This is a genomic window from Micromonospora sp. BRA006-A, assembly GCF_033433935.1.
In the GTDB taxonomy this organism is placed as follows: domain Bacteria; phylum Actinomycetota; class Actinomycetes; order Mycobacteriales; family Micromonosporaceae; genus Micromonospora; species Micromonospora aurantiaca.
In genome coordinates, this window is sequence record NZ_JANCLW010000001.1 from 5991419 (window position 1) to 6047644 (window position 56226).

Sequence of the window (56226 nt, forward strand, 5' to 3'; positions counted from 1 at the left end):
GATGCCGAGGATCAGCAGCATCGGCGCGCCGGGGATCCGCCAGACGCCCTGGTACTGGCGCAGTGCGGCCACGGTCGACCTCCATGGGAGTAATGAGTGGGAGACGTTTCGACCCTAACGGCGCGGGATGACCGGGGGAAACGCATTGTGCCCGGACACACCACCGCGCCCGAGTCCTGGGGACGCGGGCGCGGCAGGCGGTACGGCGGGTCAGCGCTGGAACTGCACCGGCCCGGAGTTGCGGGCCATCTGCTCCAGGCGGGCCACTCGCTGCTCCATCGGCGGGTGGGTGGCGAACATCGCGGCGATGCCGCCGCCCCGCTTGAACGGGTTGTCGATCATCAGGTGCGCGGTGCTGGCGAGCTGGCCCTGCGGCGCCAGCGGACGCGCCTGCGTACCCATGTGGATCTTGCGGAGGGCGCTGGCCAGGGCCAGCGGGTCGCGGCTCAGCTCGGCGCCGGACTGGTCGGCCTGGAACTCGCGGCTCCGGCTGATCGCGAGCTGGATCACCGTGGCGGCGATCGGGCCGAGGATCAGCGTGAGCAGCAGCACGGCCGGGTTCGGGCCGTCCTCGTCGTCCGAGGAACCCAGCGGGATGAACCAGGCGAGGTTGGCCAGCATGGTGATGATGCCGGCCAGGCCGGCCGCCACGCTGGAGATCAGGATGTCCCGGTTGTAGACGTGGGACAGCTCGTGACCGATCACGCCGCGCAGCTCCCGGTAGTCCAGGATCTCCACGATGCCCTGGGTGACGCAGACCGCCGCGTTCTCCGGGTTACGACCGGTGGCGAACGCGTTGGGCTGCGCGGTCGGGCTCACGTAGAGCCGGGGCATCGGCTTGCCTGCCTGCGTGGAGAGCTCCCGCACCATCTGGTACAGCTCGGGGAACTGTGCCTCGCTGACCGGTTGCGCCTTCATCGAGCGCAGTGCGAGCTTGTCGGAGTAGAAGTAGGTGACGCCGTTCATCAGCAACGACACGACGACGGCGATGACGAGACCGCCGCTACCGCCGAACCAGTAGCCGATCGCGAGGATCAGCGAGGTCAACAGGCCGAGCAGCGCTGCGGTCTTGAGACGGTTGTGATGCACGATCTCTCCTTCGGTGCACGGGCCCTTGCGGGAGGCCCGCTGACCGGTTCAACACACCGGTACCCGTCAACCATCCGGCTCATGGCTGAAAGTTGGCTGGATGTTGCTGTGCGCAGGCTGAAGCGGTCGCCTATCCGGGCAGGAACCGGTCAGCGCGCCGCCACGTCCAGCACGAGCTGCGGTGCGAAACCGATCACCACCGCGGCGACCGTGGCGACGCCGAGCGCCAGCACCACGGTCCGGGCGGGCCGGACCGTCGCCGTGCCGGTCGGCGTCGCGTAGAGGGAGGCGGTGACCCGCAGGTAGTACGCCAGGCCGATCACCGCGTTCAGCGCCACCACCAGCGCCAGCCATCCCGCGTGCCCGGCCAGCAGCGCGCGTACCACTGTCACCTTGGCGAACAGCCCGGCCAGGCCCGGCGGCAGCCCGGCCAGCCCGATCAGCGCCAGCGCGAACGCGCCGCCCACCCACGGGTGCCGCCGCGCCGCGCCGCGCAGGTCGGCCAACGTGCCGCCGTCGCCGTCCGCCGGGCGCAACGCCACCACAGCGGCGAACGCCGCCAGCTCCAGCAGCACGAAGAAGATCGCGTACGCGACGGCTGCGGCGTACGCGGCCGATCGCGCGTCGCCGGTGCGGCCCGCAGTCAGCGCCAGCGCGCCCAGCGGCGCCAGGATGTACCCCGCCTGGGCCACCGACGACCAGGCGAGCAGCCGCACGGTACGCCGCTGGCGCAGCGCCACCAGGTTGCCGACGGTCATGGTCAGCACCGCCAGCGCCGCCAGCACCGGGCCGGTCAGGTCACCCGGCAGCGCCCGCTGCACCACCGCCAGCAGCGCCACCACGCCACCGAGCTTCGAGGCGGTCGACAGGTACGCGGCCACCGGCAGCGGCGCGCCGTCGTACGTGGCGGGGGCCCAGGCGTGGAACGGCACGGCGGCGACCTTGAACGCCAGCCCGGCCACCACGAGCGCCACCGCGACGCCGGTCAGCGGCAGATCGGTCAGGTCGTCGCGGGCGGCCAGTGTGGCGCCGAGCCGGTCCAGGTGCAACGTGCCGGTGACCGCGTAGAGCAGCGCCGCGCCGAGCAGCGTCACTGTGGTGGCGACCACGCTGACCACGAAGAACGTCACCGCCGCCTCGGCACCGGCGAGGCTGCCCCGGCGCAGCCCGACCAGCACGTACAGCGGGAGCGTCAGGGTCTCCAGCGCCACGATCAGCGTGATCAGGTCACCGGCGGCGCCGAGCACCACGCCGCCTGTCATCGCGCAGGCGAGCAGGAAGCAGTACTCGCCGACCGGGGTGCGCCCGGCGCGCAGCAGCGGGCCGGACAGCGCCAGCACGCCGAGCGTGAGCAGGGCGATCACCGCCCCGACCAGCGCGGCCCGGCCACCCCACACCCAGGAGCAGTCCGCGTCCACGCAGAACGTGCGCCGCTCACCGGCCGCCCCGACCAGTGCCGCGCCGGCCGCGGTGCCGGCCGCGCCGAGCGCCGCCACCGCCACCGTGACGGCGGGCCGGGCCACCAGCAGGTCGAACAGGAGCACCAGCACGGCCGTGCCGGCGGCCAGGTACGCAGGCAGCATCGCCAGGTTGTCGACAGTCTGCACCAGGCTCATGGGACGACCCCCAGCAGCGCCTCCACCGGACCGGAGGCGTACGACAGCACGAGCGCCGGGGCCAGGCCGACCGCGAGCGCGAGCAGCACCAGCGGCGCCCAGGCGGTCAGTTCCGCCCCGGCCAGCCCGGGTGCGAGCCCCGCCACCGCCGGGCTGGGCCGCCCATGGGTGACCCGGCGCAGCAGCCGCAGGAAGTACGCGGCGGTGAGCGCCCCGCCCAGCGCGGCCAGCACGGCGAGGGTCAGCCAGAGCGGGCCGCCCCGCTGCACGGCGGCGACCACGGCGAACGCCTCACCCCAGAACCCGGCCAGGCCGGGCAGCCCCAGCGAGGCGACAGCCGCGAAGCCGAGCAGCCCGGCCAGCCGGGGCGCGGTCTCCCGCAGCCCGGACAGCTCGGCCAGCGAGCCGGTGTGCGCGCGGTCCTTGACCGCCCCGGCCAGGAAGAACAGCAGGCCGGTGATGACGCCGTGGGCGATGTTGCCGATCAGCGCGGCCTGGATCCCGGTGGCGGTGAGCGTGGCGACCCCGAGCAGCACGAAGCCCATGTGCCCGACGCTGGAGTACGCGATCAGCCGCTTCAGGTCGTCCTGCGCCAGGCAGACCAGGCCACCGATCAGGATCGCGGCGACGGCGAGCACGCCGAGCACCGGCGCGGCCCAGCGGGCGCCCTCCGGGGCCACCCCGACGGCGACCCGGATCAGCCCGTACGTGCCCATCTTGAGCAGCACCCCGGCGAGGATCACGCTGCCGACGGTGGGCGCCTGGGTGTGCGCGTCGGGCAGCCACGAGTGCAGCGGCCAGAGCGGGCTCTTCACCGCGAACGCCAGCGCCAGCAGCGTGAACGCGGCGAGCTGCGTGCCCCGGGACAGCCCGGCGCCGCCGGTGAGCGCGACCAGGTCGGCGGTGCCCGCGGCGGCCACCACCACGTAGACGCCGACCAGCAGCAGCACCGAGCCGAACAGCGTGTAGAGCGCGAACTTGCGGGCCGCCCGACGGCGGTCCGCGCCGCCCCAGCCGGCGATCACCGCGTACATCGGCAGCAGGACGACCTCGAAGAACAGGAAGAACAACACCAGGTCGAGCGCGAGGAACGTGCCGAGGATGCCGACCTCGACCACCAGCAGCAGCGCCACGAGCGCGCGCCCGCTGCCGCCGCCGGGCGGCACCCGCCACAGCGTGTACGCGCAGCACAGCAGCGTGAGCAGCGCGGTCAGCACCACCAGCGGCCAGGAGATGCCGTCCACGCCGAGGTGGAAGCGCAGGTCGAGCCCCGGCACCCACGGCAGGTCGAGCTGGTGCCACGGCTGCACCGCCGGGCGTGGCCCGTACCCGAACCAGCCGTGGTCGCCGCCGACCAGCGGGAGCGTCGCCAGCAGCGTCAACGCGGCCGCAGCGGTGCCGACCACCCGGCCGGCCCGGTCGCCGGGCACGACGGCGGTGGCCAGCGCGCCGAGCGCCGGCACCGCCACCACGGCGACCAGCAGGACCTGCCCGAACGTCATGAGGTCACTCCGATCAGCGCGACCGCGAGGCCGATCAGCAGCGCGCCCGCGAGCACCCCGGCCGCCGCGCGCGGCAGCGCCGCCCGGTGCAGCGCGGCCAGGCCGCCGCCCACCTCGACCGCCGCCCGGCCGCTGCCCTCGACCAGCCCGTCCACGCCCAGTTCGTCACCGGTACGCACGACCCGCGCGAGCGCGCCCGCCGGGCGTACGACGAGAGTGTGCTGGACGTCGTCGAGCCGGAACGCCCGGGCGAAGACCGGCCGCAGCGGACCCAGGAAGCGGGCCGGGTCGGCGGCCGGGTCGCGGCGCCAGCCCGCCCAGGCGACGCCCGCCCCGGCGAGCAGCAGCAGGAACGGCAGGATCAGGTTCGGCGCGAGGTGCACCAGCTCGACCGCCTCGGCGGTGTCGTCGCCGGGCACGCGCAGCCGGTCGGCGAACCACGGCGCGAACGCGGCCAGGCCCAGCAGCGCAGCAGGGACCGCGAGCAGCAGCACCGGCCAGCGAAGCAGTGCGGGCGGGTCGTGCGGGCGCAGCAGCGGCGTGCGTGTCCGGCCGAGGAACGTGCGCAGCAGGAGGCGGGTCGCGTACCAGGCGGTCACCGCGACGCCGACCAGCCCGGCCAGCCAGACCAGCCAGCCCACCCAGGCGGCGCTCGGCCCGGCGCCGTCGAGCGCGGCCGCCTCGGCGGCGGCGAGCACGCCGTCCTTGCTCCAGAAACCCGAGAGCGGGGGTACGCCGGCGAGCGCGCCCAGGCCGACCACCATGCACCAGAACGTGACGGGCATGGCGGTACGCAGGCCGCCCATCCGGGACATCAGCGTGGTGCCGACGGCGTGGATCACCGCACCGGCGGCGAGGAACAGCAGCGCCTTGAACGCGGCGTGGGTGAGCAGGTGGAACAGCGCGGCAGCCGGTGCGCCGACCGCCAGCGCGCCGGTCATGTAGCCGATCTGCGAGACCGTGGACCAGGCGAGCACCCGCTTGATGTCGTCCTGCGCGGTGGCGGCGAACGCGCCGAGCAGCATCGTGATCGCGGCCATCACGCCCAGCACGGCGAGCGCGGCCGGTGCGCGCTCGAACAGCGGGAACAGCCGGGCCACGGCGTACACCCCGGCGGCGACCATGGTGGCGGCGTGGATCAGCGCGGACACCGGCGTCGGGCCGGCCATCGCGTCGGGCAGCCAGGTGTGCAGCGGGAACTGGGCGCTCTTGCCCGCCACCCCGGCGAGCAGCAGCAGGCAGGCGGCGGTGAGCGTGCCGGTGCCGTAGTCGTGGGCCAGCACGTCGGCGATCCGGAAGCTGCCCGCGCCCACGCCGAGCAGCGCGATGCCGAGCAGGAAGCCGACGTCACCCACACGGGTGACCAGGAACGCCTTGACCGCCGCGCCGGGCGCCTCGGGCAGCCGCCGGTCGTGGGCGATGAGCAGATACGAGCAGACGCCCATCACCTCCCAGCCGACCAGCAGCATGATCAGGTCACCGGACACCACCACCGTGAGCATGGCGGCGGTGAAGAGGCTCAACTGCGCCGCGTACGGCGGGTAGCGGTGGTCGACGTCCACGTCGTCGTGCGGGCCCCGGCGCAGGTAGCCGATCGAGTAGACCTGCACGGCGAGCGCCACAGCGGAGACCGCGGTGGCGACGAGCACCGCCACGCCGTCCAGGCGCAGGCCCAGCGTGACCCGCAGCCCGCCCAAGTCGACCCAGGTGGTGGACGCCTCGACCGGCGCGTCCACGCGGACCAGCAGCGCCAGCGCGGCCAGCAGCGACACGGCCGCACCGGCCATGCCCAGCGCGACAGCCGACCGCCGGGCCGCCGCCCGGTCCTGACGCGGGGCGGGCGGCAGCAGCAGGCCGAGCAGGCCGGCGAGCAGCGGTGCCGTGGGCAGCACCGCGGCGAGCCACAGCGTCGGTGTGCTCACCGGACCGCTCCTTCCGTGCCCGGCGCGTCCGGCGTCGGCAGGCCGGCCGGGGCCGCCGCGACCGCCGGTGCCGGCTCGGCCAGCGGTACGTCGTCGACGGTGACGCTGGCCCGCAGCCGGTAGAGCTGGAGCACGATCGCGAGCCCGACACCGATCTCGGCGGCGGCCAGCACGATCACGAACAACGCGAACACCTGCCCGGAGTGCGGCAGCACGGCCTTGACGGTGGTGTCGGCGGTGACCAGCACCAGGTTCACCGCGTTGAGCATCAGCTCCACCGCCATGAGCACCAGGACGGCGTTGCGGCGGCGCAGCACGCCGTAGACGCCGAGGCCGAACAGCAGCGCGGCGGTGACGTACGGGATGACCGGCCTCACGGGCGCCCGCCCTCGTCGATGGACCGGCGGCCGATGTCGGGGCGGGACAGCACGATCGCACCGACCAGCGCGGCCAGCAGCAGCACCGACAGCACCTCGAACGGAAGCACCCAGGAACGGAAGATCTGCTCGCCGAGGCGCTCGGCGGTACCGGCGGCCGGCAGGTCCACCCGGGACCAGCGGAACGCGTCGATCAGCAGCACCGCCAGGCCGAGGCCGCTGCCCGCGCCGACGAGCGCTGCCGCCCAGCCCGGCCGGTCCAGGTCGTCCGACGGGCCGATCGGCGCGCGGGTCAGCATCACCGCGAACAGCAGCAGCACCACCACCGCGCCGACGTAGATGAGCACCTGCACCCAGGCCACCAGCTCAGCCGTCAGCACCAGGTAGTCACCCGCGAGCGCGCCCAGGCACACCACCAGCCACAGCCCGGCCCGGACCAGGTGCCGGGTGGCGACCACCAGCGCACCCGCGCCCACCGCCACCGCGCCCAGCGCCAGCAGCAGGACGTCCGCACCGGTCATGAGGCGGTGCCTCCGCCCGCATCGGTGGCGGCGTCGGGGCGTACCCGGGAAGGAGCCGGACGGGCCGACGGACCCGCCGCCTTCCGGGCGGCGGTGGTCTCCTCCTTGGCGGGGTCGCCGAGCGGGTCGTGGGCCGGCGGCGGCGGCACGGTGGCCATCCACTCGCCCAGGTGGTCCTTGTCGTGCAGCAGGTTCTTGATGTCGTACTCGGCGTACTCGAACTCAGGCGACCAGTAGAGCGCGTCGAACGGGCAGACCTCGACGCAGATGCCGCAGTACATGCAGAGCGAGAAGTCGATGTCGAACTTGTCGAGCACGTTGCGCTGGCGGGGGCGGGCGGCGCCGGGCACCGCCACCTCCTCCTTGTGCGAGTCGATGTAGATGCACCAGTCCGGGCACTCGCGCGCGCAGAGCATGCAGACGGTGCAGTTCTCCTCCAGCAGCGCGATCACGCCACGGGAGCGGGGCGGCAGCTCAGGCTCGACATCCGGGTACTGCTGGGTGGTCGAGCGGCGGGTCATCGTCTTCAACGTGACCGCCAGGCCCTTCACCAGGCCCCCGCCGGGCACTCCACCGTGCTCGCTCATGCCGCCCATCCTGCCCTGTGGCCCGGGCGTGCGCGACCACCACCCGGCGCTTTGGCCCCGGCGTGCGGTCGGATCACGCCTCGCCGGGTGTGAGCGGGGGAAGCATCTCCACGCCGAGCTGCTGGAGCAGCTGGAACAGCTCGTTGACGCTCCACACGTCCACGATCCGCCCGTCGTCGTCGAAGCGCAGGAACGTCGCGCCCGAATAGCTGACCACGCGGCCGGTCGGCGGCACCGGCCCGAACTGCCCGGCCTGGGTGCCGGCGGCCCGCCAGCGCACCGCCACCCGCGTCCCTGTCGCCACCACGTCGACGATCTTGTAGCGCAGGTCGGGGAACGACGCCCGCCGGTCCCGGTGCCACGCCAGCGTCGCCGCCGGGCCGGTGCCGCCGAGCCCCGGGCAGTCCGCCGCCACCAGCTCGTACGCGCTCTCCTCGCGGCCCGCGTTCCACACGTCGGCGACGAAACGCCGGGCTGCCGCCTCCACATCGGTCACGGCGGGCAGCCTATGCCCATCTCCGGGGCACTCGCCCTGCCGGGAGCCGCCGGAGCGACCATGATGGGAGCGAGAAGCGAACTCGGAGGTGGGCGTGGGCAGCGACGACGAAGTCCTGGACCGGACCGGCGGCAAGTACGTGGAACCGGGTGGCGAGTTCACCCGCGACCAGCGCTACATCGCCACCCGGATCACCGCGGACGAGCGGGACGGCTGGCCGGTGGAGCCGGGGCGCTACCGGCTGGCGGTGAGCCGGGCCTGCCCGTGGGCCAACCGGCTGATCATCGTCCGGCGCCTGCTCGGGCTGGAGGACGCGATCTCGATGGCCGTGGCCGGGCCCACCCACGACAAGCGGAGCTGGACATTCGACCTCGACCCGGACGGCAAGGACCCGGTGCTCGGCATCGAGCGGCTGGCCGACGCGTACTTCGCCCGCTTCCCCGGCTACGAGCGCGGCATCACCGTCCCGGCGCTCGTCGACGTGCCCACCGGGCAGGTCGTGACGAACGACTACGCGCAGATGAGCCTCGACCTGACCACCGAGTGGACGGCGTACCACCGGCCGGGTGCGCCGGACCTCTACCCGGAACCGCTGCGCGCCGAGATCGACGAGGTGAACGCCGCCGTCTTCGCCGACGTCAACAACGGCGTCTACCGGTGCGGCTTCGCCGGCAGCCAGGAGGCGTACGACAAGGCGTACCACAGGCTGTTCGACCGGCTGGACTGGCTGAGCGAGCGGCTCGCCGGGCAGCGGTACCTGGTCGGCGACACCATCACCGAGGCCGACGTTCGGCTGTTCACCACGCTCGTCCGCTTCGACCCGGTCTACCACGGGCACTTCAAGTGCAACAGGCAGAAGCTCAGCGAGATGCCGGTGCTGTGGGCGTACGCGCGGGACCTGTTCACCACGCCCGGCTTCGGCGACACCATCGACTTCGACCACATCAAGCGGCACTACTACGAGGTCCACCGGGACATCAACCCGACGGGCATCGTGCCGCTCGGCCCCGACCTGAGCAACTGGCTGATCCCGCACGGCCGGGAGGAGCTGGGCGGCCGCCCCTTCGGCGACGGCACCCCGCCCCCGCCTCCACCCCCGTCCGAGCGGGTGGACCCGTCCCACACCCCGTTGCGCTGACCCCTCTCCCTCGCCGCCCTCGCCCCGCCCCCGCCTCGTCGATCTTGCACTTTGAGCCCGGAACCTGCGCGCTTTGCCCCTTTCGCCGGGGCAGGAAGTGCAAGATCGCCGGGGAGGTGGAGCGGGCGAGGCCGGGGAGGGAGGGACGGCGGGTGGGTTACAGGGCCAGGCGGACTGCGGCGGTCAGGACGAGCTGGGCCAGGGCCAGGGGGACCAGGACCAGCCAGCAGAGGCGCTGGAGCTGGTCCTCGCGCAACCTCGGGTAGCTCACCCGCAGCCAGATGATCACGAAGGCGACGGCGAAGACCTTGAGCAGCGTCCACAGCCAGCCGAGCTGCGCGTCGGCGAACGGGCCCTGCCAGCCGCCGAGGAACAGCACAGTGGTCAGCGCCGCGATCACCACGATGCCCACGTACTCGGCGAGCAGGAAGAACGCGAACCGCAGGCCGGTGTACTCGGTCATGTAGCCGAAGACCAGCTCGGAGTCGGCCACCGGCATGTCGAACGGCGGGCGCCGGATCTCCGCCAGCCCGGCCACGAAGAAGATCACCATGGCCGGCGCCTGCCAGAGCAACCACCACGGCCGCCACGCCTCCACGATGCCGGGCAGGCTGAGCGTGCCGGCCGCCATCGCCACCGAGGCGGCGGCCAGCACCAGCGGCAGCTCGTACCCGAGCAGCTGGGCCGCGCCGCGCAGCCCGCCGAGCAGGCTGTACTTGTTCGCCGACGCCCACGCGGACATGAGCACCGCCAGCACGCCGACGCCCACCACGGCGAGCACGAAGAACAGGCCGATGTCCAGCGGCTGGGCGACCAGGTCACCCGGCCCGAGCGGGATGACGAGCAGCACCAGCAGGTACGGCACCAGCGCCACCGCCGGCGCCAGCCGGAACACCGGCCGGTCCGCGTCGCGCGGGGTGACGTCCTCCTTCTGCACGAACTTGATGCCGTCGGCGACCAGTTGCGCCCAGCCGTGGAAGCCGCCCGCGTACATCGGGCCCAGCCGGCCCTGCATGTGCGCCATCACCTTGTGCTCGGCCTGGCCCACGATCAGCGGCAGCGTGAGGAACGCGACGAGCACCCCCGCCACGCGCAGGACCAGCTCCAACCAGTCCGGCATCAGCTCTCCCCCGCCGCGCCGGGCTCCGGCTCCTGACGGGGCGGCCCGGTCGGTCGCTCCCCCGGCAACGGCCGCCCGAGCGGACCCGCCTCATCGGCCACCGGAGCACCAGCATCGGCCCCCGCCCCGGGCTCCCCGGAAGCAGGCCGCTCCGGAGCGGGCCGCGCCTCACCCTCGCCGGCGGCCGGCCGCGCTGCCCCCGCACCGGGAGCAGCAGGCCGCGCCGGACGCTCACCAGGAGCAGACCGCGCCGGGCGATCCCCGGAAACAGGCCGCGCCGGGCGCTCACCCGGAGCGGGCCGCGCCGGGCGTTCCCGGGCCGGGCGCGCCGGCGTACCCCCTCGGGGGCCCTCACCGGCGCCCGCCGCACCCGCCGGCGTGGGCGTCGTGCCCCACTCACCCGGCGCGGGCACGCCCGGCGGCCGGACCGGTCGGCGGCCGCCACCCGCCTCCGACTCGCCCGGCTCCTTCGCGCCGGGCCACGGCTTGGCGACCCGGGAGGCGAGGACGAACTCCTTGCGCAGCGGGTGCCCCTCGAACTCGGGTGGCAGCAGCAGCGGACGCAGCTCGCCGTGGCCGGCGAAGTCGATGCCGAACATCTCGTGTGTCTCGCGCTCGTGCCACGCGGCGCCGGGGAACAGGTCGACCACCGACGCGACGACAGGCGTGTCCCGGGGCACCCGGGTGCGCAGCAGCAGCCCGTGCCGGTGCCGGACCGACCAGAGGTGCAGCACCACGTCGAAGCCGTCGGCCAGCTCGTCCACCGCCGACAGCCAGTCCAGGAAGTCGAGCTCCAGCTCGGCGTCGTCGCGTGCCGCACGCACCGCGTCCGCCCAGTTCGCCAGGGGTACGTCGACGGTGGCGCGGGCGTACCCCTGACCGCCGGACACGGACGCGGTGGCCTCGACGGGCGCGAGCAGCGCGACCACTCGCCGGCCGACCTCTTCCGGAGTCATGCGCTGATCCTATGGCCGACGGCTGCCGGCCGGGTCGGGCCGTCCGTGCCGGGATCGCCGCTTTGCCGGACGGGCGGCGGCAGCGCGCGGAAAGATGAGGTCCGTGCGCGCTGTGACTGTGACCCCCGGTGTCCCGGATTCGCTGCGGCTCGCCGAGGACTGGCCCGAGCCGCCGCCCGAGGAGGGCGCGATCCTGGTCGAGGCGCTGGCGGTGGGTGTCTGCGGCACCGACCACGAGATCGTGGCCGGCGAGTACGGCGAGGCGCCGCCGGGCCAGGAGCGGCTGGTGCTCGGGCACGAGTCGCTGGGCCGCGTGCTGGAGGACCCGACCGGCACCCTGCAGACCGGCGACCTGGTCGCCGGCGTGGTCCGCCACCCCGACCCGGTGCCCTGCGCGAACTGCGCGGTGGACGAGTGGGACATGTGCCGCAACGGTCGGTACACCGAGCACGGCATCAAGGCGCTGCCCGGTTTCGCCCGCGAACGTTGGCGGCTGCAGCCCAAGTTCGCCGTCGGACTGGACCCGGCGCTCGCCTCGGTCGGCGTGCTGCTGGAGCCGACGAGCGTGGTGGCGAAGGCGTGGGACCACATCGAGCGGATCGGCCGCCGGGCCGAGTGGAAACCGATGACGGTGCTGGTCACCGGCGCCGGTCCGATCGGGCTGCTGGCCGCGCTGCTCGGTAGCCAGCGTGGGCTGACGGTGCACGTGCTGGACCGCAACACCACCGGGCCGAAGCCGGAGCTGGTCCGCGCGCTGGGGGCGACGTACCACACGTCGACGGTGCCGGAGCTGGACGTGAAGCCGGACGTGGTGATCGAGTGCACCGGCGCGCCCACTGTGGTGCTCGACGCCATGTGCAAGGCCGCGCCCACCGGTATCGTCTGCCTGACCGGCGTATCCAGCGGCGGCCGGACGATCAACTTCGACGCCGGTGCGCTCAACCGGGAGCTGGTGCTGGAGAACAACGTGGTGTTCGGCTCGGTGAACGCCGGCCGGCGGCACTGGGAGATGGCCGCCGAGGCGCTCGCCCAGGCCGAACAGTCGTGGCTGACCTCGCTGATCACCCGCCGGGTGCCGTTGTCGAGCTACCGGCAGGCGTACGCCTCGGTCGGTGAGGACATCAAGGCGGTGCTGGACTTCACGCAGTGAGGCGGGGCGCCGGATCCGGCGCCCCGGCCCTCAGATGCCGGGTAGCCGGCCGTTGCGGAACAGGTCCACGAAGAGCTGGTGGTCCTCGCGCGCCCGGATCCCGTACCGGTGCCCGAAGTCGACCAGGTAGTCGACGAACGCCTCCGGGTCGGCGTCGACCACCGCGACGATCGCCTCCTCGGTCGAGTAGTCGACCAGGTCGTGGCTGGACTCGTCGTCGGCGACCGAGTGCATCCGGGCCACCGCCCGGCCCAGGTCGGCGAGCACGCCCGCCAGTTCCTCCGGCTCGTTCACGTCGGCCCAGTCCAGGTCCGCCGCGTACGGGGACACCTCGGCGACGAGCTGCCCGACGCCGTCCAGCTCGGTGAAGCCCAGCCACGGGTCGGCGTGCGCCTGCAACGCGCGCTGCGACTCGGCGGTGCGGTGCCCCTGGTGCCGGAAGTACGAGCGGACCCGCTCGTCGTCGACGTACCGCGCCACGGCCGGCACCTGCGCCTGCTTCATGTAGATGACGACGTCGTTCTCCAGCGCCTGGGTGTGCCCCTCCAGCAGCAGGTTGTACGACGGCAGCCCGGCCGACCCGATGCCGACGCCCTTGCGCAGCACCACGTCCTTGATGCCGGCGGCCACCGGGCGCATCCGGGTGGTCGAGTCCGGCAGCGTGTGCAGGTAGTCGGCGAACGCCGCGCAGACCTTCTCCCGGGTGGCGTCGTCGATCTCGTGGACGCCGTCGCCGAGGGAGAACCGGCGCTCGTAGTTGTCGACGGTGGTCTGCGCGGCGAGCAGGTCCACCCGGGTGTTCAGCCGCGCCTGCTGGAGCACCCGGCGCAGCACGCCGTCGGCGTTGTCGAGCGTGATCGAGCCGATCGCGTCGTCCCCGCCCGCGGCGATGGCCCGCAGTTCGGCCAGGTACGACCGGGCGAAGCCGGTCACCAGCTCGCCGATCACCCGGTCGGAGAGCGCCTTGGCGTAGCCGAGCAGCGCCACGCTCGCGGCGAAGCGCTTCAGGTCCCAGGTGAACGGCCCGACGTACGCCTCGTCGAAGTCGTTGACGTTGAACACGAGCTGCCCGGAGGCGTTCATGTAGGTGCCGAAGTTCTCGGCGTGCAGGTCGCCGTGGATCCACACCCGGCTGGTCCGCTCGTCGAGGAACCGGTCGCTGCCGAAGTCGCCGCGCTGGTCGGCGTAGAACAGCGCGGCGCTGCCCCGGTAGAAGGCGAACGGTGACGCCGCCATCTTGCGGAACTTGCGGCGGAACGCCGCCGGGTCGATCGCCATGGACGCGCCGAACTCCTCGGTCAGCACGTCGATGATGAATGCGGAGCGCTTCTCCGCGAGGTCGGTCATGAGCCGCAGGCTAGCCCCGCGCCGCCACCCGGCGGTTCAGCCGACCGGCGGACGTACCGGGGGTGCGGTCAGCGCCTCGACCGGCCGCGCGACGGCGTCCGCCGGGGAGGTGAGCGCGTCCGGCCGGGGTACGCCGCCGATGCCGGACTGCTCGGAGGCGATCTTCTCCTGGAGGCGCAGGATGCCGTGCAGCAGCGCCTCCGGCCGGGGCGGGCAGCCGGGCACGTACACGTCGACCGGGATGAGCTGGTCGACGCCCTTCGTCACCGAGTAGGAGTCCCAGTACGGGCCGCCGCAGTTCGAGCAGGCACCGAACGAGATGACGTACTTCGGCTCGGGCATCTGGTCGTAGAGCCGCTTGACCGCCGGGGCCATCTTGTCGGTGACGGTGCCGCTGACCACCATGAGGTCGGCCTGCCGGGGCCCGTGGGCGAACGGGATCACGCCGAGGCGCATGAAGTCGTGCCGGCCCATGCTGGTGGCGATGAACTCGATGGCGCAGCAGGCCAGGCCGAAGTTGAACACCCAGAGCGAGTAGCGGCGGCCCCAGTTCAGCACGAACCGGATCGGCTCGCCGAGCACGGCCGGCACCTGCATCTCTGGCCTCCCTCGCAGAACCCCGAGGTGCCAGTCAACCACAGCGCCCGCAGCCGCGTTCCGGTGTCGTACCCCGGACAGGGCACCCGCGCAACGATCAGCGGTGCCGGCGTGTGTCACCACTGTCGGGCGGACGGAACCACCGCCGCCCACCACGGGGATCACGGAGGACCTGTCATGACCACACGGACCACACGAGTGGCCGCCGCGCTGCTCGCCGGGGCGGCGGCGCTGTTCGCGCCGGCCGCGCCCGCCGCCGCGGCCGGCGGCTCCACGGCGCGGCTGACCGTCGACACCGAGACGTTGGTGCTGACGCCGACCGGCAAGGGGTACGTCGGGACGCTGACCACGACGATCAGCAACCGGGGCCGGGCCGACGCCACCGCCGGTCTGCGCATCACCGAGCCGGCCGGTGGCTCCTTCACCGGTCTCGACAACGGCTCGCCCTGGTTCACGGTGGGGATGGAGCAGAACCGCCGGGTCGTCGAGAGCTACGGCGGCCGGGTCCCGGCCGGCGCAAGCGTGACCCTCCGCCTGGACTTCCAGGTCTGGACGACAGCGCGCGCCTACCCGATGACCGCGCTGGGCGGCTCGGTCGCGGTGGTGCCGGATGGCGGCACCCGGGTGTCGGACCGGGACTCGTTCCGGACCGTGTTCCGGTCCACCTCGGGCAGCGTCCGCAACCCGCGCGTCTACCGGCAGGCCACCGAGACGGACCTGACCATCAGCGGTGGCGACGTGACACTCACCCGCCAGGCCGACGGGGCCCTGCTGGGCCGGACGCCGGTGACGGTGCGCTACGGCAACGACGCCCCGTCGTTCCGGCTCGACGTGCGGGCGAGCCTGCCCGCCGGGGTCGAGGTGTGGGCCACCAACCCGCAGGACCTGCCGAGCTTCCCGGACTGGTTCGACGTCCCCGGCGGCCGGTTCATGCCGGGCGAGGAGCGCACGTTCGACGTCGTCCTGCGGGCTCCGGCCGGGACTCCGGACGGAGCGCTGGGCAGCGGCTCGTTCACCGTGGCGGCCGTCTACGAGAGCGAGCCGGTCGTGGACGTCGACCCGGCGGACGACACCACGTCGTTCGACATCAGCGCGACCGGCTGAGACAGCGGACAGAGCGGCCCGCCCGGACTCCCGGGCGGGCCGCACGTTGCTCAGGCTCAGGTGAAGGCCAGCCCGGTGGTGTGGGGCAGCCAGTAGCCGACGTACGCCCCGGCGGTGACCTGGTAGCTGAGCCGCCCGTTGACCCAGGCGGTGGCGCCCAGCGGCGCGACCGAGGCGGACGGGAACGTGAGCCGCTTGGAGCCGGTCACGTTGCCCGCCGCGTCGTACGCGTACCCGGTGTAGGTGCCCGGCTGGAAGGAGAGCGTCCGGGCCGGGTCGTAGCGGTGCTCGACCGCCTTGCCGAGCAGGACGCGCTGCCCGTACGCCTCGGGGACGAGGTAACCGGCGAGCGCGCCGTTGGCGATCTGGTAGTAGATGCCCCGCCCGTACACGCGGACCCGCTGGCTCGCCTGGGCGCCGGAGGCCCGGGCGAGCTTGAGCGTTTTCTGGCTCTTCACGGCCCCGGTGCTGGAGAAGGTGTAGCCGACGTGGGTGCCGGCGGCGAACGACACCGCGCCGTTGACGGCGGGCGCCGGGTAGTCCGAGCGCAGCAGGTACGCGTACGTGGCGAAGACGGCCGACGTGGTCATCTCGTAGAGCTTGAGGTTCTGCGCGGTGTGGACCTGGTGGTACTTCACGTGCGGCTGCGCGCAGCCCATCGAGTACTTGCTGGCCCACCGGGTGAACCGGAAGTGGGTCGGCAGGTACCGCCGGACGGTGCTCGCCGCGCCGTCGAAGACCGCCACCGCCCGCTCGTCGCCGGTGAGCCGCCAGTAGTCGTACACGCCGTAGAGGGCGAAGGTGTGCCCGTTGAGGACCCGTTCCCCGGTGGTGCCGAAGGTCACCGGGTACTCCTCCAGCCACAGGTAGCCGTTGGGGTCGACCCAGCTCGCCCAGGGCGCGTTGGCGACGACCGGCAGCGTCAGGCTCAGGAACGTCTGGTCCGCCGCCGTCCGCCACTTCGCCTCGCCGGTGATCTCGGCCAGGCCGACGAAGAGGCTCAGCATCTCGCCCTGCGCCATCCCGCTGTACCAGGGCGCGCGCAGCAGCGGGCGGCCCGCGCAGCGGCTCAGGTCGAAGTCGTACGGGTACCACCAGGCGCCCCGCGACTCGACCCGGCGGTCGATGTTGCGCTGGGCGTTGGCGACGGCCCGGTCGAGGAACCGCTTGTCGCCGCTGGTCCGGTAGGCGGCCAGGTTGCTCAGGCCCCACTGCGCCTGGCCGACCGGGTGGTTCCAGGTCTTCCCGGCGAAGCTGAACATGCGGACGCCCTGCGCGTCGTGCAGTCCCTTGTCGACGAGCGGCGCCGGGTTGCTGTTCGTGGGCTGGGCGGCGAGCGGCAGCGGCTTCGGCAGGTGCCCGTCGCGGGCGTACGTGGCGGCGACGGTGGCCCCGCTCGCCCGTGCCCGCCGCTGCTGTTCCTTGGTCTTCGCCACGTCCCGCGAGGGCAGTTGCGGCACCCCGTCGGTCAGCGGGTCGGGCGCCCAGCCGGGGTCCACGACGGAGACGTCGGCGCTGCGGTCCGGGCCCGGTGGGGCGGCCGGGGCGGTACCGGCCGGCGCCAGGCCGACCATCGCCCCTGCCGCGACCACTGCCACGAGCCGGCGGACAGGTGGTGACTTAGCAGTGATCATGCAAACACTCCCCGTGTCATCGATGTGCCCTGATGCTAGGCAGGGACGGACACGGGTTCCGGTCGCCGAAACGCCCGACTTCTCCGCCGAACGGACGAGCCTCCCGTCACCAGGCGGGGCGCTGGAGCAGCCCGACGAACTCGGCGAGCAGCCGTTCCCGCAGCCGCGCCGGGGCGGCGTCGAGCAGCGTGTTGACCACCGCCATCCGGTTCGGCACACCGGCGCCGCCGGCCAGGCCGAGCCCGCCCGCGAGCCCGGCGACCAGGTCGGGGGTGAGCGCCTCCGGCGTGAGGCTGCCGGCGAGCGCCAGCAGCTCCGGTGGCAGCACCACCGGCCCGGCGGTGCGGGCCGCCGCGACCGCCTCGGCCAGCGCCGGGCCGAACTCGGCCACCCGGGGCGCCACCGCCGCGGTGACGGTGAGGTGGACACTGGCCGGCAGATCGGCGTACGTGAGCTGCGGCTGGGTGTGCCAGCCACGCTCGGTCAGCTCGTCGACCAGCACGAACAGGTCGAGTCCCGGATCGTCGCTGGTGAAGCAGACCACTGTGGTCTCCGGTTCGGCCATCAGCCGCAGGCCGCCGGTGGCCCGTACCGCGCCGGCCAGCCCGGCGACTGCGTCCCGGGTGGCGGCGGCCAGCCGCAGGTAGCCGTCCTCGCCGAGGTGCCGCAGTGTGGCGTACGCGGCGGCGATCGGCCCGCCGGACCGGGTGGAGGCGATCACCGGGTTGACCATCGTGTACCCGGGCCAGTCCGCGTACGCGAAGAACTGCGGGGCGCGCAGCGCCGGATCGCGGTGCAGCAGCACCGAGACGCCCTTCGGCGCGTACGCGTACTTGTGCAGGTCGACCGAGATCGAGGTGACCCCCGGCACGGCGAAGTCGAACGGCGGCACCGGCGCGCCGAGCCGGCGCAGCCAGGGCAGCGCCCAGCCGCCGAAGCAGGCGTCCACGTGGCAGCGCACACCCGCGGCCTGCGCGACGGCGGCGATCTCGGGCACCGGGTCGACCACCCCGTGCGCGTACGACGGCGCGGACGCCACCACCAGCACGGTCTCCGGGCGGATCGCGGCGGCCACCGCGGCCACGTCCGGGCGCAGCGTCACCGGGTCGACGGGCACGGTGTCGAGCGCGACCCGCAGATAGTGCGCCGCCTTGGCGAACGCCGCGTGCCCGCTCGCAGGCACCACGATCCGCGGCTCGGCGAGGTCCGGACGGGCGTCCCGGGCCGCCTTGACGGCGAGCAGCAGCGACTCGGTGCCGCCACTGGTGACGCTGCCGACCACGTCCGGCGCGCCGGTGCCGGGCCCGCCGCCGAGCAGCCGGGCGGCGGCGCCGACGAGCGCGTTCTCCATCGCCAGCAGCGACGGGAACGCGGTCGGGTCGAGGCCGTTGACGTGCGCGCTCTCCGCGTACGCGGCCTGCGCCAGCTCATCCAGCCCGGCCACGCCGGGGTCGTAGACGTACGCGAACAGCCGCCCGCCGTGCGTCGGCCGGTCGGCGGCCCGCAACGCGCGGATCTCACCTAGTACGTCCGTCGCGGGCATCCCACGCGCGGGCAGCGCGCCTCCGCCTGCCGTGTCGGTCATCGGGTGGTTCCTCTCGTGGACGGGCCGGACGGTGCGGTGCTCACGCCCGCGTGACCGGTGCGCCGGCCCCGGTCTCGGTGGTTCCGGGTGCGGTGGACCCGGACGCGGTGGCCTCGGCGGCGTCGGGCGCGGCGGCCAGCTGGGCCGGGGTCAGGGTGTAGCCGCGCAGCAGCACCAGCGGGATCGCCACCAGCAGGGCGGGCAGCACCGTGAAGCCGAGCAGCACGCCGAGCCGAGCCGTGCCGGACTGGACGGCGGCGGTCCCGGTGGACGAGGAGACGTAACCGGAGAGCTGGAGCACCAGGCCGTAGATGCCCGGCCCCAGCGCCAGCCCGAACGTCTCCCCGGCGGTCCACAGCCCGGTGAACACCCCGGCCTGCCGCCGCCCGGTGCGTGCCGTGTCGTACGCGATGCAGTCCGGCAGCATGGCCAGCGCGAACACCTGCTGGCCGGCGTACCCGACGCCGATCACCGCGACCACCACGTAGGCCGCGGCGGCGGGCAGAGCGGGCGCGGCGACCAGGGCCAGCGCGCCCACCGCGAAGATCAGCGACGCGGCGGCGAGCGACGCCCGCTTGCCCAGCCGGGCACCTGCCCGGGACCACAGCGGCATGACCAGCAGCGCGGGTGCCACGAAGCAGGCGAACAGCAGCGTCGGGCCGCTGTCCGGCTCACGCAGCACCTGATCGGCGAAGTACTTCACCCCGGCCAGCACGGTGGCCACCCCGGCGGACTGGATCACGAAGCAGATCAGCAGCACCCGGAACGGCCGGTTGCCGGTGGCGACGGCGAGCTGCGCGCGCAGGCTCGGTTCGCTCTCCCCCACCGTCCCGGTCGGCGCCGACCGGGTGCCCAGGAACACGCCGACCGTGCCGGCGACGATCAGCACGGCGACGAACAGGCCCATCCACCGGTGGCCGGGCACGCCGTCGCCGCCCGCGCTCACCACCGCCGGGGCCACCGCGCCGGAGACCAGGATGGCCAGCGCCAGCACCGCGATCCGCCAGGTCATCAACCGGGTACGCTCCGCCGGGTCGGCGGTCAGCTCGGCCGGCATGGCGACGTACGGCACCTGGAAGAACGCGAACGCGGTCGCGGTGGCCAGGAACGCCAGCGCCACGTACGCGGCGGCGGCCGGACCGTTCGCGAACGGCGCGGCGAAGATCGAGGCGAACAGGACGGCGAGCGCCAGTCCGCCGCCGAGGAGGTACGGACGGCGCGCGCCCCAGCGGGAGCGGGTCCGGTCGGAGATCCGCCCGGCGACCGGGTTGACCAGCACGTCCCACGCCTTCGGCAGCAGCACCAGCAGCGCGGCCAGCCCGGCGGCGACGCCGAGCGTGTCGGTGAGGTACGGCAGCAGGAGCAGTCCGGGCACGGTGCCGAACGCGCCGGTGACCAGGGAACCCAGCGCGTACCCGAGGTGCACCCGGCGGGGCAGGCCCGAAGCTGTCATGGAGCCGAATGCTACTCACGTTATGGTCCGCGTCACATCCCCTCGTCCGGCGACCAGGATGCCGCCGTCAGGTCCACCCGGTCCCCGCGCAGCGGGCACCCCTCGGCGAGCAGTCGTTCCCGGGCCTTGCGCTCGTGCCCCGGCGGCATCCGGCCCGCCGCGTTCACCACCCGGTGCCACGGCACCCCGCCACCGTGCCGGGCCATGATCGAGCCGACCAGTCGCGGCGACGCCCGCCCCGAGCGCTCGGCCAGCGCGTCGGCCACCGCCCCGTACGACATCACCCGCCCCGGCGGGATCCGCTCGACCAGCGACAGCACCGCCTCGACGTACTCGTCAGGTGTCACGGGAAGCCACGATAAGGGCCTCAGCCGGCGATCGTGGCGATGGCGAGGTCTCCCCGCGCCGCCAGCCAGTAGCCGCCCAGCTCACCGCCGCTCACGTGGTAGCTGAATTCCCCGTTGACCCAGGCGGTGCCGCCGAGTGCCAGCTCCGTCACGGCGGCGAAGGTGACCTTCCGGGCGTCGCGCACCGCGCCGTTGCGGTCGTAGGTGTAGCCGGTACGTGTGTCCCGGGCTCGAACTGCACGGTGCCCGTCAGGTCCGGCACCGGGTAGTCCGCCCGCAGCGTGTCGGCGTACTCGGCGAAGACGGTGGCGTGGGTGACCTCGTACAGCTTGAGGGTCTGCCGGGTGTGGACCTGGTGGTACTTCGGGTGGCACCGTGATGGCGGCGGCGTCGAAGATCTCCGCGGCCCGCTCGTCGCTGGTCAGCCGCCGGTAGTCGTCGACGCCGTACAGGGGGAAGATGTGCCCGTCGAGCACCTGCTCGCCGCGCGGGTCGTCGTTCTCCGGATACTCCTCCAGCCACAGGCAGCCGCCGCGATCGGTCCAGGTGGCCCACGGCTCGCCGGCCCGGGCGGGCAGGGTGAGGCTCTGTGCTGCTGACCGGACGATCAGAACTGTTCGTTCGACGAGCAACCGATTTCGTGTGAGCTCCATCGGAGGACCGGTCGCGAGCTGCCACGATATGGGAACGCGCCGCGGCCCCGCAGACCGCAGCGCGCAGAATGGTCGGGTGCGCGAAGCAGTCACCTCGGCCCGGCGGATCGTCGTCAAGATCGGTTCGTCCTCGCTGACCACCGCGACGGGCGGCCTCGACGACGCCCGGGTCGACGCGCTCGTCGACACGCTCGGCGGGCTCGCCGCCTCCGGACGCGAGGTGGTGCTGGTCTCCTCCGGCGCGATCGCGGCCGGGCTCGCCCCGCTGCGGCTGCCCCGGCGTCCGCGCGACCTGGCCACCCAGCAGGCCGCCGCCAGCGTCGGCCAGGGCCTGCTGATCGGCCGGTACGCCGCCGCGTTCGCCCGGCACGGCCGTACCGTCGGGCAGGTCCTGCTCACCGTGGACGACGTGACCCGGCGCGCGCACTACCGCAACGCGTACCGGACGCTGCGCAAGCTGCTCGACCTGCACGCCGTGCCGATCGTCAACGAGAACGACACGGTGGCCACCGAGGAGATCCGGTTCGGCGACAACGACCGCCTGGCCGCGCTCGTCGCCGCGCTCGTCGACGCCGACCTGCTGGTGCTGCTCTCCGACGTCGACGCGCTCTGGACCGGCGACCCGGCCCGCCCGGGCAGCACCCGGATCACCGAGGTGCACGGCGAGGGCGACCTCGCCGACGTGGACGTCGGCGGAGCCGGCCGGGCCGGGGTGGGCACCGGCGGCATGGTGACGAAGGTCGAGGCGGCCCGGATCGCCACCGGATTCGGCATCCCGGTGGTGCTGACCGCCGCGCCGCTGGCCGCGCCGGCGCTGGCCGGGGAGCCGGTCGGCACGTACTTCCACCCGAGCAGCCGGCGCCCCGCCGCCCGCCTGTTCTGGCTGGCGCACGCCACCGCCCCCCGCGGCCGGCTGCACCTCGATCCGGGCGCGGTGCAGGCGGTGGTGGGCCGCCGCAAGTCGCTGCTACCCGCCGGGATCACCGCCGTCGACGGCGCGTTCACCGCCGGTGACCCGGTCGACCTGGTCGACACCGCCGGGGCGCCGGTGGCCCGGGGACTGGTCAACTACGACGCGGTGGAGCTGCCCGGCCTGCTCGGCCGGTCCACCTCCGAGCTCGCCGCGGCGCTCGGCCCGGCGTACGAACGTGAGGTCGTCCACCGCGACGACCTGGTCCTGCTGTAAGCAAGGGGCCCTTATTAACAGACGTCTGTTAATAAGGGGCCCTTCCTTGAAACACCTCCGAAGGAGTACGCACGATGAGCGTCGTCGAGCAGGCCCGGCGAGCCCGGGACGCGGCGGAAGCCCTGGCCACCGCCACCCGTACCGTCAAGGACGCCGCGCTGCACGCGATGGCCGACGCGCTCGTGGCGCGTACCCCGGAGATCCTGACGGCGAACGCGGCGGACCTGGCGGCCGGGCGCGAGGCCGGGCTGTCGGCGGCCGTGCTGGACCGGCTCGCGCTCGACGAGGGCCGGGTGGCGGCGATCGCCGACGCGCTGCGCCAGATGGCCGCGCTGCCCGACCCGGTGGGCGAGGTGGTACGCGGCTCGACCCTGCCCAACGGTCTGGAGCTGCGCCAGGTGCGGGTGCCGTTCGGGGTGGTCGGCATCGTCTACGAGGGCCGGCCCAACGTGACAGTCGACGCCGCCGGGATCTGTCTGAAGTCCGGCAACGCGGCGCTGCTGCGCGGCTCCTCGTCGGCCGCGCACTCCAACGCGGCGCTGGTCGCGGTGCTGCGCGACGCGGTCTCCGGCGCCGGGCTGCCGGCCGACGCGGTGCAGCTGCTCGACTCCAGCACGCGCGACTCGGTCAAGGAGCTGATGCGCGCCCGCGGCCTGGTCGACGTGCTGATCCCGCGCGGCGGCGCGTCGCTGATCCGCGCCGTGGTCGAGGAGTCGACGGTCCCGGTGATCGAGACCGGCGTGGGCAACTGCCACGTGTACGTGGACGCCGCCGCCGACCTCGGCAAGGCCCTGGCGGTCACGCTGAACGCCAAGACCCAGCGCCTGTCCACCTGCAACACCGCCGAGTCGCTGCTGGTGCACCGGGACGTGGCGGACGCGTTCCTGCCGGCCGTGCTGGCCGCGTTCGCCGAGGCCGGGGTGACGGTGCACGGTACGCCCGCTGTCGCCGCCCACTCCGAGGCCGTGGTGCCGGCCACCGAGGAGGACTTCGGCACCGAATACCTCTCCGCCGACATCTCGGTGGCGGTGGTCGACTCGCTCGACGCGGCGGTCGCGCACATCCGCCGGTACGGCACCGGCCACACCGAGGCGATCGTCACCGACTCGCAGCGGGCGGCCCGGGAGTTCGTGGCCCGGGTGGACTCGGCAGCGGTCATGGTCAACGCGTCCACCCGCTTCACCGACGGCGGCGAGTTCGGCTTCGGCGCGGAGATCGGCATCTCGACGCAGAAGCTGCACGCGCGCGGCCCGATGGGTCTGCCGGAGCTGACCAGCACCAAGTACGTGGTGACCGGAGACGGCCACCTGCGCTGATCTCCAGTCACGCGCCAGAACGGGGAAGTGGCGGTATCCCGGCACCTTTGATGCCGCTACTTCCCCGATCTGGTGTTGATCATCAGCCCGGGGACTACGAGCGGAGGCAATCCCGGAGACACCGGGGCGGCCGGTGGCACCGCAACCGCCGGAGGCAGAACGGGCGGCACGGGGCCGGACAGCAGCTCCGGTGCCAGATGTGCGGCAGGCCCGGTGCTCTCGTCGGGGAGCAGATCGGGCGTGACGATCCAGGCGGACCACAGCCCCTGCCCACTGTCCGGACCGGCCGACACCTCAACACCGGCTGACGGATCAGGCCCTGCTCCCGATCCGGGCATCGCATCCGACCCGGTGTCCGGACGGAACCAGGTCTCAGGCCCGAGACCCCGGGCCGGAAACAGCTCCGGCGCGATCCCCGGTCCGGCCGACGGGTCGCTGCCGAAACTGGACGACAGGTCGGAGCCGAAGCCCGCCGAAGGTTCGGGATCGCGGCCTGCCGACGGCTCGGTGCCCTGGCGGGACGACGGGTCGTGATCGAGACCCGCCGATGCGACAGATGCCTCGGCCGGGCCGGTCAACGGGCGAGCCGGGGCGGGCAGCGGAGACCCGGGCGCAGGCGACGCGGGCGTGGAGGCGGGCGGCCCAGAGTCGGGCGCGGGCGGCGGCGATGCGGGGAGCCGGCGCGGGCGCGGGGCCGGCACGGCGGGTGGTGCGGGCAGCTCGGCGGTCTGCGGCACCACGAACGGCGCCCCGGACACCGGCGCCTCGGGCGCGTGCGGGCGGCACGCGCGGATCGCCCGCAGCGTGGTGTGCACGTCGAACTGGTGGCCGTCGTCGCTGTCCCAGCCGCCGTCGCTGCGCTGCGTCTCGGTGAGCCGCCTGCGCGCGGAGACCAGCAGCCACTGCTCCTCGCCCACGTCGACCCGCCGCAGTGTGGCGGCGAGCCAGGCCACGTCGGCCGGGGACATCCGGGGGATCCGGTCGGCCAGCACCGCCTGGATGCGGGCGGCCTCGTAGTACATCTGCTGGCGGTGCAGCACCGCGGCGGCGAGCCAGCCGGCCGGCAGGAACGACGGCCAGCTGCCGTCCGGGGCGAGCTGCGCGGCAAGCGCCTGGGCCGCCGCCTGCACCACACCGGCGTACGCGCCGCCGACCCGGTGGTCGAGTGGGCCGGCGGCCCGCGCGTCCAGCCCGGCCACTGTCAGCCAGAACCCGGCGTTGGCGGTCTGGTAGAGCCGGGCCTCGGGATCACCGGGGGTGGCCCACTCGGGGGCGAGCCCGGCCAGCGAGGGGTCCTCGTCCCAGCCGCCGTCTGGTAGTTGCCGGGCGGCCAGCCAGTCCAGCGCGTGCCGGGCGGCGGGGCGGCCCAGCGCGCCGAGGTCGTCCAGCTCGGCCAGGCGGAAGCAGGTCGCGTCGATCGAGGCGACCTCGTCGTCGAGGACGGCGGGCCAGCCGCCGCCCGGCGCCTGCCCGGACTCGGCGGCGTCGAGCACCTCGGGCGGCACCGGAGCGCCGGTGCGCAGCCGGGAGAGGCGGGCGCGGTCCACCGCGTCACCGTGAGCGACGACGAATCCGATCGCCGCGTCCAAGTCCACCACGGCACTGACGGTACTGGCGCGGCCGATGTCACGCCTCGGTAGCTCGGTCAGGACCACCCGGCCCAGCGGTCGCCGTGATCGGGCGTATGCCCACGCCAGGGGCCCCGGAGAGCACGATGGGCCCGCCCGGAGCGCCGGGCGGGCCCATCGACACGACTCAGTACGCGGGCAGCGACGGGTCGACCTGCTTGACCCAGGAGAGCACACCGCCCTGGAGGTGCACCGCGTCGGAGAAGCCGGCCGCCTTCAGCGCGGCCAGCGCCTCGGCGGAGCGGACGCCGGACTTGCAGTGCAGCACGATCTGCCGGTCCTGCGGGAACTTCGCCAGCGCCTCGCCGGACAGGATCTCGCCCTTGGGGATGAGCGTCGCACCGGGAATGCGGACGATCTCGTACTCGGCGGGCTCACGCACGTCGACCAGGAAGATGTCCTTGCCGGAGTCCTGCCAGTCCTTCAGCTCCAGCGCGGTGATGGTCGAGTCGACCACCGCCTCCTGCGCCTCGTCGGAGACGGCGCCGCAGAAGTCCTCGTAGTCCTCCATCAGGTCGGTGAGGGTCGGGTTCTCACCGCAGAGCACGCAGTTCGGATCCTTGCGGACCTTGATCTTGCGGTAGCTCATCTCCAGGGCGTCGTAGACCATAAGCCGGCCGACGAGCGGCTCACCGATGCCGGCGAGCAGCTTGATCGCCTCGTTGACCTGGATCGACCCGATCGACGCGCAGAGCACGCCGAGCACGCCACCCTCGGCGCAGGAGGGGACCATGCCGGGCGGCGGGGGCTCCGGGTAGAGGCAGCGGTAGCAGGGGCCGTGCTCGGCCCAGAACACCGACGCCTGGCCGTCGAAGCGGTAGATCGAACCCCAGACGTACGGCTTGCCGAGCAGCACCGCCGCGTCGTTGACCATGTAGCGGGTGGCGAAGTTGTCGGTGCCGTCGACGATCAGGTCGTACCGGGAGAAGATGTCCCGGACGTTCTCCCGGTCCAGCGCGGTGTTGTGGATCTCCACGTTGACCAGCGGGTTGATCGCGCGGATCGACGCCGCGGCGGACTCGGCCTTGGACCGGCCCACGTCGGAGACGCCGTGGATGACCTGGCGCTGGAGGTTCGACTCGTCGACGGTGTCGAAGTCGATGATGCCGAGCGTGCCGACACCGGCCGCGGCCAGGTAGAGCAGCGCCGGCGAGCCGAGGCCACCGGCGCCCACACAGAGCACCCGGGCGTTCTTCAGCCGCTTCTGCCCCTCGACCCCGACGTCCGGGATGATCAGGTGGCGCGAGTAGCGGCGGATCTCGTCTACGGTCAGCTCGGCGGCGGGTTCGACGAGCGGGGGCAACGACACGGTGGACTCCCCGGGATCGGCGGTGTGACCGCGCCATTGTCGCTCGCCCGGGCCGGGATCGGCCATGATGAGGGACACTGCGCCCGAACTGCGGGACCGGGAATAACTCAGACGCCGTCGGTGGGCTCGCCCTCGTACCGGACCCCGCCGACGTACGGCCAGGCGTTCGGCAGGCAGCCGTCCAGCCCGTACGTCTGCTGTTGCATCACCGGTGCGGGCGCGCCGGGCGCGGGGCACGCCTGGTGCAGCTCGCCGAACTCGTGCCCGACCTCGTGGTTGATCACGTAGGTGCGGTAGACCTCGATCGGGGCGCCGTAGTCGGGCACCGCTGTCATCCAGCGCGCCAGGTTGAGCACGACCCGGCCGGGCAGCCGGCAGGAGGTGTACCGGTCGGTGCGCAGGCCGCCCTCGGCGCACATCCGCTCGGAGGTGACAGGGGTGGCGAGGTAGACGGTGAAGTCGGCCGCGGCCGCCTCGGGCACCCGCTGCACCCGCAGGTTCCCCGAGGCGATCCAGCTGCGCGGGTCACCCAGTACCGCGTCCACGGTGGCGGCGAACTCGTCGGCGTCCTGCCCCGTGTCCCGCTCGACCTCGACCCGGTAGCGGCGTAGCGGGCCCTCCTGTCCGCGTACCGGAGATCGGCCCTGGGCCACCGCGAACGTGCCGGGGCCGGCGGTGGGGTAGCCGGTCGGCGCCGCCGCCGGGACGTCGGCCTCGGCGGCGCCGCGCGCCAGCGACGGTTCGGCGGCGAGTGACGTCGCGCCGTGTCCGGACGGCGGCGCGTTCAGCCGGGTGATCCCGGCCGCGCCGCCGACGGCCGCGAGCAGCATCGCCAGCAGCAGCACCGAGCGGCGGCGGCGCCGGCGCATCCGGCGCAAGGTGGGACGCTCGGGTGGCGGCGTGGCGCGGTTGTCGTAAGGGGACGACGACGTCATGACCTCAGCGTGCCATGCAATTCGGGCATTTAGCTGCTTTTGCCGCCTATGCCGCGAATGTTCTTCACAAACCGGCGCTCAGAGGGCCGGCCCGGTGTACCGCTTCCCGCCCACGTAGGGCCACGGGTTCGGCCGGCAGCCCTTGAGGAAGAGCGTCTGCTGCTGCATCACCGGCGCCGCCCGCCCCGCGCCCGGACACCCCTCGTGCCGGTGCCCGAGCTGGTGACCCACCTCGTGGTTGACCACGTAGAGGCGGTACGTGTCCAGCGGCATCCCGGCCTCGACCAGGTGCGGCGCCGAGGTCCGCCACCGGTCCAGGTTGATCACCACCTTGCCCGGCACCCGGCACGACGTGTACGGCACCCCGCCCACCCGGATGTCGATCCCGCCCGCCCCGCACAGCCGCCCGGCCGTGTCCCGGGTGGCCAGGTAGATCGTGAAGTCGTACCGGTCGCCCGGGCCGACCCGCTGCAACCGCAGCGTGCCGCCGTCGACCCAGCTGCCCGGGCCGGTCAGGGCGCGCTGCACCGCCTCGCCGAAGGCGCGTACCTCCTCGCCGGAACCGTTCTCCACCGCCACCCGGTAGCGGCGCAGCGTCCCCGAGCGGCCGAGCACACCGCTGGTCCGCTCGTCGTACGCGAAGCTGCCCCGGCCCTTCGCCGGCCCCGGGCCGGACAGCGTCAGCACCGGCGCGGCCGGCGAGCTGGGCGCCACCGGAGGCGGCGGCGCGACGCTCGGCGTGGACGGCTCCCGCGTGGGGACCGGAGGCTGGGCGACGAACCCGTCGGTGACCCGCGTCCCCGCGCCCGCCGACGGCAGTTGCACCGCCACGCCGACCCCGACCGCGGCGGCGGCGACGAAGGCGCAGACCACGAGCGCGGTACGCCAGCGCGGAGACGAGGAACGGGAGCGTGTGGCACGAGGGCGGCGGGAGCTGGGCATCCGGCTCAGCCTGCCATGTCACGCTCCGTTCCGCTCTCCCCCATGCCGGTGATGAGCGACGGTGTCGCCTCGGCGAGCAGCCCGAGCACCGCCCGCGCCACGGTCCGGGGCACCTCCAGCTGGGCCACGTGCCCGACGCCGTCGAGCATCAGCAGCCGGCTGTCCGGGATGACCCGCGCGGCCTGCGGCGCCACCCGCACGTCGACCAGCCGGTCCTGCCGCCCGCCCACCACGAGCGTGGGCGCCCGGACCGCCGAAGCCTGCCGCCAGAGCGCGCCCTCCCCCGGCAGGTACGACCGCAGGAAGCTGCCGACCAGGCCCCGGAACGTCCGCACGTACGCGGCGGCGTAGTGGGCCGCCTCGTACCGGACCCGGATCTCGTCGATCGCCTCCTGCCGGCGCTGCTCGCTGATCCGGGTCAGGTCCGCCACGCACGCCTCCATCACCTGCTGCGCGGTCACCTCCGGGCTGAACTGGGCCAGCCGCCAGGCAGCCAGGCGTTCGCCCCGGGGGATGGCCAGCAGCGGGAGCATCCGCCCCTGCAACGAGCGGCGGAAGTCCAGGAACGGCAGCGCGGGCGAGACCAGGGTGAGCGTGCGGACCAGGTCCGGGCGCAACGCAGCCACCCGGACCGAGATCGCGCCGCCGAGCGAGTTGCCGAACAGGTGCACCGGCCCCCTGTCGCTGTGCTCGATCCAGCGGATCACCCGCTCGGCGAAGGACGGGATCGTGTAGCGCGGTCCGGGCTCGCTGCGCCCGAACCCGGGCAGGTCGATCGCCTGGCCGTCGAGCCGGTCCGCGAGCAGGCCGGCCAGGTCGGTCCAGTTCTGCGCCGACCCGCCGAGGCCGTGCACGTACAGCGCGGGCTCCGCGCCGGGACCGGTGGCCGGGGTGTCGCGGACGTGCACGAGCGTGCCGTCGAGGCGTACGTGCCGGCCGGGCCAGGGCGGCGGGACGTGGTGTGCGGGAAGGCTGTGCTCCGGCCACAGTGCGGCGCGTTTCATGTCTCCAGTCTTCCCCGGACGGGCCGTACCGCACACCGGCTCAGGAGAGCAGCGCCTCCAGCCGCCGGTTCACCGCCGCGAGCGTCGCACGCACGACCGCCTGCCGGGGATCCCCGGCCACCAGCGCCGAACCGGCCAGCTGCTCCACCCAGCCGTCGCAGACCAGCAGCACCACCACGGTGGCGACCTCGCAGTTGCCGAACGGCACCACGGCGGCGTGCTCCACGAAGCACCGGCCCCGCTCGCCGGCCGGGACGCTCCCGCCGAGCAGCTCGTCCACCGCGGCGGCGGCGGCCACCGCGCAGAGCCGCAGCACGTACCCGTCGACGGCCGGCCCGGTCGCGTGCCCCTCGGCCATGCGGTCGCCAGCGACCAGACGGACCTCGGTGGTGGCGTCCAGGCCGAACGTGCTCACCAGGACGTGCTCGATCACCACCCGGGGCCCCGGCACGCCGCCGGTGTCCAGCGGTCGCGACGGCGCGGTCTCCGTCGTGGTCATCTGCCCGCCGGAGTACGACGTCCCGAGCGTGACCGGGCTGCCGGTGGACATGCCGGTCGGCGCGGCGGCCAGCGACGTCTCGTCGACAGCGGCACGACCCCGGTGGGTGGCCTGCCGGCGGCGGCGCGGCGGCTCGTCGGCGTCGCCGGGCGCCTCGGCCGGACGCGTGGCGCGGTCCGCGCCGAACCGCGCGTCGCCGGAGCGGTTCACGGCCGGACGGACCACGCCGGTCCGCGCCGGCGTCTCGTCACCGGCCGTCTCGTCACCGTTGCGGGCCTCGACCGGCTCGGGCTGCGCGGCGCGGGCCTCGACCGGCGCCGGCGGCGCGCCGGGTGCCCGGTTCTCGCCCGTACGCGGCTCACCGGAACGCTCCAGCCGGGCCGAGCGGCGGCGCAGCGGGGCCGGCGGCGGCACGGCGGGCGCGCCGGGCAGGTTCTGCGGGGCGGCGGCCAGGCCCATCCGCTCCTGGAGCAGCCGGGCCACCAGGCGGCTCACCTCGGCCGGGTCGGCGCCGTCGGCCAGGTCGAGCCGGAGGCTGTGCGCGCCGGCCGGGGTACGGCGCAGCGCGGCGTCGCGTACGCCCGCCACCTCGCGGACCGCGTCGAGGATCGCGTTGACGTCGAAGCCCTCCGGCCGCTCCCGCAGGGGCGCGGGTTCGTCGTCGCGGCGCAGGTGGGTGGCGATGCGGGCGAGTTCGGGGGTCTCGGCGGACGGTTCCACTGCCGGTGGCTCCGGCACGACTGGCACGTCCGGTTCCGAGGGGACGCGCTGCGGCAGCACGGGGGACGGTTCCTCCGGTCGGGGCTCGGCGACCGCGTCGGCGGCCGGCACCGGTTCCGGTGCGGACCGGCGGGCCGCGTAGGGAGGGGCGCTCGTCGGGTCGGGCGCGGGGGTGGGGTCGAACCGCGGCGGGCCGCTCGTGGCGGGCACGCCCGAGGTCGGTGGGGCGGGGGCGACTGCCTCCGTGGGGGCGTATCCACCCGGCGCGGGCGGGGCGCCGGCGACCGGCGGCGCGCCGGGCGCGGGCGGGGCACTCGTCGGCGGCGCGCCCGGGGGCGTGATCAGCGGCGCGACCGGCACCGGCGGCCCGGCCCAGGAGGGCCGCTCGTAACCGTGCGGCGGTTCGGCGTCGCCCCGGGCCAGCCGGAACGGCCGGGTCACCTCGGGCGTCGGCTCCGGCGCGGCCGGTGGCTCGTAGCGGCGGGCCGGCTCCGGCCCGGCACCCGTCTCGTACGGCCGGGACGCCTCGGGCTCGGCGGGCGGCGGGTACTGCCGCGTCGCCTCCGGGCCGGGGGCCGGTTCGGCGCGCAGCGGCTCGTACGGCCGTACCGGCTCGGCCCGGGGTGGCTCGTAGGCGGCGGGCGGCTCGACGCGGGCCGGCTCGTACGGCCGCACCGGCTCGGGCGCCCACTCGGCCGCGCGGTCCTCGCGGACGGTGCGGTGGGCGGCGCTGTCGTCCTCCCACTCCCGGCGCTCGGCGGCGGGCTCCTCGGCCCGGCGGGCGGGCGGTTCCTCCGCGCCCCGGGCCGGCGGCTCGTCGGTGCGGGCCCACGGCGGGGCCCAGCCGTCACCCCAGCTCGGGCGGTTCCAGGACGGCCCGGACCAGTCCGGTTCGGCGGCCCTCGGGTCGTCACCCGCCGGCGGGTCGGCGGCGGCCCGCGGCTCGGTGCCGGCCGCCCGGCCCTCGGGAGGGTGCACCTCGCCCGGTGCGTGCTCCGCCCGGCTCGCGGCCGGCGGCGGGGTGACCGGCCGGTCGGCCCAGCCCCGGGACAGCGACGGGGTGGATTCGGTGTTCGGCGCGTGGTAGCCCGGCGGCACCTCGAAGCCGGAGGCGGCGGCGCCGACCGGCGGAACCTGGAGCGCCGGTGGCGCGGAGGTCGGCCCGCTCTCGGCCCAGCGCGGGGCCCGGGCGGCCGGGTCGTCGGCGGCGTGCCGGGAACCGGCGGTCTCCCCCGGATCGGTCGGCTGCTCGATCGCCGGCGCCGGGCGCGGGGCCGGCACGGCCAGCCGTTCGCCGTCGGCAGGCCGGGGCGGCTGGTCCGCGGGCGGGGCACTGACCGGCGCCTGGCGGGTCACTGGCGACTCCTCCCCGGCGTGGTGCACGCCGTTGACGTGACGACCGTTGACGCGGCCCGGTTCCGGCGTGGAGTGGCCGGGCAGCGGGGCCGGCAGGTCGCCGTGCCGGGGCGAGGAGGCGGCCCAGCCGCCGAGGTCGCCGTAGGGCCAGCCGCCGGGCGCCGGAGCACCGCGGGACCAGCCGTTCGGCGGGGGCGCCCAACCGCCGGTACGGGCCGGGTCGTCCTGCTGGCCCGTCCCGTCGCCGTGCTCTCCCGGGGTGGCGGCTCCGGGTTGCCCTGTTTCACTCACCGCGCGCTCCTTGGTCGCCCCCGCTGAGGCTACCGTGTGGTGACAGTGGCGATAAGTTACAGCGGCGGGCCAATTCCGCGACGGGTTCACGAACCCGGACCGGTTCGGGTGATACGTGCCGGCTCGTACGCAGATACTCGGAGGATCCGATGACCGCAGTGGGGAACGGTGCACAGACCGCCGGTCGGCCCACCCGCCTGCCCCGCTCGGCGCGCCGTAAGCAGCTGCTCGCCGCCGCTCAGGAGGTGTTCGTCGCGCAGGGCTACCACGCCGCCGCGATGGACGACATCGCCGAGCGGGCCGGTGTCTCCAAGCCGGTGCTCTACCAGCACTTCCCCGGGAAGATGGAGCTCTATCTCGCGCTGCTGGACACGCACTGTGACGCGATAGTGGCGAATGTGCAGGACGCGATGAGCGGCACCAGCGACAACAAGGAGCGCGTCGGTGCCGCGGTGCGCGCGTACTTCGACTTCGTCGACCACGAGAGCGAGGCGTTCCGGCTGGTCTTCGAGTCGGACCTGCGTAACGACCCGGCGGTGCGGCAGCGGGTGGAGCGGGTCGAGCAGGGCTGCATCGCGGCCATCACCGACACGATCATCTCGGACACCGGGGTAAGCCGCTCGCACGCCGAACTGCTCGCCTCGGGCCTGGTCGGCGCCGCCGAGACGGCCGCCCAGTTCTGGCTCGCCGGCGGTCGTCAGGTGCCCAAGGCGGAGGCCGAGGCGCTGGTCGCGGCCCTGTCCTGGCGGGGCATCGCCAGCTTCCCGCTGCAAGGTGAGTCAGCCTGAACATCGGGCCGCCGGATCGGATAGCCTTCCCACGGTGGCTTTTTCGCCCCAGTTGAGGAGGCACAGTGGAGGTCAAGATCGGCGTGCAGTACGCGCCGCGGGAGCTGGTCCTGGAGAGCGCGCAGTCGCCGGCCGAGATCGAGCAGATCGTGACCGACGCCTTCGCCAAGAGCGAGGGCACGCTCTCCCTGACCGACGAGAAGGGCCGGCGCGTGATCGTTCCGGTCGGCAAGGTCGCCTACGTCGAGATCGCCGAGGCGTCGCCCCGCGCGGTCGGGTTCACCGTTCGCTGATTCCCGCGGCACCGGCCGCCGTGGCGGGCCTCCCCGCCACGGCGGCTCAGTTGCTCAAACCGACCGCGGTCATCCGCGCGGTGTGTGCCTCGGTCAGCCGGCGCAGCAGCCCCGGCACGTCCCCGCCGGTCCGCCCGATCAACGCGACGAGCGCGCCCCGGTCGGCGGCGGCCACCCGGCCCGCCTGGGACAGCGCCTCGCCGAGCAGCCGCCGCGCCCACATCGACAGCCGCCCGGCCGCCCGGGGATCGACCTCGATCGCGGCCCGGATCTCGGCCGCGGCGAAATCGGCGTACCGGGAGTCGTGCAGCACGTCCAGCAGCAGCGTCCGGTCCGGCCCGTCCAGGCCGCCGGCGATCCCGCGCAGGAAGTCGTCGGTGATCGCGTCGCCCACGTACGCCTTCGTCACCGCCTCCGCCCAGTCCCGCGGCTCGGTCGAGTCGTGGTACGCCCGCAGCGCCTCGACGTAGGGGGCCATCGCCTCCTCCGGGGTGACGCCGCAGGCGGCGAGCCGGTCGGTGAGCCACCTGTAGTGCGCGATCTCGGTGGCGGCCATCTCGCTGAGCGCGGCGCGGCGGCGCAGGTCGGGCGCGAGGCGCGCGTCGGCGGCGAGGCGGTCGAAGGCGAGCAGTTCGCCGTACGCGACGAGCCCGAACAGGTCGGCGGCGGCGGGGTCGGGGGCGGACACGAACGCAGGCTACCGGCGTCATCGATGTGACTCAAGTCACAACGATCCGCCCCGCGCGCACGGCCACCACCTGGGAATCGGGACGACTCAGGGACCGTTCAGGTACGATGAGACAGTTGCCGTGGGCACCGAATCGGTCATTTGCTGATCAACGCCGGTCCCCGACGCGCGTGCGGCCCGGTCCGGCTCGGCGAATTCGCCCCTGACCGCGTGGCCCGCGCCATACCGATCGCGCCCTGAGGACTTGAGGGGCGCACCACGAGAGGGCACCCCCAAATCCATATGAGCGAGCAGATTTCCGGCCAGCCACTGGCCCCCACCGCCCCGGTCCCCCCGGAGGCACCCACGTTCGCCGCGCTCGGCGCGCGGCAGGAGACCGTCGAGGCGCTGGCCGCCGCCGGCATCACCCGCGCCTTCGCCATCCAGGAGTACGCGCTGCCGATCGCGCTGCGCGGCGTCGACCTGATCGGGCAGGCGCCGACCGGCACCGGCAAGACGCTCGGCTTCGGCATCCCGCTGCTGGAGCGCGTGTTCGCCCCGTCCGAGGGCAGCGACGGCGTGCCGCAGGCACTCGTCGTCGTACCGACCCGTGAGCTGGGCATCCAGGTCGCCAAGGACCTCGACGCCGCCGGCCGCACCCGGGGTGTCCGAGTGCTGCCGATCTACGGCGGCGTCGCGTACGAGCCGCAGATCGAGGCGCTCCGCAAGGGCGTCGAGATCCTGGTCGGCACCCCGGGCCGCCTGCTGGACCTGCAGAAGCAGAAGCACCTGCGGCTCGACCGGGTCCGCGCGCTCGTCCTCGACGAGGCGGACCGCATGCTCGACCTGGGCTTCCTGGACGACGTCGAGAAGATCCTGGCGATGCTGCCGGAGGACCGGCAGACCATGCTGTTCTCGGCCACCATGCCGGACCCGATCGTCACGCTGTCCCGGCGCTTCCTGCGCCGGCCGGTGACCATCCACGCCGGGCACACCGCCGAGACCGGTCCGTCGCCGCAGACCAAGCAGCTCGCGTACCGCACGCACTCGCTGAACAAGGTCGAGATCGTGGCGCGCATCCTCCAGGCCGAGGGTCGCGGGCTGACCATGATCTTCACCCGTACCAAGCGGGCCGCCGACCGGGTCGCCGAGGACCTCGACTTCCGCGGGTTCGCCGTCGCCGCCGTGCACGGTGACCTCGGCCAGGGCGCGCGTGAGCGGGCGCTGCGGGCGTTCCGGGCCGGCAAGATCGACACGCTGGTCGCCACCGACGTTGCCGCGCGGGGCATCGACGTCACGGGCGTCACGCACGTGATCAACTACGACTGCCCCGAGGACCAGGACACCTACACCCACCGCATCGGCCGTACCGGCCGGGCCGGGGCCACGGGTTCCGCTGTGACGTTCGTCGACTGGGACGACATGCCCCGCTGGCGGATCATCGACAAGACGCTCGGGCTGGACATGCCCGAGCCGCCGGAGACGTACCACACCTCCGCGCACCTCTACACGGACCTGGACATCCCGACGGACGTCAGCGGCACGCTGCCGACCGCCGAGCGCACCCGGGCCGGCCTGTCCGCCGAGGTCGAGGAGGACCTCGGCGGCGGCGGCCGGTCGCGCCGGGGCGCCCGGCGCGGCGACAGCCGGGGCCGCGAGCGCGGCGATCGTGACCGCGGCCGTGGCCGGGGCGGCGAGGGCGGATCGTCCGCCGGTTCGACCTCCGCACAGGCCGACGCCGGGGACGACGAGGCCCCGCGTACGCCGCGTCGGCGTCGTCGCCGCCGGGCCGGCGAGACGGTGGCCGGTGAGCCGACCGCGGTGATCGGCACCGAGGGCGCTGCCGAGACCGCCGCCGCACCGCAGGCCGCGGAGGGTGAGGCGGCGAGCAAGCCGCGTCGCCGTCGCCGTCGCCGCGGCGGCAGCACCGGCGCGCCCGCCGAGGCGTCGAACGCCGACTGACGAACACCGACGGATACGGCCTCCCGGACCCCCGGTCCCGGAGGCCGTCCCCATTCCCGCCCCTCCCCCGCCCACTCGCTCACTCCCCTCACTGCGACGATCATGAAGTTGGCGGTGGCGCGCACGGCGTGTCGCGCCGTCAACTTCATGATCGCCGGGCCGGGCGTCCACGGGCGGACGGCGAGGCGGGCCAGGAAAGGTAGGTACTGATGCCGGAAGCGCTGGACTCGGCGCTCGCCGAGGTGCGGGCGCTGCTGCTCGCGCCGGGACTGACCCGCGCGGTCGCCGCCGGCCGCCGTCGTGGGCAGCGTCCCTCGGTGGTACGCGCGGAGCTGCGCCCGGTCACGCTGAAGGCCGGCCCCCGGTTGCAGATCGCCGTCTCCGACGGATCACGGCCGCACACCCGCAACCTGGCACCGGGTACGGAGGCCGGCGCGGCGGTGGACGAACTGCTCGCCGAGCCGTTCGGCAACTGGCACGTCGAGACAGCCGACGCGACGCTCCAGCTCCGGGTCACCAAGTCCGGCGAGGCGCAGGTGCACCGCGCGGCGGCCAGCCGCCCGGCCGCCGAGCCGGGCGGGCACGACCGGGCCAAGGAGTGGCTGCTCGACCCCGGTGATCCCCTGTTCCGGGAGATCGGCGGCTCGGCCGCCAAGCGCCGCCAGGTCGACGCGTTCCTGCGCGCACTGGCGGCCACCCTGCCCGACGACCTCACCGGCCGGCTACGGGTGGTGGACCTGGGCTGCGGCAACGCGTACCTGACCTTCGCCGCCTACCGCTACCTGGTTCAGCGCGGCCTGGACGTGACACTCGTCGGGGTGGACGTCCGCGAGGACCAGCGCCGCCGCAACACCGAACTGGCCGAGCGGCTCGGCTGGGCCGACCGGGTCGGGTTCGTGGCCGGCACCATCGCCGAGGCGCCCGTCGACCCGGCGCCCGACCTCGTGCTGGCGCTGCACGCCTGCGACACCGCCACCGACGAGGCGCTGGCCCGGGCGGTGCGCTGGGGCGCCCGCTGGGTGCTCGCCGCGCCCTGCTGCCACCACGATCTGGCCGCCCAGCTCCGGGCCGGTCAGGCACCCGCGCCGTACGAGCTGCTGACCCGCCAGGGCATCCTGCGGGAGCGGTTCGCCGACGTGCTCACCGACTCGCTGCGGGCCGCGCTGCTGCGCCTGCACGGCTACCGCGCCGAGGTGGTGGAGTTCGTCGACTCCCAGCACACGCCGCGCAACCTGCTCATCCGGGCACGGCGGACGGCGGGCGCCCCCACCGACGGGCAGCGCGCCGAGTATCGCGAGCTGGTCGGCCAGTGGGGTGTCACGCCCCGGCTGGAGACGTTGCTGGCCGAGGCGCGCTGAGCCGAGGCGCGCTGAGGAACGCCGAGCGCGGCGGTCCTACCGCCCGCGCTCGCCCCGGTTGCGGTCGCTCCGGTCCAGCACCGACACCCGCTCACCGCGGTTCGATGCCCGCTCGCCGTCGTGCGACGCGCTCGGGAACGGCACCACCTTCCCGGGCTGCTCGGCGTTGCCGGCGGCGGCGAAGGCGTTCCACGAGATGTCCACGAGCATCCGCTTCAGCTCGGCGTGCCGGAGGGCGGCGTTGCGCTGCGACGCCATCCGCGTTCCCAGCACCACCGAGACCAGCGTGGTGCAGATGGCGCCGGTCGCGGCGATCAGGTGCACCCCGGTCGCTTCGCCTCCGCGTACCGCCAGCACCAGCAGCCAGATCCAGAAGCCGAGAGCGAACAACGCGGCCTTGGCCACGAAGAAGAGGCTCACCGCGCCGGGGCGATGCGGTACGGGACGATCCGGCTCGGCCATGCTTCTCCTCCGTTCGATCTCTGGGGTTCCAGCCCTCTTACCCGAAGCAGATTGCCCGAACCATGGTTCCGCATTTGATCGATCCGCCGTTCAGCCCTCCGGACCGATCAGTCAGTTACTTCTCCGGCCCGGCGTACTAGGCTCGATACGCGAGCCGGGCCACCGGAGGAGGGGGACAGATCCACCAGGGATGGGTTCCGCAGACGTTTCGCCACAGATGGCCTTCGCGCGCTTCGTACGCCGGGCCATCGACGCCGCGCGCGAGGAGCGCGGCTGGACGGTGACCGACCTCGCCACCCACACCGGTGTCGGCCGTTCCACTGTGTTCCGCTGGCTGGCCGGGGACTGGCAGGACTACCCCGAACTCGCGAAGGTCCGCGGCTTCTGCGCCGCCCTCGACCTGCCCGTGGCTGCGGCGTTCCGCGCGCTGGGCCTGCCCGACGCCGGGCCGGTGCCCCGCCGCCGGGGTGCTGAGGACGGCCCGGTGGAGGCCGACGTGCGCGTCATCCTGGATCGGCTCGCCGACCCGAACGTGCCCGCCGAGGAGAAGCACCACATCCGCGACCTGCTCCGCTACCTGGCCCGCCGCCCGGTCCGCCGGGCCGGCTGAGCGCCGGGCGGGCGACGGGGCTCAGGGCACCGTCAGCGTGAACTCGGCGGTCCGCACCACGCCGCCCACCTGGAAGTCCAGGAACATCCGGTAGCTACCCGGCCCCGGCGCGGTCAGCCAGAACGTCACGTCGTCGCCGTCGCGCACCGGCTCCGGGTGCACGTGCAGGTAACCCAGGTCGCCCTCGCGCAACGCCACCAGGTGCCCGTACGCCCCGAGGTACGGCTCCAGCGCCGCCGCCGCGCCGTCCGCGCCGGTGACCCGGAACCGCAGCGGCACCGACTTCCCGACCTCCGGCGTGCCCGCGTACCCGGCGGTGAATCCGTCGACGGTGGCCGACGTGGCGGCGGCGGGCAGCGGCCGGGGCCGGTACGCGCCGGACGCGGTCAGATCGGCGCCGAGCACCACGGCGACCTGGCGGCCGTCGTCGGCGACCGCGGTGAAGTCCGCGTACATCCGCCAGGGGCCCGCGTCCGGCGCCGTGATCGGCACCGACCAGGTGCCGTCGGCGGCCATCGTCGGGTGCAGGTGCCGATAGCCGCTGAGGTCACGCCGGACCATGATCACGTGCATCGGCTTGTCGTGCACGACGGCGAACCGGGTGACCGCCCGGCGCTGGTCGTCCCGGATCTGGAAGCGCAGCTCACCGGCGCGGCCCGCGACCAGCTCGGTCGACGGCACCAGCGTGTAGCCGGCCGAGGTGATCGACAACCCGGTCGCGCCGTCGCCGCCGCCCTGGGTGACCGTGGCGCCGTCGTGCGTGTGCGCGCCGGTGCCGGGTGAGTGGGCGTGCGTGCCGCCGTCTGATCCGCCCGTGGCCACCCCGACCGTGGCGCCGGCGGGCCGGGCCGGGCCGGCCGGGGCGTTCATCCGCCCGAGACCGAAGCCGAGCAGGACGGCGAGCACAAGGCCGCCCACCACCAGGGCCAGCCGCAGCGTCTCCCGGTCGACGGCGACGGGCCCGGCCGCCCCGGCCGAACCACTCGCACCGTTCCCGGACAGCGCCGCGTCCACAGACCGCGCCGCGGGAGCGCCGGAACCGGCCTCGGAGTCGTCGGGGACGACGCCGGTGCCGGACGTGACGGACGACGACTCAGGCACCGCCGCCGACCAGCTCGTAACCCGCCTCGTCCACAGCGGCACGCACGGACTCGACGGGCAGCAGCGCCGCGCTGGTGACAGTGGCGGTGCCGCTCGTCAGATCGATCCGGACCTCGTCGACGCCGGGCAGCGCGGACAGCTCCTCGGTCACCGCCTTGACGCAGTGTCCGCAGGTCATCCCGGTCACAGTGTACGTCTGGACGACTGGTCGCTGCTCGGTCATGACCCCACGGTACCGCCGCCCGGGTGCGGGCCCGACGACGGTCCGCCGACGGTGGTGACGCTCGCATTCCGGCCGGCCCGGGAACTTTCCGCGGCGGCCGGGAACCCGCCACGCACCGCCGGGAGCCCACCCGCGGCCGGACGGGTCAGCCGGCCACCGCGAGCGCCAGCGGCAGCACGTCCGGCGCGCCGGCCCGGCGCAGCAGCCGCGCCACCATGCCCATCGTCCAGCCCGAGTCGACCAGGTCGTCCACCAGCAGCACCGGCCCGTCCAGCCCCGCCAGCGCGCCGGCCAGGTCGTCGGGCAGGTGGAAGGCGTCGTGCAGCGCGCGTACCCGCTGGGCGCTGTTACCGCGCGGCCCGCCACCGCCAGGCCCGGCCGGGACGACGTGGCCGAGCAGCGGCAGCCGGCCCACGGCGGCGATCCGCTCGGCCAGCGAGCCGACCAGCAGCGGGCGCGTCCGGGAGCCGACCGCGACCACGCCCGCCGGCCGCCGGGGCCACGGGTCGTCGCCGTGCGCCCACGCCTTCAGCACCTCGACCACGGCGGCCACCACGTCGTCGGGCACCGGGCCGTCCGGCGCCTCCGGCCCGACCAGCCCGCGCAGCCGCCCGCCCCAGCCCAGGTCGGACAGGCGCCCCACGGCCCGGCCGGGCAGCGCCTGCTCCGCCGGGGGGATGCGGCCCTTCAGCGGTACGCCGACCGACTCCAACCCGGTGGGCCAGAGCTTCTTGGGCGGGATCGGCACGCCGGGGCGCCCGAGGAACGTCTGCGCGGCGGTCAGCGCCTGGTCGGTGACGGCTGCGTCGAACAGCGGGCCGACGCAGTTGTCGCACCGCCCGCAGTCCTGCGCCCCGGTGTCGTCCAGCCCTTCCCGCAGGTAGCGCATCCGGCAGCCGGACGTCGAGGCGTACTCCCGCATGGCCCGCTGCTCGGCGGCGCGCGCGTCGGCGACGCGCCGCAACCGGGCCTCGTCGTAGACCCAGGGCTCGCCGGTGGCGAGCCAGCCGCCGCGCACCCGGCGGACGGCGCCGTCCACGTCGAGCACCTTGAGCATCAGCTCCAGCCGGGCCCGGCGCAGGTCGACCACCGGTTCGAGCGCCTGGGTGGAGATCGGCCGTTCGGTGTCCAGCGCGGCGAGCACGGCGCGGACCTGCTCCTCGGGCGGGAAGGCGAGCGAGGCGAAGTACCGCCAGATCGCCGCGTCCTCCACGCCCGGCAGGAGCAGCACCTCGGCGTGCTCGACGGCCCGGCCGGCGCGGCCGACCTGCTGGTAGTAGGCGATCGGCGAGGGCGGCGCGCCCAGGTGCACGACGAAGCCGAGGTCGGGCTTGTCGAAGCCCATGCCGAGCGCGCTGGTGGCGACCAGCGCCTTGATCTTGTTGTCCAGCAGGTCCTGTTCGGCGGCCCGCCGGTCGGCGTCCTCGGCCTGGCCGGTGTAGGAGGCGACCGACCAGCCCCGGCCGCGCAGGAAGTCGGCCGTCTCGGTGGCCGCGGCCACGGTGAGCGTGTAGACGATGCCCGAGCCGGGGAGCCGGTCCAGGTGGTCGGCCAGCCAGGCCAGGCGGTGGGCCGGGCTCGGCAGCTCGAGTACGCCGAGGCGCAGCGACTCCCGGTCCAGCGTGCCGCGCAGCACCAGGGCGTCACCGAGTTGCTCGGCCACGTCCTGCGTGACCCGGGCGTTGGCGGTGGCGGTGGTGGCGAGCACCGGTGTGCGTTCGGGCAGGTTCGCCAGGAACGTGCGCAGCCGCCGGTAGTCCGGCCGGAAGTCGTGCCCCCAGTCGGAGACGCAGTGCGCCTCGTCGACCACGAGCAGCCCGGTGGTGGCGGCGAGCTTCGGCAGTACGCCGTCGCGGAAATCCGGGTTGTTCAGCCGCTCCGGGCTGATCAGCAGCACGTCGACGGCACCGGCGTGGATCTCGGCGGTGATCTCGTCCCACTCGTCCAGGTTCGCCGAGTTGATGGTGCGCGCCCGGATGCCGGCCCGGGCGGCGGACTCGACCTGGTTGCGCATCAGCGCCAGCAGCGGCGAGACGATCACCGTCGGCCCGTGCTGATTCTCCTCACGCAGCAGCGCGGTCGCCACGAAGTAGACGGCCGACTTGCCCCAGCCGGTGCGCTGCACGCAGAGCACCCGCCGCCGGTCGATCACCAGCGCCTCGATCGCCCGCCACTGGTCCTCGCGCAGCCGGGCATGGTCACCCGCCAGCCGCCGCAGCACCGCCTCGGCGCGCTCCCGGACGGCCATCCGATCCTGGCTCATCCGGCATTTCTACCAGGGAGGGCGGACGACTCCGGCGGGCCGGACGGCGACGTGGGCGCGGGCGTCGGCGCGGGTGGCAGGAAGATCAACAGCTCGCGCAGCGCATCAGTCGCCGCCGCCGGCAGCAGGCACCGTGCGGCCAGTTCCTCCATCGACGTGTACGGGCCGCGCATCCGCCGGTCGACCACCACGTGCTGCGCCTGCGACCGGGTCAGTCCCGGCAGCCCGGCGATCACCTGGTCCGGCACCGAGTTGACGTCCACCAGTCCGCCGTCGTCGTACGCGCGGGGCAGGTCGGGACGCCCGATGCGCAGGTCGTCCCGGGCCGACGGGTACTGGTAGAGCAGGTAACGGGCGTACTCCCGGCGCAGCCGGTTGCGATCGGCGTACGGCCGCCCCCGCCAGAGGCCGCGCAGCCAGGCGAGCAGCCGGCCGTTGAGCAGCACCACGTGCGGGACGCCCGCCACCCAGGTGGTCAGCCAGATCAGGATCACCGCGCCCTCGGTTCCGCTGACCTCCTCCGTCTCACTGCCGCCGACGACCACCGCGAACGTCACGGCCACCGTCAGGTAGCAGACCGCGGCGGCGACGCTGCCCCAGCCCCGGCGCCAGACCCCGTAGAGCAGCACCACCAGCCACGTGAGCATGCCGAACGAGAGCAGGGCGACGAGCGCGCCGCCCACGGTCGCGACGACGCTCAACCAGCCGGGCACACCGGATGGACGCCGGGACGGCGGCACGGGACCGATCAGCGGCGCGACAGGGGGCGAGACCCAGGGCGGCACGCCGGTCGGCGACTCACCGGGCGGTGGCGGCGGAAACGGACCACCCGGCTGCGCCGAGACGGTGAACTGCACCGGAACGGTGAGCTGCGCCGAGACCGTGGGCTGGGCCGGAGCGGCGGGCTGGGGCGGCGCGGTCGGCGGAAGCGGGCTCTCGGCCGGGCCGGTGGGCAGCGGCCGGGCCGGTGTCTCGGCGGGGGCCGGAAACGGCTCCGGGCCGCCCGCCCACCTCTCGCCGGGTCCGGCCGGACGACGCGGCGCCTGCGCCAGGAGATCCGGGTCGGCGCGCAGGATGCGCCGGTGCAGATCCTGGAGCGGCTCGCCCGGCTCGATGCCGTACTCGTCGCGGAGCAGCCCGGCGTAGTCGCGGTAGGCGGCCAGCGCCTCGGCCTGCCGTCCGCTGCGGTGCAGCGCCAGCATGAGCTGGTGGCGCAGCCGCTCCCGGACCGGGAACTCGGCGACCAGCTCGACCAGCCGGCCGACCAGCTCGCCGTGCCGGCCGTCGGCCAGCTCCAGGTCGACACGCGTCTCCAGGGCGACCGCGCGCAGCTCCACCAGCCGGTGCCGGGCCGCGTCGAAGTACGGCCCGGCGAACCCGGTGAACGGCTCCCCCTGCCACAGCTCCAGCGCGGTGCTCACCTCGGCGAGCGCCTCCTCCGTACGCCCGGCCACCTGTGCCGACCGCGCACGCCGCACGCCGCGCTCGAAGCGCACCGCGTCCACCGCCTCGGGCGGCACCTGCAGCAGGTAGCCGGCGTCGGTGAGGGTGAGCACCCGGGCCGGCGTACGCGGCGACCGGTCGGGTTCCAGCACCCGGCGCAGACCGGCCACGTGCTTCTGCACCACGTTGGGGCCGTTCACCGGTGCCTCGTCCGGCCAGACCGCCTCGACGATCTGCCCGCTCGGCACGGGACGGCCGACGGCGAGCAGCAGCACGGCCAGTACGGCCCGCTGCTTGGCCGGGCCCAGATCGATCTGACGGTCGGCGTACCAGGCCCGCTGCGGGCCGAGGAGTTCGAAGCGCAGCGCCTCTGACATGCGAGTTTCCGCCCCCGTGTCGGCTGCCGTCGCCCACTGTGGCCCACGGCAGTCGGACGGCAGCATATCGGCAGCGAGGCCGCCGTGACGTCTGACGATACTTACCCGGCAACAATCACCTGGGAAAGTGAGTCGAACACCATGACGCAGCGAAACGGTTCCGCCGGCAGCCTTCGGCGGATCGCGGCTCTCGCGACGGCCGTGCTGGCCACCGCCGTCCTGTCCGCCGGGTGCGGGACCGGGGACGCCACCGAGAGCGCCGGGCCGGCGCCGAGCCCGTCGGCCGACCCGAAGGCCACGCTGCTGGCCGCCGTGCCGGACGAGAAGGACCCGGCCTTCCGGTTCTCCACCATCGAGGGCGCGGACAAGTTCGACGGGGTGGTCGACCCGGCGACGCGCGGCCTCGAGCTGTCCATGTCGGAGAAGAGCAAGGACCCCGAGTTCACCATGGGGATGACCTTCCGCGTGATCGAGGAGGACATCTGGATGCGGGTCAAGATCACCGGTATGGCCGGCCTGCAGGACATGATGAAGCTGCCCAAGCGCTGGATGCTCCTGGACCGCACCAAGCTCGACGACGCCTCCGGCGTACCGGTCTACCAGAACGCCGACCCGGCCAACACGGCCGCCGTCATCCGGACCGCGGAGACGGTCGAGGACCGGGGCGACGGCACGTACGCCGGGTTCGCCGACCTGACCGCGAACGCCGACATCCGCGAGAGCTTCACCACGGTGGACGTGGCCGCGCTCGGTGACGCGGCGAAGAAGGTGCCGTTCACCGCTGTGGTCGGGCCGGACGGGAACCTCACCTCGCTGACCCTGGAGCTGCCGGCCGCGGGCAAGCAGAAGGCGATGAAGGTGGTCGCCAAGTACTACGACTTCGGCAAGGCGCCGAAGATCAGCGCGCCGACGGGCTCGCAGGTGCAGAAGGCGCCGGCGTCGGCGTACGAGATGCTCAACGGCTGACCAGGACGTACGCGAAGGGGCGGTGGCCACACGGGGGGCCGCCGCCCCTTCCGCGTGTCAGCGGCCGAGCACGTCGCCCCGGTCGATCATGAAGTTAGCGCGGCCGGACACGGCGTGTCGTGCCGTCAACTTCATGATCGACCGGGGCGGGGCGGGGGCGGGGGTCAGCGGGGGTCAGCGGGAGCGGCGGAGGGCGGTCAGGACGGGGGTCAGGCGGGAGCGGAGGCTGGCCAGGCCGCCGGGGAAGAAGTAGACGGCCAGGATGAACACCGTGCCCAGGACGAACAGGGGCTGGCTCAGCGGGTGACTGAGGAACGCGGGCAGGCTGTTCACCGCGTCACTGCTGCCGAACGCGGTGAGCCGGTGGTCCAGGTACATGTAGAGGACACCGCCGAGCACCGGCCCCCACCGCGTACCGGGGCCGCCGAGCACCACCATGACCAGCAGCGACAGCGTCAGCTCCGACGAGGTGATGTGCGGGCTGGCGCCGCCGACGATCAGCACGTAGACCACCCCACCGGCCGACGCGAGGCCGCCGGCCAGCGTGAACGCGACCAGCTTGAACCGGTACGGGTCGAGCCCCAGCACCCCGATCCGCCGCTCGTCGTCGCGCAGCCCGGCCAGCACCCGCCCGGTCGGCGAGGCGCTGACCCGGTGCACGACCAGGACCACTACGGCCAGGTACGCCAGCGCCAGCCAGTACAGGTTCACCGTGTTGGTGACGCCCACCAGGGCTGCCGGCAGCCCCGACACGTCCAGCGGCAGGCCCTCCTCGCCGCCGGTGAGGCCGCCGAAGTCACGGGCCACCAGGATCGCCCCGACCTGCGCGAACGCCAGCGTCACCATGGCGAACGCGATGCCCACCGTACGCAGGGCCACCGCGCCGAGCAGCGCGGCGAGCGTGGTCCCGCCGATCACCGTGAGCACGGCGGCCTGCCACAGCGGCAGCCCGGCCTTGGTGACCAGGATGTCGGTGCCGTACACACCGGCGGCGAAGTAGAGGGCATGGCCGAAGGAGAGCATCCCGGTACGCCCGAACAGCAGGTCGTATCCGGCCGCGAGCCCGCCGAAGACCAGGCAGATGGCGAGCAGTTGCAGTGTGCCGGGCGAGTTCAGCGGCCCCTCGAAGATCCCCGGCAGGTGCAGCGTGGAGTACGGCAGGATCGCCGCCGCCACCAGCGCCACGAGCGGCAGGTACGGGCGCAGCCCGTGCCAGCGGGCGCGGCCGGGGGTCAGCTCGTCGGGCACCTGCGCCGGAGGCGCGTCGACCACCGAGTTGGTCATGCGTGAGCCACCTTTCCGGCCAGGCCCTGCGGACGCAGCAGCAGCACCACGGCGAGCAGACCGACCACGCACAGGTCGCCCAGCCCGGACGTGCCGTAGTAGTTGACGAACTGTTGCAGCAGCCCCACCGCGACCGCCGCGTACGCGGACCCGACCACCGAGCCCATCCCGCCGATCACCACCACGATGAAGGCGAAGATCAACAGCGAGCCGCCCTGCCCCGGCGAGACGGTGCCGAAGTAGACGCCGCCGAGCGCGCCGGCCAGCGCGGCGGCGGCCCCGCCGATCGCGAAGACCAGCGTGAACGCCTTGCGCACGTCGATGCCGAGCGCCGTCACCATCTCCCGGTTCTCCACGCCGGCCCGGATGATCAGGCCGTACCGGGTCCAGCGCAGGAACGCCAGCAGCGCCCCGAGCACCACAGCGGCGGCGACGATCAGCAGCAGCCCGGCGTTCGGCACCTGCGCGCCGAGCACCGATGTCACGCCCCGGCTCCAGTCCGGGCGCGGGAACGGCCGCGGGTCGGCGCCCCAGGTGGCCTGGAGCAGCGCCACCCCGGCCAGCGACAGGCCGACGGTGACGAGCACCTGCTCGATGGTGCGGGAGTACAGCGGCCGGATCAGCACCAGCTCCACCAGCACCGCGACGAGCGAACCGGCTAGCACGCCGAAGACGACGGCGAGTACGAAGCCGAACCCGTCCGGCCCGGCGCCGGGCAGGTTGCCCGCCGCCCACCACGTCGCGTACGCGCCCACGCCGAGGAACAGCCCGTGCGCGAAGTTGAGCACGTCGGCGAGGCCGAACACGAGGGACAGGCCGGAGGCGACGAGGAAGTAGAGCGCCGCCAGGCCCAGTCCGGTCAGCGTCAGCAGGACCACGGTGTTCACGAGTGCACCTCCGCCGAGCCAACCCCGAGCAGCGACTTGGTCAGCGCGGTCTCCAGCAGCAGTTCCTGGGCGTCGCCGGTCCAGGCGACCTTGCCGGCGGAGAGCACCACCGCGTCGGTCGCCAGCCGCCGTACCACCGCCAGGTTCTGCTCGACCAGCAGCACCGGCACCGATTCCGCCACCCGTTCCAGCACCTCGGCCACCTCGGTCACCACCTTCGGCGCCAGCCCTTTTGTCGGCTCGTCGACCAGCAGCAGCCGGTTGTCGTTCAGCAGCACCCGGCCGATCGCGAGCATCTGCTGCTGCCCGCCGGAGAGCGAGCCGGCCCGTTGCCGTCCGCGCCGCTCAAGCTCCGGGAAAAGAGCGAAGACCTTGTCGTACGCGGGCGCGACGCCCCGCCGTTCGGCCAGCCGCAGGTTCTCCGCGACGGTGAGCGCGGCGAAGACGCAGCGGTCCTCCGGCACGTAGCCGAGGCCGTCGCGGACCAGCCGGTGGGTGGGGCGGGCGAGCAGGCTGCGCGCCCCCATGCGTACGCTGCCGCGCACCTCGCCACCGCGCGGCGTCAGCCCGACGATCGCGCGCAACGTGGTGGTCTTGCCGACGCCGTTGCGCCCGAGCAGCACCGTGACGCCGGTGGGCGCGACCTCGAACGACACCCCCTGGAGGATGTGCAGCCCGGCGATCCGCACGGACAGGTCCGCCACGGACAGGACAGGTTCCGCCATCAGAGGGCCTCCCCCAGGTACGCCTCCTGCACGGTGGCGTTCGCCATCACCGTGTCCGGGGTGTCGCAGGCCAGCAGCGCGCCGTGGTGCATCACGGCGATCCGGTCGGCCAGTTCCAGGATCACGTCCATGTGGTGTTCCACCATGAGCACCGCCCGGCCGCTGTCGCCGGTCAATGACTTGATCACGCTGACCAGCTCGGGTACGTCCTCGGCGCTCACCCCGGCCATCGGCTCGTCCAGCAGCATCACCCGGGGCTCACCGGCGAGCAGCAGCGCGATCTCCAGCTTGCGCTTCTCGCCGTGGGCCAGGGTGCCGGCGAGCGCCGTACCCCTGTGGTGCAGGCCGACCCGGTCGAGCGCCGCGTCGGCGGCGGCGGCCACCTCCCGGTCGGCCGCCGCCCGCCGCCACAGCTTCATCGAGCCACCCCGGTGTGCCTGTACGGCGAGCCGGACGTTCTCCCGCACGCTCAGCGAGCCGAAGACCGAGGACGCCTGGAAGGTACGCCCCAGTCCGAGCCGGGCACGCCGGTGCGGCGGAAGCGCGGTGATGTCCGCGCCGTCCAGCAGGACCGTGCCCTCGGTGGGCCGGCGCAGGCCGGTGATCAGGTTGAACAGGGAGGTCTTGCCGGCGCCGTTGGGCCCGATCACGCCGAGGAACTCCCCCGGCGCCAGATCGAGGTAGACGGAGTCGACGATGGCGACCTCACCGATCCGCCAGGTCAGACCGCGGGTGGCGAGCACCGGTCAGCCCTTCATCTGCGCGACAGGCGGCGCGCTCTCGTCACCGGTGAGCGACTTCTGAGCGGTCGCCGTGAAGGTGGTGCCGCTGCCGGAGAGCTTCGCCTGGTACATCGGCTGGAGCAGGGCGTGGTCCTCGGCGCGGATCTTCATGGTGCCCTTGACGCCCTCGAACTCCCAGCCCTCCAGCGCCTTGACCATCTTCTCCACGTCGTCGCCGCCCTCCTGCACGGCGCGGACGACCATCTGCGCGGCAGCGAACCCGTCCGGGTGGAACAGGTCGAGCGTGCCGCCCGGCACCTTCGCCTTCGCGGCCTTGGCGGCCTCGGTGTCGCTCGCGCCGTCGAAGTAGTGCGACAGGAACGAGATCTTGCTGCCCGCCGCGCCGAACGTCGGCCACGAGGCGCGGATGTCCAGGCCGGTGACGACAGTGGTGGAGGCGAGAACGCCCTGCTGGTCGAGCGTCTGCCACATGGCGCCGGCGGTGGTGCCGGCCCAGGCGACGAAGAGCAGGTCCGGCTTGGCGGCCTTGATCTGGCTGGCGAACGGCGTGAACTCGGTGGCACTGGCCGGGGCCCGGACGCTGCTGACGTTCGCGCCCGCGCCGCCGATGACGGCCTTGACAGCGGCCTCGTTGGCGTCGCCGAACGCGCCGTCCTGCGCGAACACCACGACCTTCTTGCCGCCCGCGTCGCCGATGAACGACCGGGCGGTCACCACGTCCTGCCAGGACTGCCGGCCGGAACGGAACGTGTACTTGTTGGCACCGGTCACCGCGTCGGTGGCGGCCGGGCCGGAGATGAACAGCACCTTGTTCTGCGCGGCGATCGGCGCGACCTGGAGCGCCACCCCGGAGGAGGTGGACCCGGCGATGATCTTCGTACCCTTGCCGATCAGGTCCTTCGCGGCGGACACGGCCTTGGCCGGGTCGCCCGCGTCGTCGGCCTCGGTCACCTCGATCGTGCGGTCACCGACCTTGCCGGTGCCCTTGGTGGCGAAGTCGAGGCCGGCCTTGAAACCTTCGATGTACTGCTTGCCGTAGCTGGCGAGCGGCCCGGACTGGGAGTAGACCAGACCGACCTTGACCGGGGCGGCGTCGCCGCCGCCGGATGCGGTGTCCTGCGGGCTGCCACAGGCCGTGGCGGCCAGAGCGACCGCCACCGAGGTGGCGGCGGTAAGGAACACCCGTCGCGTGTGCCGGATCGTCATTGCGACTCCAGGTGAGGACAGGGGGAATGTCAGTTGTCGGCTCACGCTAGAAGTGACGTCACCCACGGGCTATGTGGTCGGCGCACACAAGTACCCGTGACGGGATGGCCGCACGTTACAACGGCGGACATCGCCACGTAACCGCACCGACCCGGGATGGCCACACCCACCACGCACACCTCCCCGGCAATGTCGTCCCACGCCATCGCGCGCCGGTCACCGCCCGCCGCACTCCCCGTCGTGGTCGGCCGCCCGAGCGCACCGCCGTCCGCCGTCGCGCGGGCGGTCACACCAGACCCAGTGGCGTACGGACTGCTCGTCCTCCCGCGACACGGTCGTCCCGGCGCGCTCCACGTCGGCCAGGAACCCGAGCGCCCGGCAGATGGCCCGCGCGAACCCCCGCGCGCCGTCGAGGTCGGCCGCGAGCACCGGCAGGTGCACGACGAACCGCTCCCGGCTCACCGCTGCGCGCCCGGAGTGAACCGGGACTGCCAGCTCTTGAGCGCCTGTTTGATGCGCGTGTTCTCCTCGGCGTAGCGGGACGCGTCGCGCCGGGCCAGCGCCAGGTCACCCGCCACCCGATAGAGGAAGGCGTGCACCTCCGCCGGGTCGAGCCCATGCCGCACGGTGCGGAACCGCCGATCGCGGATCTGCCCGACGCTCAGCGGCCGGCACGAGTCCGAGCGGTACCAGCCCTGGTTGGGCGGCCCTCCCTTGCCACGTCGCCGGGTTGGCTGGAACAGGTTGAGCACGTTGCGCACGCCGATCCTCCTCACCGAGCCGTGGAGGCGGCCCGCCCGCAGACAGGGGACGCGGGCGGGCCGCCGACCCCGAGACCGCAGCCCGTTCGGCGGTACGACCCCGGAGCCCAATCCGGGTCCGACTCCCGAGGTTTGCCGAACCAACCGGAGCCGGACGCGGGTCAGCCTACCCAAAATACCTGTGTAGGTCGAGCGTCCACATCGGGCTTTCTAGTTGTTGCAGTTACTGGTGTAGGCCCGGCATGATCGGAGGTGCCGAACCGACCGGAGTCCTCACCATGCCCACAGCAGAAGCGCCATATCGTCAGATCGCCAACGAACTCGCCGCAAAGATCAAGAGCGGTGAGTTGAAGCCCGGCGACAAGCTGCCCTCGACCCGTGAACTCGCCGAGGCTTACGGCGTCCACATGAACACGGCGTCCCGCGCCCTCTCACTGCTGCACGATCGAGAGTTGATCACCGGCCAGCCCGGCCGAGGCACCTACGTAGCCGAACCCCCGAGCTGATCAACTGCACTACGCCGAAGTGGCGGCATCATCGCGCCCGGAAGCAGTCACTTCCCCGAAGTGGCGCCCACCCCGCACGACAAGCCCCGCCACCACCGCCCGCCACCGCCGATCTTGGAGTTGTGGCGCCCAGGATGTCCGGGTTAAGGCACTTCGTGAGGTGCCATAACTCCAAGATCGGCGAGGCGGCCCCTCCACGCGGGGAGATCTTGGTACGGAATGGCCCTTGGAGGGGCGTTTCGTACCAAGATCTCGGGGGCGGCCGAGCGCGACAAAGCACGGCGGGGTGCCCGCCGCTTGCGGCGGGCACCCCGTGAACAGGAGCAGCGGTCAGCGGCCCGCTCGGGCGGCAACCGCCGTGTCGGGGTGGTCGCTGAACACGCCGTCCAGGCCCAGGTCGAGGAACAGCTCGTACTCGGACGTGATGTCACCACGCGCGTTCGGGTCGGTGCCGATGCGGAAGTCCGCAGGCAGGAACTGGTTCTCGGCCCGGAACGTCCACGCGTGCACCACCAGCTTCTGCCGGTGCGCGTCACGGATCACCGACGTCGGCGCGAGCAGCCGGCCGGCCGAGTCCCGGGGCACGATCAGGTTCTTGTTCAGGCCCACGCCGTCGGCGTACCGGGAGATCCAGGCCAGTCCGGCGGGCGTGGCCAGGTCCGCGTAGGTCCGCTTGTCGCCGCCCGCCACGAAGTCGTAGGGCGCGCCGGACGCGTCCATGAGCTGCACCAGCCGTACGTCGATCATCTTGTCGAGTTTGCGCAGGTTGGCGGTCTCGAAGCTCTGCACGAACACCGGGTCGTTCCGGTGGGTGAGCCGGTTGCGGCGCAGCACCGCCACCAGCGGCTCCTCCAAGGCGCGGCCAATCGACGCGAAGTAGGTGGGGTGCTTCGTCTCCGGGTAGACGCCGATGGTCCGGCCCCGGGCCTTCGACTCGGCCCGCGCCAGGTCGATGACCTCCTGGAACGTCGGGATCTCGAACCTGCCGTCGAACGCGGTGTTCGCGACCCGCACCTGCGGCAGGCGCTCCTTGGCCCGCAGCGTCTTCAGCTCGGCCAGCGTGAAGTCCTCGGTGAACCAGCCGGTGACGGTGATCCCGTCGATGGTCTTCGTGGCCTTGCGGCCGGCGAACTCGGGGCGGGCGGCCACGTCCGTCGTACCGGAGATCTCGTTCTCGTGCCGCGCGACCAGGACACCGTCCTTGGTCGAGACCAGGTCCGGCTCGATGAAGTCGGCGCCCTGGCGGATGGCGAGCCGGTAGGCCTCCAGGGTGTGCTCCGGGCGGTAGCCGCTCGCGCCGCGGTGGCCGATCACGATCGGCCGCTGGGTCGCGCGGGCCTGCTCGGCGCGGTGGTCGGGGCCGGCCTGGGCGGCCACGGCCGGCACCACCACAGCGGCCGCCGCGAGCAGCGCGCCGGCCACGCCGAGGGCGGAAAGGGTACGTCGCAACGCCGTCTCCTGTCGTCGATGGGTACGCACAGCAGACCGGGCGTGGTTGACCGCCAGTTGGTCGGTTCCTGACCTGCCGGTGAATCTCCGGACGGAAGATGACGGGGTGCGCCGCCTGCTCCGGAAGCCCGTACGGCTGGTGCCGTTGGGGTTCCTGGCGGTGATCCTGGTCGGCACCGGCCTGCTCATGCTGCCCTGGGCCACCAGCCAGCAGCGGTACACCCCGTTCGTCACCGCGCTGTTCACGTCCACGTCGGCGGTGTCGGTGACCGGGATGGCGGTGACCGACACCCCGAACTACTGGAACGGCTTCGGGCTCGTGATGATCACCGTGCTGACGCAGCTCGGTGGTCTGGGCATCCTGACCGGGGCGTCGCTGGTGATCCTGGCCGTCTCCCGCCAGCTCGGCCTGCGGAACCGGCTGCTCGTGCAGGCGGAGACCGCCGAGTTCGGCCTCGGCGACGTACGCCGGCTGCTGCTGCGCATCGCGGCGACCGTCTTCGTCACCGAGGCCCTGATGACTGCGGTGATCGCCACGCGCCTGTTCCTGGCGTACGACTACCGGCCGGGCCGGGCGCTCTGGTCGGCGGTGTTCCACTCGGTGCAGGCGTTCAACAACGGCGGATTCGCGCTCTACTCCGACGGCCTGATCGCGTTCTCCCGCGACGGCTGGGTGGCGCTGCCGCTCAGCATCGGCGCGATCATCGGCGGGCTCGGTTTCCCGGCGCTGTTCGAGGCGGTACGCGAGTGGCGGCAGCCGGCGCGCTGGGCGGTCGCCACGAAGCTGACCGTCTGGGGCAGCGTGGTGCTGACCGTCTTCGGCGTCGCCTACCTGCTGATGGCCGAGTGGGGCAACCCGTTCACGATCGGCACGTACGACATGCCGGGCAAGCTGCTGGCGTCGTTCACCCAGATCGCGTTGAGCCGTACCGGCGGTTTCGACGTCATAAACGTCGGGCACCTCACCGACGAGAGCTACCCCATGCTGATCGGCCTGATGTTCATCGGCGGCGGCAGCGCCAGCACCGCCGGCGGCATCAAGGTCTCCACGTTCTTCCTGCTCGGCTTCGCCATCTGGGCCGAGCTGCGGGGCGAACCGGACACCACTGTCGGGCGCCGCCGGGTGGCGGCGGCCAGCCAGCGGCAGGCGCTGACGGTGGCGCTGCTGAGCGTGGCGCTCGTGGCCGGCGGGACGGTCGGCCTGATCGCGCTGACCTCGCACATATCGTTCTCGGCCGCGTTGTTCGAGGTCACCTCCGCGTTCAGCACCACCGGCCTGACCGTCGGGGTGTCCGGGCAGCTCTCGCCGCCGGGCCAGTACGTGCTGACCGCGCTCATGTACATCGGCCGGATCGGGCCACTCACCCTCGGCTCGGCCATCGCGTTGAACACCCGTCGACGGCTGTACCGCTACCCGGAGGAGCAACCCATTGTCGGCTAGACATCCGGAGGAGACCGGCATCGCGGTGATCGGCCTGGGCCGGTTCGGCGCGCGCCTGGCGGACTCCCTGTCCCGTCTCGGTTACGAGGTGCTGGCGATCGACCGCGACCCGAACCGGGTCCAGCACTGGTCGGCCGGCCTGGACCGGGTGGTGCAGGCGGACAGCACCGAGGAGGTGGCGCTGCGGCAGCTCGGGCTGGCGGACTTCCGCCGGGTCGTGGTCGCGATCGGGGCGTCGCTGGAGGCGAGCGTGCTCACCGTACTGGCGCTGGCCGAGCTGGGGATCGAGCAGATCTGGGCGCGGGCCACCTCGGAGAAGCACGCGAAGATCCTGCACTCGGTGGGCGCGCACCACGTGGTCTTCCCGGAGGCGGAGACCGGCGAGCGGGTGGCGCACCTGATCGTCAGCCGGATGCTCGACTTCATCGAGTTCGACGACGACTTCGCCATCGCCAAGATCAAGGTGCCGGCGCCGCTGATCGGGCGCTCGCTGCGCGACGTCGCACCGCAGGACCGGTACGGCGTGATGGTGGTGGGTGAGAAGCAGGCCGGGGAACCGTTCCGGTACGCCGGGCCGGACACCGTGCTGGAGGCGGACAGCGTGCTCATCGTGGAGGGCGGCATCACCCAGGTGCAGCGCTTCTCCGCGCTGAGCTGACCGGAGCCGCTGAGCTGACCGCCGCGCCGACCTGACCGTCAGCCCTTCTTCGGACCAGAACCCTTGCCCTTGCCGTGCTCACCCCCCTTCGGCCGGTCTACTTTGCTTTTCCCTTGCCGTTCTCCTTGCCCTTGGGTTTCGGCGCGGCCTTGGGCTTCGGTTTCGCCGGCGCCGGTTTGGCCTTCGCCGGCCCGCTCTTCGCGGTGGTCTTGGTGGCCGGCTTGACCGGCGTCTTCACCGGCGGCGCGGTGGTCGGCGCCGAGCCGGCGATGCCGGAGACCTGCACGCCGCAGGTGCTACCGCCGAGCGTGAACTCCACAGGCAGCGTGTTGCTCCCGGTGTAGCGGCCGGCCAGCGTCAGCTTCGTCGACGCGCCGGGCGCCAGCGCCGGGTCCGTCGCGGGTGCGGCGATCGACACGGTACGCCCCGCCTGGCGTGCCGGGGGCTGGGCCGTGGTGACCGTCTGCTTGCCGGGGAACGTGAAGTTCATGGTCCAGCCACGCAGTTCCCGGTCGCTGGTGTTGGTGAGCGTCAGCTCGGCGGAGAAGTCCTTGCCGGTGTCCCGGCGCAGCGAGTAGTCGACAGCGCAGGGGATCGGCTCGGGCATGCTCATCCGTGCCTCGGTCGGCTCCACCCCGCCGCTGGCCGGGCTCCGCGACGTCAGGCCCCACAGCGTGGCGGTCACCGCGACCAGGCCGACGGCGGCCACCCCCGCCTCCACCTTGCGCCGACGCGCCGCCGCCCGCCTCGTGCGGGTCCGCACCACCGAGAACGGCAGCGCGTCGGTCTCCGCCGACCACGGCAGGATCGTGGTGCCGGCGTTCTCGGCGAGCGCCGGGTCCGTCCAACCGAACGCCGGCGACACCGGCACGATTGCCGCGATGCCGGCCGCCTCGGCGAGCGTACGGGCCACCTCGGCGGTCGCCGGGCGGTCCTCGGGGCGCTTGGCCAGGCAGCGCTGTACCAGCGCGGCGACCGGCTCGGGCAGCCCCGGCACCGCGGGCATCGGGTCCGGGTCGCGGTACATGTGGGCGCGCAGCATCTCGGTGGTGGTGCTGGCCTGCCACGGCAGGCGGCCGGTGAGCATCCGGTAGAGCAGCAGCCCCACCGCGTACACGTCGGTGGCGGGCGAGACGTGCCCGTTGTCCAGCCGCTCCGGCGCGAGGTAAGCCGGCGTGCCGAGCAGCGCGCCGTCCGGCCCCTTGTCGCTCTCCCCCACCAGCGCCGAGATACCGAAGTCGACGACCTTCACCCCGGTCGGGGTCAGCATGACGTTGCCCGGTGTGACGTCCCGGTGCACCACGCCTCGGGCGTGCGCGGCGGCCAGCGCCGAGGCGACCTCCGCACCGATCGTCATGGCCTCCCGCCAGGGAAGCTGCCCGTCGCGGCCGAGCCGCCCGCTGAGCGGACCGCCGTCGACAAGCTCCATGACCACGTACGGGACGGTCAGGCCGACCTGCACCGACTCGCCGTAGTCGTACACGTTGGTGATGTTGGGGTGGCACAGCCGCGCGGCGGCCTGCGCCTCCACCCGGATCCGGTGCCGGAACGCCTTGTCGCTGGCCAGCCGCGAGGCCAGCACCTTGACCGCGACCTGGCGGCCCAGCACCTCGTCGTAGCCGCGCCAGACGACCGACATTCCGCCCGCACCCAACTGCTCGACGAGTCGATAT

At 73.7% G+C, this 56226-nt stretch carries 52 protein-coding genes and 1 pseudogene (2 of these 53 only partly in view); 14 read left to right on the top strand and 39 right to left on the bottom strand.

What is annotated here, in order from left to right:
- From NMK34_RS27380 to NMK34_RS27420, 9 genes are all read right to left on the bottom strand, one after another.
- Positions 1–72, bottom strand: the start of a protein-coding gene (locus tag NMK34_RS27380; RefSeq protein WP_318335749.1) for an MFS transporter. It extends 1188 nt beyond the left edge of the window; only the first 72 of its 1260 coding nucleotides appear in the window; the start codon lies at positions 70–72; its stop codon lies off the left edge, out of view.
- Between the two features lie 138 nt (positions 73–210).
- Positions 211–1089, bottom strand: coding sequence for a zinc metalloprotease HtpX (htpX, locus tag NMK34_RS27385; protein ID WP_194801442.1), 879 nt, complete (start codon positions 1087–1089; stop codon positions 211–213).
- A gap of 149 nt (positions 1090–1238) precedes the next feature.
- The gene (locus NMK34_RS27390) at positions 1239–2705 is read right to left on the bottom strand and encodes an NADH-quinone oxidoreductase subunit N (RefSeq protein WP_318335750.1); all 1467 of its coding nucleotides are present in this window, start codon (positions 2703–2705) and stop codon (positions 1239–1241) included.
- On the bottom strand, positions 2702–4207 hold the full coding sequence (locus NMK34_RS27395) for an NADH-quinone oxidoreductase subunit M (RefSeq protein ID WP_318335751.1): 1506 nt from the start codon (positions 4205–4207) through the stop codon (positions 2702–2704). The genes NMK34_RS27390 and NMK34_RS27395 overlap by 4 nt, the downstream gene beginning before the upstream one ends.
- Complete coding sequence (locus tag NMK34_RS27400) at positions 4204–6129, bottom strand: NADH-quinone oxidoreductase subunit L (protein WP_318335752.1); 1926 nt, start codon at positions 6127–6129, stop codon at positions 4204–4206. The genes NMK34_RS27395 and NMK34_RS27400 overlap by 4 nt, the downstream gene beginning before the upstream one ends.
- Positions 6126–6506: an NADH-quinone oxidoreductase subunit NuoK gene (nuoK, locus tag NMK34_RS27405; RefSeq protein ID WP_318335753.1), complete on the bottom strand. Its 381-nt coding sequence runs from the start codon at positions 6504–6506 to the stop codon at positions 6126–6128. Before nuoK ends, NMK34_RS27400 begins: the two co-directional genes overlap by 4 nt.
- On the bottom strand, positions 6503–7027 hold the full coding sequence (locus NMK34_RS27410) for an NADH-quinone oxidoreductase subunit J (RefSeq protein ID WP_318335754.1): 525 nt from the start codon (positions 7025–7027) through the stop codon (positions 6503–6505). The genes nuoK and NMK34_RS27410 overlap by 4 nt, the downstream gene beginning before the upstream one ends.
- A complete protein-coding gene (locus NMK34_RS27415; protein ID WP_318335755.1) occupies positions 7024–7614 on the bottom strand; it encodes an NADH-quinone oxidoreductase subunit I in 591 nt (196 codons plus the stop codon). Before NMK34_RS27415 ends, NMK34_RS27410 begins: the two co-directional genes overlap by 4 nt.
- 73 nt (positions 7615–7687) lie before the next feature.
- Positions 7688–8110 (bottom strand): ester cyclase, encoded by a 423-nt coding sequence (locus NMK34_RS27420; protein WP_318335756.1) that lies wholly within the window; start codon positions 8108–8110, stop codon positions 7688–7690.
- Positions 8111–8204: 94 nt separating this feature from the next.
- On the opposite strand from NMK34_RS27420, the gene NMK34_RS27425 reads away from it, so the two are divergent.
- On the top strand, positions 8205–9248 hold the full coding sequence (locus NMK34_RS27425; protein WP_318335757.1) for a glutathione S-transferase family protein: 1044 nt from the start codon (positions 8205–8207) through the stop codon (positions 9246–9248).
- A gap of 157 nt (positions 9249–9405) precedes the next feature.
- Here NMK34_RS27425 and nuoH read toward each other — a convergent pair whose 3' ends face one another.
- Both nuoH and NMK34_RS30960 read right to left on the bottom strand, forming a co-directional pair.
- The gene (nuoH, locus tag NMK34_RS27430) at positions 9406–10368 is read right to left on the bottom strand and encodes an NADH-quinone oxidoreductase subunit NuoH (protein WP_302905458.1); all 963 of its coding nucleotides are present in this window, start codon (positions 10366–10368) and stop codon (positions 9406–9408) included.
- Complete coding sequence (locus tag NMK34_RS30960) at positions 10368–11324, bottom strand: NADH-quinone oxidoreductase subunit C (RefSeq protein WP_412098927.1); 957 nt, start codon at positions 11322–11324, stop codon at positions 10368–10370. The genes nuoH and NMK34_RS30960 overlap by 1 nt, the downstream gene beginning before the upstream one ends.
- A 103-nt stretch (positions 11325–11427) precedes the next feature.
- Between NMK34_RS30960 and NMK34_RS27440 the strand changes: the two genes are divergently transcribed.
- The gene (locus NMK34_RS27440) at positions 11428–12474 is read left to right on the top strand and encodes a glucose 1-dehydrogenase (RefSeq protein ID WP_318335758.1); all 1047 of its coding nucleotides are present in this window, start codon (positions 11428–11430) and stop codon (positions 12472–12474) included.
- 30 nt (positions 12475–12504) lie between these two features.
- Here NMK34_RS27440 and NMK34_RS27445 read toward each other — a convergent pair whose 3' ends face one another.
- The gene (locus tag NMK34_RS27445) at positions 12505–13821 is read right to left on the bottom strand and encodes a DUF2252 domain-containing protein (RefSeq protein WP_318335759.1); all 1317 of its coding nucleotides are present in this window, start codon (positions 13819–13821) and stop codon (positions 12505–12507) included.
- Positions 13822–13857: 36 nt separating this feature from the next.
- Entirely contained in the window at positions 13858–14418 is a 561-nt protein-coding gene (locus NMK34_RS27450; protein ID WP_318335760.1) for an NADH-quinone oxidoreductase subunit B, read from the bottom strand.
- A gap of 177 nt (positions 14419–14595) precedes the next feature.
- Here NMK34_RS27450 and NMK34_RS27455 point away from each other — a divergent pair, with 177 nt between their 5' ends.
- A complete protein-coding gene (locus NMK34_RS27455) occupies positions 14596–15522 on the top strand; it encodes a hypothetical protein (protein ID WP_318335761.1) in 927 nt (308 codons plus the stop codon).
- 56 nt (positions 15523–15578) lie between these two features.
- On the opposite strand, the gene NMK34_RS27460 is transcribed toward NMK34_RS27455, so the two are convergent.
- The 5 genes from NMK34_RS27460 to NMK34_RS27480 form a co-directional block, all read right to left on the bottom strand.
- On the bottom strand, positions 15579–17156 hold the full coding sequence (locus NMK34_RS27460) for a D-glucuronyl C5-epimerase family protein (RefSeq protein WP_318335762.1): 1578 nt from the start codon (positions 17154–17156) through the stop codon (positions 15579–15581).
- Between the two features lie 106 nt (positions 17157–17262).
- The gene (locus NMK34_RS27465; RefSeq protein ID WP_318335763.1) at positions 17263–18741 is read right to left on the bottom strand and encodes an aspartate aminotransferase family protein; all 1479 of its coding nucleotides are present in this window, start codon (positions 18739–18741) and stop codon (positions 17263–17265) included.
- Positions 18742–18781: 40 nt separating this feature from the next.
- Complete coding sequence (locus tag NMK34_RS27470; RefSeq protein ID WP_318335764.1) at positions 18782–20194, bottom strand: MFS transporter; 1413 nt, start codon at positions 20192–20194, stop codon at positions 18782–18784.
- Positions 20195–20226: 32 nt separating this feature from the next.
- A complete protein-coding gene (locus NMK34_RS27475; RefSeq protein WP_318335765.1) occupies positions 20227–20541 on the bottom strand; it encodes an MGMT family protein in 315 nt (104 codons plus the stop codon).
- A gap of 20 nt (positions 20542–20561) precedes the next feature.
- Entirely contained in the window at positions 20562–21173 is a 612-nt protein-coding gene (locus tag NMK34_RS27480) for a D-glucuronyl C5-epimerase family protein (protein WP_318335766.1), read from the bottom strand.
- Between the two features lie 49 nt (positions 21174–21222).
- Here NMK34_RS27480 and proB point away from each other — a divergent pair, with 49 nt between their 5' ends.
- Positions 21223–22380 (top strand): glutamate 5-kinase, encoded by a 1158-nt coding sequence (gene proB / locus NMK34_RS27485; protein WP_318335767.1) that lies wholly within the window; start codon positions 21223–21225, stop codon positions 22378–22380.
- Positions 22381–22454: 74 nt separating this feature from the next.
- Positions 22455–23696, top strand: coding sequence for a glutamate-5-semialdehyde dehydrogenase (locus tag NMK34_RS27490; protein WP_318335768.1), 1242 nt, complete (start codon positions 22455–22457; stop codon positions 23694–23696).
- Between the two features lie 779 nt (positions 23697–24475).
- On the opposite strand, the pseudogene NMK34_RS27495 reads toward NMK34_RS27490, so the two are convergent.
- The 6 genes and pseudogenes from NMK34_RS27495 to NMK34_RS27520 all read right to left on the bottom strand — a co-directional run.
- Positions 24476–25393: pseudogene (locus NMK34_RS27495) on the bottom strand (hypothetical protein); the annotation flags it as partial.
- Between the two features lie 58 nt (positions 25394–25451).
- Positions 25452–26699, bottom strand: a complete 1248-nt coding sequence (moeZ, locus tag NMK34_RS27500; RefSeq protein WP_318335769.1) for an adenylyltransferase/sulfurtransferase MoeZ — start codon at positions 26697–26699, stop codon at positions 25452–25454.
- A 41-nt stretch (positions 26700–26740) separates the two neighbouring features.
- Positions 26741–27568, bottom strand: coding sequence for a DUF3152 domain-containing protein (locus NMK34_RS27505; protein WP_318335770.1), 828 nt, complete (start codon positions 27566–27568; stop codon positions 26741–26743).
- A gap of 78 nt (positions 27569–27646) precedes the next feature.
- Positions 27647–28510 (bottom strand): DUF3152 domain-containing protein, encoded by an 864-nt coding sequence (locus tag NMK34_RS27510; RefSeq protein ID WP_318335771.1) that lies wholly within the window; start codon positions 28508–28510, stop codon positions 27647–27649.
- Between the two features lie 5 nt (positions 28511–28515).
- Positions 28516–29514 (bottom strand): alpha/beta hydrolase, encoded by a 999-nt coding sequence (locus tag NMK34_RS27515; RefSeq protein ID WP_318335772.1) that lies wholly within the window; start codon positions 29512–29514, stop codon positions 28516–28518.
- Positions 29515–29554: 40 nt separating this feature from the next.
- Positions 29555–32380 (bottom strand): hypothetical protein, encoded by a 2826-nt coding sequence (locus NMK34_RS27520; protein ID WP_318335773.1) that lies wholly within the window; start codon positions 32378–32380, stop codon positions 29555–29557.
- Positions 32381–32529: 149 nt separating this feature from the next.
- On the opposite strand from NMK34_RS27520, the gene NMK34_RS27525 reads away from it, so the two are divergent.
- Together NMK34_RS27525 and NMK34_RS27530 are read left to right on the top strand one after the other, a co-directional pair.
- The gene (locus NMK34_RS27525) at positions 32530–33168 is read left to right on the top strand and encodes a TetR/AcrR family transcriptional regulator (RefSeq protein ID WP_318335774.1); all 639 of its coding nucleotides are present in this window, start codon (positions 32530–32532) and stop codon (positions 33166–33168) included.
- Between the two features lie 65 nt (positions 33169–33233).
- The gene (locus tag NMK34_RS27530; protein ID WP_013288692.1) at positions 33234–33461 is read left to right on the top strand and encodes a DUF3107 domain-containing protein; all 228 of its coding nucleotides are present in this window, start codon (positions 33234–33236) and stop codon (positions 33459–33461) included.
- A gap of 46 nt (positions 33462–33507) precedes the next feature.
- On the opposite strand, the gene NMK34_RS27535 is transcribed toward NMK34_RS27530, so the two are convergent.
- Entirely contained in the window at positions 33508–34149 is a 642-nt protein-coding gene (locus tag NMK34_RS27535; protein ID WP_318335775.1) for a ferritin-like fold-containing protein, read from the bottom strand.
- A 282-nt stretch (positions 34150–34431) separates the two neighbouring features.
- On the opposite strand from NMK34_RS27535, the gene NMK34_RS27540 reads away from it, so the two are divergent.
- Positions 34432–36090, top strand: a complete 1659-nt coding sequence (locus NMK34_RS27540) for a DEAD/DEAH box helicase (protein WP_318335776.1) — start codon at positions 34432–34434, stop codon at positions 36088–36090.
- A 209-nt stretch (positions 36091–36299) separates the two neighbouring features.
- Positions 36300–37448 (top strand): SAM-dependent methyltransferase, encoded by a 1149-nt coding sequence (locus NMK34_RS27545; protein ID WP_318335777.1) that lies wholly within the window; start codon positions 36300–36302, stop codon positions 37446–37448.
- 36 nt (positions 37449–37484) lie between these two features.
- On the opposite strand, the gene NMK34_RS27550 is transcribed toward NMK34_RS27545, so the two are convergent.
- Complete coding sequence (locus NMK34_RS27550) at positions 37485–37910, bottom strand: hypothetical protein (protein WP_318335778.1); 426 nt, start codon at positions 37908–37910, stop codon at positions 37485–37487.
- A gap of 190 nt (positions 37911–38100) precedes the next feature.
- Here NMK34_RS27550 and NMK34_RS27555 point away from each other — a divergent pair, with 190 nt between their 5' ends.
- Entirely contained in the window at positions 38101–38520 is a 420-nt protein-coding gene (locus tag NMK34_RS27555; protein ID WP_026268433.1) for a helix-turn-helix domain-containing protein, read from the top strand.
- Positions 38521–38541: 21 nt separating this feature from the next.
- Here NMK34_RS27555 and NMK34_RS27560 read toward each other — a convergent pair whose 3' ends face one another.
- The 4 genes from NMK34_RS27560 to NMK34_RS27575 form a co-directional block, all read right to left on the bottom strand.
- The gene (locus NMK34_RS27560) at positions 38542–39621 is read right to left on the bottom strand and encodes a hypothetical protein (RefSeq protein ID WP_318335779.1); all 1080 of its coding nucleotides are present in this window, start codon (positions 39619–39621) and stop codon (positions 38542–38544) included.
- Positions 39614–39844, bottom strand: a complete 231-nt coding sequence (locus tag NMK34_RS27565; protein ID WP_318335780.1) for a heavy-metal-associated domain-containing protein — start codon at positions 39842–39844, stop codon at positions 39614–39616. The genes NMK34_RS27560 and NMK34_RS27565 overlap by 8 nt, the downstream gene beginning before the upstream one ends.
- Positions 39845–39989: 145 nt before the next feature.
- Positions 39990–42107 (bottom strand): RecQ family ATP-dependent DNA helicase, encoded by a 2118-nt coding sequence (locus NMK34_RS27570; protein ID WP_318335781.1) that lies wholly within the window; start codon positions 42105–42107, stop codon positions 39990–39992.
- Positions 42104–43927 carry a BTAD domain-containing putative transcriptional regulator gene (locus NMK34_RS27575; RefSeq protein WP_318335782.1) on the bottom strand — a complete coding sequence of 608 codons (1824 nt, stop codon included), beginning with the start codon at positions 43925–43927 and terminating at the stop codon, positions 42104–42106. Before NMK34_RS27575 ends, NMK34_RS27570 begins: the two co-directional genes overlap by 4 nt.
- 141 nt (positions 43928–44068) lie before the next feature.
- On the opposite strand from NMK34_RS27575, the gene NMK34_RS27580 reads away from it, so the two are divergent.
- Positions 44069–44893, top strand: coding sequence for a hypothetical protein (locus NMK34_RS27580; protein ID WP_318335783.1), 825 nt, complete (start codon positions 44069–44071; stop codon positions 44891–44893).
- 174 nt (positions 44894–45067) lie between these two features.
- Here the strand turns inward: NMK34_RS27580 and NMK34_RS27585 are convergent, their stop codons facing one another.
- The 7 genes from NMK34_RS27585 to NMK34_RS27615 all read right to left on the bottom strand — a co-directional run bounded on the left by NMK34_RS27585 (position 45068) and on the right by NMK34_RS27615 (position 50499).
- Entirely contained in the window at positions 45068–46177 is a 1110-nt protein-coding gene (locus tag NMK34_RS27585) for a branched-chain amino acid ABC transporter permease (protein WP_318335784.1), read from the bottom strand.
- Positions 46174–47064 carry a branched-chain amino acid ABC transporter permease gene (locus NMK34_RS27590; RefSeq protein ID WP_013288704.1) on the bottom strand — a complete coding sequence of 297 codons (891 nt, stop codon included), beginning with the start codon at positions 47062–47064 and terminating at the stop codon, positions 46174–46176. The genes NMK34_RS27585 and NMK34_RS27590 overlap by 4 nt, the downstream gene beginning before the upstream one ends.
- Positions 47061–47789: an ABC transporter ATP-binding protein gene (locus tag NMK34_RS27595; protein ID WP_318335785.1), complete on the bottom strand. Its 729-nt coding sequence runs from the start codon at positions 47787–47789 to the stop codon at positions 47061–47063. The genes NMK34_RS27590 and NMK34_RS27595 overlap by 4 nt, the downstream gene beginning before the upstream one ends.
- A complete protein-coding gene (locus tag NMK34_RS27600; RefSeq protein WP_013288706.1) occupies positions 47789–48532 on the bottom strand; it encodes an ABC transporter ATP-binding protein in 744 nt (247 codons plus the stop codon). The genes NMK34_RS27595 and NMK34_RS27600 overlap by 1 nt, the downstream gene beginning before the upstream one ends.
- A gap of 3 nt (positions 48533–48535) precedes the next feature.
- Positions 48536–49738: a substrate-binding domain-containing protein gene (locus NMK34_RS27605; RefSeq protein ID WP_262013138.1), complete on the bottom strand. Its 1203-nt coding sequence runs from the start codon at positions 49736–49738 to the stop codon at positions 48536–48538.
- 216 nt (positions 49739–49954) lie between these two features.
- Positions 49955–50200, bottom strand: coding sequence for a hypothetical protein (locus tag NMK34_RS27610; RefSeq protein WP_064446649.1), 246 nt, complete (start codon positions 50198–50200; stop codon positions 49955–49957).
- The gene (locus NMK34_RS27615) at positions 50197–50499 is read right to left on the bottom strand and encodes a DivIVA domain-containing protein (protein ID WP_318335786.1); all 303 of its coding nucleotides are present in this window, start codon (positions 50497–50499) and stop codon (positions 50197–50199) included. Before NMK34_RS27615 ends, NMK34_RS27610 begins: the two co-directional genes overlap by 4 nt.
- Before the next feature lie 242 nt (positions 50500–50741).
- Between NMK34_RS27615 and NMK34_RS27620 the strand changes: the two genes are divergently transcribed.
- Positions 50742–51005, top strand: a complete 264-nt coding sequence (locus NMK34_RS27620; protein WP_412098928.1) for a GntR family transcriptional regulator — start codon at positions 50742–50744, stop codon at positions 51003–51005.
- A 330-nt stretch (positions 51006–51335) separates the two neighbouring features.
- Here the strand turns inward: NMK34_RS27620 and NMK34_RS27625 are convergent, their stop codons facing one another.
- Positions 51336–52454 carry a glycerophosphodiester phosphodiesterase gene (locus NMK34_RS27625; protein ID WP_318335787.1) on the bottom strand — a complete coding sequence of 373 codons (1119 nt, stop codon included), beginning with the start codon at positions 52452–52454 and terminating at the stop codon, positions 51336–51338.
- Between the two features lie 106 nt (positions 52455–52560).
- Here NMK34_RS27625 and NMK34_RS27630 point away from each other — a divergent pair, with 106 nt between their 5' ends.
- Together NMK34_RS27630 and NMK34_RS27635 are read left to right on the top strand one after the other, a co-directional pair.
- The gene (locus NMK34_RS27630; RefSeq protein ID WP_318335788.1) at positions 52561–53895 is read left to right on the top strand and encodes a TrkH family potassium uptake protein; all 1335 of its coding nucleotides are present in this window, start codon (positions 52561–52563) and stop codon (positions 53893–53895) included.
- The gene (locus NMK34_RS27635) at positions 53885–54553 is read left to right on the top strand and encodes a potassium channel family protein (RefSeq protein WP_151015604.1); all 669 of its coding nucleotides are present in this window, start codon (positions 53885–53887) and stop codon (positions 54551–54553) included. The genes NMK34_RS27630 and NMK34_RS27635 overlap by 11 nt, the downstream gene beginning before the upstream one ends.
- Before the next feature lie 97 nt (positions 54554–54650).
- Here the strand turns inward: NMK34_RS27635 and NMK34_RS27640 are convergent, their stop codons facing one another.
- On the bottom strand, positions 54651–56226 hold the 3' portion of the coding sequence (locus NMK34_RS27640) for a serine/threonine-protein kinase (protein WP_318335789.1). It continues 44 nt past the right edge of the window; only the last 1576 of its 1620 coding nucleotides appear in the window; the start codon falls outside the window, past its right edge — the gene reads right to left on this strand; its stop codon occupies positions 54651–54653.

What these genes read in the sequence shown, in the direction of transcription:
- NMK34_RS27390 (WP_318335750.1), bottom strand. Translation starts at nt 2,705, where the DNA reads ATGAGCCTGGTGCAGACTGTCGACAACCTGGCGATGCTGCCTGCGTAC.
- NMK34_RS27395 (WP_318335751.1), bottom strand. Translation starts at nt 4,207, where the DNA reads ATGACGTTCGGGCAGGTCCTGCTGGTCGCCGTGGTGGCGGTGCCGGCG.
- NMK34_RS27410 (WP_318335754.1), bottom strand. Translation starts at nt 7,027, where the DNA reads ATGACCGGTGCGGACGTCCTGCTGCTGGCGCTGGGCGCGGTGGCGGTG.
- NMK34_RS27415 (WP_318335755.1), bottom strand. Translation starts at nt 7,614, where the DNA reads ATGAGCGAGCACGGTGGAGTGCCCGGCGGGGGCCTGGTGAAGGGCCTG.
- nuoH (WP_302905458.1), bottom strand. Translation starts at nt 10,368, where the DNA reads ATGCCGGACTGGTTGGAGCTGGTCCTGCGCGTGGCGGGGGTGCTCGTC.
- NMK34_RS30960 (WP_412098927.1), bottom strand. Translation starts at nt 11,324, where the DNA reads ATGACTCCGGAAGAGGTCGGCCGGCGAGTGGTCGCGCTGCTCGCGCCC.
- NMK34_RS27445 (WP_318335759.1), bottom strand. Translation starts at nt 13,821, where the DNA reads ATGACCGACCTCGCGGAGAAGCGCTCCGCATTCATCATCGACGTGCTG.
- NMK34_RS27450 (WP_318335760.1), bottom strand. Translation starts at nt 14,418, where the DNA reads ATGCAGGTGCCGGCCGTGCTCGGCGAGCCGATCCGGTTCGTGCTGAAC.
- NMK34_RS27455 (WP_318335761.1), top strand. Translation starts at nt 14,596, where the DNA reads ATGACCACACGGACCACACGAGTGGCCGCCGCGCTGCTCGCCGGGGCG.
- NMK34_RS27460 (WP_318335762.1), bottom strand. Translation starts at nt 17,156, where the DNA reads ATGATCACTGCTAAGTCACCACCTGTCCGCCGGCTCGTGGCAGTGGTC.
- NMK34_RS27465 (WP_318335763.1), bottom strand. Translation starts at nt 18,741, where the DNA reads ATGACCGACACGGCAGGCGGAGGCGCGCTGCCCGCGCGTGGGATGCCC.
- NMK34_RS27470 (WP_318335764.1), bottom strand. Translation starts at nt 20,194, where the DNA reads ATGACAGCTTCGGGCCTGCCCCGCCGGGTGCACCTCGGGTACGCGCTG.
- proB (WP_318335767.1), top strand. Translation starts at nt 21,223, where the DNA reads ATGGGAACGCGCCGCGGCCCCGCAGACCGCAGCGCGCAGAATGGTCGG.
- NMK34_RS27490 (WP_318335768.1), top strand. Translation starts at nt 22,455, where the DNA reads ATGAGCGTCGTCGAGCAGGCCCGGCGAGCCCGGGACGCGGCGGAAGCC.
- moeZ (WP_318335769.1), bottom strand. Translation starts at nt 26,699, where the DNA reads ATGGCCGATCCCGGCCCGGGCGAGCGACAATGGCGCGGTCACACCGCC.
- NMK34_RS27505 (WP_318335770.1), bottom strand. Translation starts at nt 27,568, where the DNA reads ATGACGTCGTCGTCCCCTTACGACAACCGCGCCACGCCGCCACCCGAG.
- NMK34_RS27510 (WP_318335771.1), bottom strand. Translation starts at nt 28,510, where the DNA reads ATGCCCAGCTCCCGCCGCCCTCGTGCCACACGCTCCCGTTCCTCGTCT.
- NMK34_RS27515 (WP_318335772.1), bottom strand. Translation starts at nt 29,514, where the DNA reads ATGAAACGCGCCGCACTGTGGCCGGAGCACAGCCTTCCCGCACACCAC.
- NMK34_RS27525 (WP_318335774.1), top strand. Translation starts at nt 32,530, where the DNA reads ATGACCGCAGTGGGGAACGGTGCACAGACCGCCGGTCGGCCCACCCGC.
- NMK34_RS27540 (WP_318335776.1), top strand. Translation starts at nt 34,432, where the DNA reads ATGAGCGAGCAGATTTCCGGCCAGCCACTGGCCCCCACCGCCCCGGTC.
- NMK34_RS27545 (WP_318335777.1), top strand. Translation starts at nt 36,300, where the DNA reads ATGCCGGAAGCGCTGGACTCGGCGCTCGCCGAGGTGCGGGCGCTGCTG.
- NMK34_RS27550 (WP_318335778.1), bottom strand. Translation starts at nt 37,910, where the DNA reads ATGGCCGAGCCGGATCGTCCCGTACCGCATCGCCCCGGCGCGGTGAGC.
- NMK34_RS27555 (WP_026268433.1), top strand. Translation starts at nt 38,101, where the DNA reads ATGGGTTCCGCAGACGTTTCGCCACAGATGGCCTTCGCGCGCTTCGTA.
- NMK34_RS27565 (WP_318335780.1), bottom strand. Translation starts at nt 39,844, where the DNA reads ATGACCGAGCAGCGACCAGTCGTCCAGACGTACACTGTGACCGGGATG.
- NMK34_RS27570 (WP_318335781.1), bottom strand. Translation starts at nt 42,107, where the DNA reads ATGAGCCAGGATCGGATGGCCGTCCGGGAGCGCGCCGAGGCGGTGCTG.
- NMK34_RS27575 (WP_318335782.1), bottom strand. Translation starts at nt 43,927, where the DNA reads ATGTCAGAGGCGCTGCGCTTCGAACTCCTCGGCCCGCAGCGGGCCTGG.
- NMK34_RS27580 (WP_318335783.1), top strand. Translation starts at nt 44,069, where the DNA reads ATGACGCAGCGAAACGGTTCCGCCGGCAGCCTTCGGCGGATCGCGGCT.
- NMK34_RS27585 (WP_318335784.1), bottom strand. Translation starts at nt 46,177, where the DNA reads ATGACCAACTCGGTGGTCGACGCGCCTCCGGCGCAGGTGCCCGACGAG.
- NMK34_RS27595 (WP_318335785.1), bottom strand. Translation starts at nt 47,789, where the DNA reads ATGGCGGAACCTGTCCTGTCCGTGGCGGACCTGTCCGTGCGGATCGCC.
- NMK34_RS27605 (WP_262013138.1), bottom strand. Translation starts at nt 49,738, where the DNA reads ATGACGATCCGGCACACGCGACGGGTGTTCCTTACCGCCGCCACCTCG.
- NMK34_RS27620 (WP_412098928.1), top strand. Translation starts at nt 50,742, where the DNA reads ATGATCGGAGGTGCCGAACCGACCGGAGTCCTCACCATGCCCACAGCA.